Raw genomic sequence first — 57,173 nt, forward strand, 5'->3', positions numbered from 1 at the left:
ACGCGTCCGAGGAGTCGGTGCGGCCCCTGCTCCGCGACGGCGTCTCCCTGGGCGCGATCAACGGCCCGCGCTCGGTGGTGCTCTCCGGCGACGCCGAGGCGGTCGAGGAACTCGCCGCTTCCCTGCGGGAGCGCGGCCACCGGACCCAGGCGCTGCGGGTCAGTCACGCTTTCCATTCGGTACGGATGGAGCCGATGCTCGCGGAGTTCGAGCAGGTGGCGGCTTCCCTGACGTACGCGGATCCGGCCGTGCCCATCATCTCCTCCCGGACCGGCCGCCCCGCCGCCGGCGACGACCTGCGCTCGGCGCACTACTGGGTCCGGCAGATCCGCGAGGCGGTGCGCTTCGGCGACGTGGTCGCCGCCCTGCCCGACCTGGTCGTCGAACTCGGCCCCCGCGCGTCCCTGGCCGCCCTCGTCCCCCAGGGTGTCCTCGCCGTCTCGGCCGACGCGGCGGCCACGCTCTGGGCGCGCGGCGTCGACGTGGACCGCGACGCGCTGCTCGGCCCCGCCGACCCGCGGGTGGCCGCGAACCTGCCGACGTATCCGTTCGCCCGCCGCCGTTTCTGGCTCGCCGACGGCGCCCCCGATCGCCGCGCCGCCGGGTCGCACGTCACGATGCTGGAGGTCCCCGGCACGGGCCGGCACGTGGCGCATGTGACGCTGTCCGCCGCCGCCCAGCCGTGGCTGCGCGACCACCGCATCGGCGGCGACGCGCTGCTTCCCGGGACGCTGTTCATCGAGCTGGCCACGTCGTTCGGCGGCTGGGCGGGCGTGCCGGTGCTGGGCGAGCTGACCATCGAACGTCCCGTACCCGTCGCTGACACCGACATCGACCTGCAGCTGGTGCTCGGCCCGCCGGACCCCGACGGCGGTCGCGCCCTCGACGTCTACGTCCGCGACGACTCCACCTGGACGCCCCACGCCTCGGGCCGCTGCCTGCCTGTTACCGACGCCGACGGCTGGTCCTTGGCCGGCGACTGGCCACCGGCCGGGGCGGAACCGGCCGACCTCTCCGGCCTCTACCCGGGCTCCGGCTACGGGCCCGCCTTCCAGGGACTGGTGGGGGCGTGGCGGGACGACGAGGCGGTCTACGCGGACGTCCGGCTGCCCGGTGCCGCCGGCAGCTGGTCCGGGCTGCACCCCGCGCTCCTCGACGCGGCGCTGCATCCCGCCCGGCTCCTGCCCGGCGCGGACAGCTCTCCCCGGATGCCGTTCGTCTGGTCCGGCGTCCGGCGCTTCGGCGACGCCGCGTCCACGGCCCGCGTCCGGATCGCGTCGCCGGGCCCGGACCGCCTCAGCGTGCGGGTGGCCGACGTGACGGGACGCCCGCTGCTCGAGATCGGCGAGCTGACCGTACGGGCCCTGCCCCAAGCGCTCTATCGGCCCACCTGGACACCGCTGCCGCAACCGCGGCCGGCCGGATCGCAGCCGGTGGTGCTCGACGCCGTCGTCCCCGCGGCCGCGAGCCCCGCCGAGGTTCACGACCATGTCTCCGCGGTGGTCTCCCGGTTGTCCGAGCTGGCCACCGGCACCGACCACATCGTCGTGGTCACCACCTCGGCGGCCGTGACCGGGCTCGCCCGGGTGGCCGCCGCCGAGTACCCCGGCCAGGTCTCCCTGGTCCACCTGGACGACACCGGCGAGTCCCGCGAGGCGCTTCCCGCCGCGATCCAGGCCGCCGCCACGACGCCCGAGGTCCACGTCACGAACGGCCGGATCGGCACCATGCGCCTGATCCGGGCCGCGACGACGCCGTCCGCGGGTGCTCCCGGATTCGGTACCGGCACGGTGCTCATCACCGGCGGCGCCGGCGCCCTGGGCCAGTTGCTCGCCCGGCATCTCGTCGCCACGTACGGCGTCCGGCACCTCCTGCTCGTGAGCCGCCGCCCCGCCGACGTGACGATCGACGGCGCGACGGTCACCGTGCGGGCCTGCGACGCCGCCGATCGGGACGCGCTCGCCGCCACGATCGCCGCGGCGGACCCGCCGGTGACCGCAGTGGTGCACGCCGCCGGCGTGATCGACGACGGCCCGATCGAGTCACTCACCCGCGAACGCACCGACGCCGTGCTGCGGCCCAAGGTGGACGCCGCCTGGCATCTGGACGACCTCACCCGGGACCTGGCGGCCTTCGTGTTGTGCTCGTCCGCATCGGGGCTGCTCGGCAATCCCGGCCAGGGCGCCTACGCGGCGGGGAACGCGTTCCTCGATGATCTGGCCCGTCGCCGCCGTGCCGGCGGGCGGCCCGCGTTGTCGCTGGCCTGGGGGCCGCTGGCTCTCGACGGCGGGATGCCGGTGGGGCGCTCCCACCTGCGTCCGATGGTGCCCGCGGAGGTGACCGCGGCCTTCGACGCGGCGCTGCGTGCGGACGAGGCGGTGCTCGCTCCGATCAACTTCGACACGGCCGTCCCGACCAGCCCGGCGGAGCGCCGGCCCGCATCGTCCCAGGCCGCCGACCACCTCCGCGGCCTGTCCGGCGACGAACTGACCGCCGCGCTGGAAACCCTGGTCCGCGACGAAGTCGCCGCCGAACTGGGCCGGACCGACCCGACCACGGTCGACATCCGGGGCGCCTTCACCGATCAGGGCCTCGACTCGGTGAGCTCCATCCAGCTGCGCACCCGGCTGGTCGCCAGCACCGGGGTGGCCATGCCCGCCACCGTCGTCTTCGATCATCCGACGCCTTCGGCGCTGGCCGGCTGGCTGGCGTCCCGCCTCAGCGCCGCCGCGTCCCCCGACGTCTCGTCTTCGCCCGTGCCCCCGGCTGTGTCTTTGCCCTCGGCGGCTTCTTTGCCCTCGGCCGCCTCCTTGTCCGACTCCGCCTTCCGGGTCGCGGATGGCTCATCGCCGGACGAGGCCGCGGCCTCGTCCACTGTGGCCGTCGTGCCGGCGTCGTCCTTGCCCTCTGCTTTGCGGTCGACCGCCGGTGGTGCCGCCGCCGAGCAACCGGCCACTCTCACCGACTTCTTCCACCGCATCCGCCTGTCCGGCAACCATTGCCTCGCGGTCAACATGCTGATCAGCGCCTCCGTCGATCCCGTCGAAGGCCGCACGGTCGGCGAGCTCGAACCCATCTCGCTGGCCGCCGATTCGGCGAACGGCCCGGTCCTGGTCTGCCTGCCGTCGTTCAGCCCGGCCGCCGCGGCGGAGTTCATCGGACTCGCGCGGGCGTTCGACGGCACGATGACGGCCCTGCCCCTGCCGGGCTTCGACAACCGGCGGCATCTGCCCGAGTCGCGCGAGGCGTTGTCGGACCAGCTGGCCGACGCCGCCCTCGCCGCCGCGGGTGGTCGCCCGCTCGTCCTGGTCGGGCGCTCGAGCGGCGGCCAGGTGGCGCACAGCGTCGCCGCCCGGCTCGAACACCGCGGGCATGAGCTGGCCGGCCTGGTGCTGCTCGACACCTACGAGACCAACCTCGGCACGGTGACGGACGACTGGATGGCCGGGCTGATCACGACCGGACTGAGTCGCCTGCACGGCCGGCTGGACCCGGCCGCCGAGCAGACCGCGCTGCTGGCCGCCGGGGCGTACATCAGACTGCTAAAGGGTTGGCGCCCCGGCCCGCTCACCGTGCCCAGCCTGCTGATCGCCGCCGCCGAACCGGTCGCCGGCATGCCGGACGGCTGGCGGACGGCCCGCTCGGTCCCGCATGAGCGCGTGGAGGTCCCGGGCAACCACTTCACCATGCTGGAGGAACATGCGGCGACGACCGCGGCCGCGATCCGGGCCTGGGTCCCCGCCCAGCGATAGCGTCCGCTCGTTCCGAGCCCTGGGGTGCGCTCGTTCCGGGCCTTGGGGTGCCGCCGGGCGATGGTGTCCGCTCGATCCGAGCCTCGGATGCCGGCCGGGGCCGGCGTGCGCTGGTATCCGAGCCTTGGCCCCCGTCCAGCGTGATAGGGCCCGCTTGCAGGTGACCGCGGGTTCTTCCGGCACGGCTCACCGCTCACCCCCTTGCAGGCGACCGCGGGTTCTTCTGGCACGACTCACCGCTCACCCGCTTCGGGCGCCACGGCCGGCGGAACCGATCGTCATCACCGGATCGTCGCCGCGAGGGCGAAGGCTCGATGCGGTCATGAGGCGAAGTGGGCTTCGCTGAGCGTCAGGAGTTTCCGCTGGACGGCGGGGTCGTGGGAGATCGGCGGAGTGGTCGCCGCCGAGCCTTGGTTGAAGTAACGGCCGGTGACCCCGGCGAGTTGGGGATCCGTGGCGAGGCGCAGCGCGGTCGTGGCGCCATCGGCGGGGGTGAGCATGGTGCGGCGGATGAGGGCGCCGAACGGGCGTAGTGGTGGGGGTACCAGGTCGTCGATGATGCCGGTGGCGACGATGCCGGGGTGCAGGGCGTTGAGGGTGACGCCGTCAGGAGCGAACGAGCGCGACAGGGCGTAGCCGGCGGTCACGGTCATGAGCTTGGCCCGCGCGTACGCCTCGAAGGGCACGAAACCCTTGTGCGGGTTGAGGTCCGCAAGGTTGTCGACGTGGGTCAGATCCAAGGTCGCCGGGCGGGGTTTTCCGGCGAATTTGACCTGGCGGGTGTCGTTGAGGGTGTCGCTGGCGACGTTCACGATGCGCGCCCGGCCGCGCCGCAGTGGTGCGTCGAGGTAGGTCATGAGGCCGTAGGCGGCGAGGTAGTCCAGCGCGATGTGCATTTCGATGCCGTCCGGCGAGACCCGGTGGTCGGAGAAGTGCGCGCCGGCGTTGTTGACGAGGAGGTGGATCTGCTCGTAGCGGTCGCCGATGGTCCGCGCTGCCGCGAGGAGGTCCTCGCGCCGGGACAGGTCGCCGGTGATGATGTCGAGGCGGTGCTCGTTGTCCTTGCCGAGGTGGCTGCGCAATGCGTTCGCGCGGGCCGGATTCCGGGCGATGGTGATCACGTGCGCGCCCGCGTTGATCAGTGTGGTGGCGATGATCTGTCCCATGCCGCCGGTTGCTCCGGTGACGATCGCGGTGTGGTTCGTGAGGTCGGGGATCGTGGCGGTCATCGGGTGATCCTGGGATAGGCCCGTACGTAGCGCGGGTTCTCCGCCTCGTCGATCAGGAAGGCGGCGAGGTCGGCGCGGCCGATGGAACTCCACACGTGGATCGGCAGGTCGGTGCCGACCCGGCTGTTCCCGGTGGGCGGATGGTTCGACAGCTTCGGCGGCCGCACGATCGTCCAGTCGAGGCCGGAGGCGGTGATCAGCGGTTCCATCGTCTCCTTGTCGCGCATCCGGTCCGCCACGCCGGCCCAGACCGCCAGAGAGTAGAGCGACCGGTCGTGTGTCTCCAGAACTCCGTGGGCGCTGACGGCGATCAAACGTGTCACCCCGGTCATCTCCATCGCCTTCAGCGTCGTGGCGATGCCGTCGGTGCACACTGTCGTCGGCCCGGTGCCGGCGCCGCCGAGAGTGCTGATCACGACGTCGGCGCCGGTCAAGGCGTCGGTCAGGGCCGGCATGTCGTCGACGTCCGGCCAGACGGCCTCGTTCAGCCGTTCGTGCCCCGTAAACGTCGCTTTCCCGCGCACACAAGCCGTGACGGTGTGTCCGCGTTCGAGTGCCGTGGCCACGACGTGCCGTCCGGTTGCCCCAGAGGCCCCGATGACCCCTATCGTCAAGGTCTTCGATACAGGATGTCTCATAACTTCAGTATGGTCGCCGGCAATCTATGAGTCAAGCTGTCTCACAAGTCGGGCAGTGCCCGGACGTCTCAGTCGTGCCAGGTTCCGATGCCGTTGATCAGGCGGGCGATCAGCTCGTCGGAGACGAGGCCACGCTGCATGGCGGTGCGGTAGACGATCGGGCCGATGAGCATCGCCGTTATCTCGCGGGCATCGGCGGTCGTGTCGAGCTCGCCCTGTTCCATCGCCGCGGAGACGGCGGCTCCCAGGCGGTCGGCGACGTTTTGGGTCGAGGCGTCTCGGCGTTCCGCGATCTGGTCGTCCCAGATGGCTGCCTGCATCAGGGTGAGGGCTACCGCTGCTACAGCAGGCTCGGCCAGCTCGTCGGCCATCGCGCGCAGGTTGCGGTGGAGCCACGGCCGGAGCGGGCCGTCCGGGTCCTTGAAGTGCGGCAGGTCCGCTCCGGACATGACGTCGAGCAGCAGGTCCTCGGGGCGGGTCCAATGCCGGTAGACGGTTGCGCGCCCCACCCCGGCCTGCTGAGCCACGCGCTGGTGAGTGATCGCTCCGGGGCCCTCGCCGATCAGCAGCTCCCGGGCGGCGGTCAGGATCGCTTCCCGGCTGCGTGCCGCCCGCGGGTCGCTCGAGTAACTCACCGTCGCATCGTACGGTGGCCCGCGTTTCCCCGGGCTCAGGAGCTGGGGGCTGCCTCGGCGGTCAGGACGGCCTTGGCCGCCAGCCGGAAACTCCTGATCATCGGATTCGGGTCGCCCTTGCGGCTGACCACGACGACACGGCTGGAGGGAGCGCCTTCGATCGGGACGGTGACTAGGTCGGGACGCAGGGAGCTGCGCAGATCACCGACCGGTAGCACGGCGATCGCCCGGCCGCTCGCGACCAGTTCGAGCTTGTCCTCGTAGCTCTCCATCGGTGGCACACCGGACCCGAGGAGCTGGTAGGAGGTCCAGTCCGCGGTCTCGAAAGCGCAGGGAACCGCCTCTTCGCCGGACAGTTCCTCCGAGGTCACCGACGCGCGGTCAGCCAAGGGGTGACCGCGCGATACCACGAGCATCCGGGATTCCTCGTACAGCGGGGTGGTGAGCACCTTGTCGGCGGCCAGCGGCAGCGGGGCCCGCCCGATCAGGGCGTCGACGCGCTTGTCGGACAGCGCTCCCACGTCACGGCAGCTCAGGTGCCGGGGGGTGATCTCGGCGTGCGGGTGGCGGCGGCGCAATTCCCGGACCGCGGCGGTGATCACGAGGTCTTCGACATAGCCGATGGTGATCCGTTCGGTCTCGGCCTGGTCGCGTACGGCCAGTTCGGCCTGCCGGGCGGCCCGCAGCAGGGCTTGGGCCCGGGGGAGGAACGCCTGGCCGGCCGGAGTGAGCCGGGCGCCCTGGGGTACGCGGTCCAGCAGTCGTGCGCCGAGTTGTTTCTCGAGCCGTTGGATCTGGCGGCTCAGCGCAGGCTGGGCGATGTGCAGGTCGGCGGCGGCCCGGCCGAAGTTCTGGTGCTCCGCGACCACGGTGAAGTAGCGCACCAGCCGCAGTTCCAGGTCCTGCCCGAGATCGTTCACCCGGCTGAGCGTACGCGTCATGTCTTTTCGGAATGACCGGGTCGCCGAACCGGTCTTGGACGGCCAGGCCGTTCCCGCCTTGACTTCAGGGAGCAACGTTTCCCCGAGAAAGCACAGGCGATGAAGGCGATCCAGTTCCACGAGGCCGGCGGGCCGGAAGTTTTGCGGTACGACGAGGTGCCGGTGCCCGAGATCGGACCGGGCGAGGTCCTCGTCCGGGTGTACGCGGCGGGCATCAACCCGCCGGACTGGTACCTGCGGGAGGGGCTGAAGGTCATGCCGGCCGAGATGCGGCCGCCGCTGGAGTTCCCGTTGACTCCCGGAACGGACATGTCGGGCGTGGTCCAGGCGGTCGCCGCGGACGTGACGGGGTTCGCCGTCGGTGACGAGGTCTTCGGCATGCTGCGGTTCCCCGGGTTCGACGGCCGGACGTACGCCGAGTATGTGGCCGCGCCGGCGTCGGACCTGGCCCGCAAGCCGGCCGGTATCGACCACGTGCAGGCGGCCGGGGCCCCGATGGCCGCGCTCACGGCCTGGCAGTACCTGATTGATCTCGGCCACGACGTGCCGTCTCCGTTCACCGGTCGGGTGCACCAGCCGGTGCCGATCACACCGGGGATGACCGTGCTGGTCAACGGGGCCGCCGGCGGAGTGGGCCACTTTGCGGTGCAGCTGGCGAAGTGGAAGGGAGCGCGCGTGGTCGCGGTGGCCTCGGGCCGCCACGAGCAGTTCCTGCGCAAGCTCGGTGCCGACGAGTTCATCGACTACACCACGACGCGGGCCGCGGACGTGGTCAGCGATGCCGACCTCGTGATCGACACGGTCGGCGGCCCGGACAGCTCACGTTTCCTGACCGTGCTCAAGCGTGGCGGCACCATGCTTCCGGTGTTCTTCGCCCAGTACGACCCGGAAGAGACGGCGCGTCTGGGCATTTCGGTCTCCAACATCCAGGTGCGTTCTGACGGCCGCCAGCTCGCCGAGATCGGGCGCCTGTTCGACGAGGGCGAGCTCCAGGTCGGGGTGGACAGCACGTATCCGCTGTCCGAGGCCGGCAACGCACACACGCGAGCCGCGCGGGGCCACATCCAGGGCAAGATCGTGCTGACGGTGGTCTCGTGATCGCCGATCTGCAGCACGCGGTGGCGACCTACGCTCATGCCCTGGACGAGCTGAACGTGCCCGCGTTGGAAGCGATTCTGACCCAGGACACCACCTGGACCTTCACGGTGCCCGGACCGGGAGTGCTCGCCCCTGTCGCCGGACGCACGGCCGTGCTCGACTTCGTCCGTGACGGGCACGCGGCCCAGGCCGGAAGGGTGCGGCACCACCTGAGCAATGTCGTGGTCAAGACGGCGGACGCCGACAGCGCTGAAGTTCGGGCCTATCTGATGCAGACGAGGAACACCGGCGAGGACGTGCGGGTGATCTCGACCGGCGTCTACACGTTCGGACTGCGCCGGTCCGACAGCGGATGGCGGATCGCCGAGCTTACCCTGGCACTGGACAACGCCTTACCGGGAAGCGCCGGCGGCCCCTGAACAGCGCGGTCCGCCGGCGAACCTGGTCGGCGGCCCGTCAACAGTGCGGTCCGGTTGGCGAACCCGGTCGGCGGCCCGTCAACAGTGCGGTCCGGTTGGCGAACCCGGTCGGCGGCCCGTGAACAGTGCGGTCCGCCGGCGAACCTGGTCGGCGGTCCGTGAACAGCGCGGTCCGCCGGCGAACCCGGTCGGCGGACTGGACGCCTGATCTTGGCAATCCGGACACTGTCGATGGCCGCGGGCGGTCTTGACCCGGCCGAGGCCCGAAGCCTGCTGGACAGCCTGCACCTGCCTGCCGGCACCGGCCCAGCTGCGCAAGGGCGCCGCGAGCCACTACAAGGACCCCGCCGCCCGATCGGGGTGGCGCCGAGGCGCGGCGACGGCGCTGTCACGGGGCGTCCCGACGGGTGAAGGACCAGGCGGAGAGGGTCAGGGCGCAAGCCGTCCAGGCGGCTGTCGTGAGTAGGCCCCGCGACGGTGCCCCAGCGGCGGCGTCGGGCAGGAAGGGCGCGACGTCGGTGGATGCGGCACGTAGCAAGGGACACGCGATGAAGTGGGAGCCGAGCAACGTCAGCACGGACGGCAGCGGAAGCCGGACGAGCGTGGCCACGCCGAACGCCAGCAGCGTCGTGCAGGTGAGGTAGAGAGCGTCGCCGGCCGCGGCGGCCAGCGGCAACGCAAGAACGCCCAGCGTGAGTGCCCGGGCGGCATGCAGGGGGAGACGCTGGGGCATCGCGATCAACGTTGCCACCGGGCTGTCGGTGGCCGCGAGCACGCCGAGCACCAGGAAGCCGGCCTGGGCGTAGGGCACCGGCTCCGCGTCGGCCCAGCTCACCACGGCCGCGGTCGTCAGGGTCAGCACCGCGGTCAGGAGTAGCGACGGCAGCGTGAGCAGCTTCAGGAGCTCCGCGGTGACACGCCACGACGGCAGCGTGAGCAGCTCGGCGTGGACCCGCCTCATGCGTCGCGCCGGTGGAAGAGGACGGCGCCGACTGCCAGGAAGGCTGCGATCCAGGCGGTCATCACGAGGCCGGCCGTGACGGGCGCGATGCGGACCGGGAAGTCGGATCCCTGGAGGAACATCTGCGCGCCGACGATGTCGGGCAGGTAGGCGGCCGCCGATGTGACCTTCGTCAGCAGGTAGGACACCGAGACCACGGTGCTGTTCACGATCAGGAGGGTGAGCGGCACGATGCCGTTGCGGGTGATCAGCGTGATCGCATAAGCCAGCAGGGCCAGCAGCACCCAGTACAGGGCCGCCGCGGCGATCCGCCCGAAGGCCGGCACCTGCACCCGGTCGCCGTGCATCACCTGGGTCAGCCCGATCGTCGCGGCGGCCGCGACGATCGCCTGCACGCCCACCACCAGGACCAGCGCGGCGGTCTTCGCCGTCAGCAGGCGCATCCGGTGCGGCACGGCGATCAGCGTCGCGGTCAGCTGCCGGGCCCGCGGCGCGTCGTCGCCGGTCGACGTGAACTCGCTGCTCACGATGACCACCCCGAGGATCATCGGGCCGATCAGGCCGACGCCGAGCTCGACCAGGCCGAGGTCGGCGCCGGCCAAGCCGGCGCGCCGGACCGCGGGCGCGTTGACCAGCACCACGAGCGGCGACAGGAGTGTGCCCAGCAGCAGGCCGATGCGTGCGGTCGGCAACCCGAGCAGTTTGTGCAGCTCGGCGCGGATCAGGCTCACCACGGGCCACCACCCTCGGTCAGCGCGAAGAACGCGTCCTCCAGAGTGCGATGGTCGCCGACCACGTCGGCCAGCACGCCCTGCGTCACGATGCGCCCCTTGGCGATCACGACCACGTCGTCGGCGGTCTCGGCCAGCTCGCCCATCAGATGACTCGACAGCAGCACGGTGTGCCCGCGTGCGGCCCGCTCGCGCAGGAAGTCACGCATCCACCGGATGCCGGCCGGATCGAGGCCGTTCACCGGCTCGTCCAGCACCAGCACCTCGGGGTCGCCGAGCAGCGCCGCGGCCAGCCCCAGGCGGCGGCTCATCCCGAGGGAGAACCGCCCGGCCCGTTTCCGCGCCTCGCCGGCCAGCCCGACGATCTCCAGCACCTCGTCGACGCGGGAGCCCGGCAGCCCGTTGCTCGCCGCCACCCAGCGCAGGTGCGCGCGGGCGCTGCGGGCACGGTGCGCCCCACTGCCGTCGAGCAGCGCGCCGACCGTCGTCAAAGGACGATCAATGCCGGAGTACGGGCGGCCGCACACCAACGCCACACCGGATTGCGGGCGGTCCAGCCCGAGCAGGATCCGTAGTGTGGACGTCTTGCCGGCTCCGTTGGGCCCCAGGAAACCGGTGACCCGGCCGGGGCGCGCGACGAAGCTCACATCGTACAAAATCGGGGTCTTGCCCTTGATCTTGTTGACCCGCTCGACGGTGATCATAGGACGAGTCAACCCCTGTGGAAGCCGGCGCGCGTCGGACCCTGGTCCGATCTTTCGGGCGCTCTCAGACCTGGGTCCGAGAACTACAGTCGGGGCCATGAACGCGCACCCTCGCCCCACCCTGCGGTCCGGCATCGTGCCGATGATCGCGATGATCGCCGCGGCACTGGTGGTCACGATGTGCACCGTCGGCGCGTCCGGGCCGTTCGCGATCGTGCTCCCGGCGCTGCTCGTCGGTGGTGCGGTCGCGGCGGCGGTGTGGGCGGTGCGGCGGGCGCGATCCGATCGGCGTGACTACGAGAAACGGCTGACCGCGTGGGCGGCGACGGAGGCGGTCCTGGCCGAGCGGCTGCGCATCTCCGGTGACCTGCACGATGTCGTCTCGCATGCCCTCGGGCTGATCACCGTGCGGGCGGCGGCCGGCCGACATCTGAACAGGCCGGGCGACATGACCGCGGCCCTCGCCGACATCGAGGACACGAGCCGGGAGGCGACGGCGGAGCTGCGGCGGATGATGACGGTGCTGCGGACGCCGGCGGCGAACGCGCCGATGGACGACCTCGGCGAGCTGGCCACCATCGTGGACGGTGCGACGCGGGCGGGTTTACGGGCGGTGCTGATCCTTGAGGAGCTCGGCGAGGTGTCCCGGGGCGTGCAGGTGGGCATCTGCCGCACAGTGCGGGAAGGGCTTGCCAACGCGGCCCGCCACGCTGGTCCCACCGACGTGCGGGTCGGCGTGCACCGTGACGGCGAGCACGTGGTGGTGTCGGTCGCCGACGACGGCCCGGATGAAGCGGGGTGGCGGTCGTCACCCGGCGCCGGTCACGGTCTGGTGGGCCTGCGGGAACGCATCGGCAGTCTCGGCGGGACGCTGCTGGCCGAGCCGGTCGAGGCCGGCTTCCGGGTCGTCGCGCGCATCCCGGACGCGACCGTATGACTCGCGTGCTGATGGCCGACGATCAGGTCAAGATCCGGCAGACGCTCGCGACGGTGATCAACAGCGAGCCGGACCTGACCGTGGTGGGCGAGGTCGACGATGGTGCCGAGGCGGTGCTGCGGGCCCACCGGACCAAGCCCGACGTGATCCTGATGGACGTGCGCATGCCCCGCGTCGACGGTTTGGAGGCCACGCGTCGCATCTGCGCCGATCCGGCTCTCACCGGCACGCGGGTCCTGGTGCTGAGCATGTTCGAGCTCGACGAGTACGTGTACGGCGCGCTGAGCGCGGGAGCTTCCGGGTTCCTGCTGAAAGATGCGCACCCCGAGGAACTCATCGAGGCCATCCGGCGTACGCATCGGGGTGAATCGCTCTTTGCTCCCTCGATTCTGACCCGGCTGGTCGAGCACTATGTGGCGGCGCCGCGCGATCTCCGGCCGGCGGTGCCGGGCTCGCTGACCGGTCGGGAGGTCGACGTGCTGGCGCTGATCGGCACCGGGCAGTCGAACGACGAGATCGCCGCCTCTCTGAACGTCTCGGTGAAGACGGTGAAGACGCACATCACCCACCTGCTGGCGAAACTCTCCGCGCGCGACCGCGCTCAGCTGGTGATCGCCGCCTACGACGCGGCGCTGGTCCGGCCGCGCGCCTCACGGTGAGCTGCTGGTGGAGGGCGGTGCGTCGAGCTTGTCGACCTGGTCCTCCCACAGGAAGTAGAGGGTGGCGGTCAGGATCGTCCCGAGCAGGCCGGTCAGCACCATCAGCACCACGAAGGTGCGCGAGTAGCCCGGCTTCCGGCGCGCCGCGATCGGCCTCGAAGGCGGCATGGGATGAGGGCGCGGCGACATCGGCTGCGGCGCCCATGGCGCGCCGGGGAGCGCATTCGCCGTGCCGGGCGGCGCTTTGTCCGGACCTGGGGGCGCCTTTGTCGTGTTGAGCGGCGCGTTCGGCGGGCTGTGGGGCGCCGATGTCATGACGAGCGGGGCGTTCGGCGCCGATGTCATGTTGAGCGGCGCGTTTGGCGCCGATGTCGTGTTGAGCGGCGCGTTTGGCGCCGATGTCGTGTTGAGCGGCGCGTTTGGCGGGCCGTGGGGCGGGCCGTGGGGCGTCCGTGCCGTGCCGAGCAGCGTGTCGAGCAGCTCGCGCGCGGTCGGGCGGTCGGCGGGGTTCTTCTCGAGCGCGCGACTCACGAGCTCACGCAACTGGCCGGAGAGGCCGCTCAGATCCGGCGGCTGCGTCGCGATCCGCATGGCCGTCGCCGGTGCGCTGTCCGCGGCGAACGGGGTCCGGCCCGTCGCCGCGAACGCCACCAGGACACCCCACGCGAAGATGTCCGCCGCCGGGGTCACCGGGCTCCCGGCGGTCGTGTCGAAGCACTCGGGTGCCATGTACGCGACCGTGCCCACCAGCTGGCCGGTCAGCGTGTGCTCGCTGGTGAGGTCGAGCGGCCGGGCGATGCCGAAGTCGATGACCTTGACACTGCCCAGGGTGATCAGCACGTTGCTCGGCTTGAAGTCGCGGTGCACGACCCCGGCCCCGTGGATCGCCGACAGCGCCGCGGTCACGCCGATGGTCACGCTGTGCAACAGGTCGGGGCCGAGCGGGCCGTTCTCCCGGATCTCGTCGGCGAGGCTGGGCCCCGAGACGTACTCGACGACAAGGTAGGGCGGTTCGTGATCGGGATCGGCGTCGAGCACGGCCGCGGTGCAGAACGGCGGCACCTGGCGTAGCCGGTTGACCTCGCTTCGGAACCGGCCGCGGAGTTCGCTGTTCCAGGCGTACTCGGTGCGCAGCGTTTTGACCGCGACCCGGCGGCCGTCACGGCCCCGACCGAGGTAAACCGTGCCCATGCCGCCCGAGCCCAGCCTGCTGAGCAGCTCATACTCGCCCAGGCGAGCCGGATCGCCGGTGCGCAACGGCGTGCTCATCGGTTTCCCTTCATCGATGCCGCGACCGAGACTAGCGCCTGCAACCGGTCGGTGAGGCAAGCCGTGTCTATTGGTCGGAAGGCGGTGCGGATGTCAGCGGACGATTTCGACGAGTTCTATCGGGACACCTCCCAGCGATTGCTCCGGTACGCCTACGGGCTGACCGGCGACGCCGGGGACGCCCAGGACCTCGTGCAGGAGGCCTACGCCAGGGCCTGGCAGCGCTGGGGGCGACTGATCAGGTACGACGACCCGGAGTCGTGGCTCCGGACCGTGGTCAGCAGGCTGTCCACCGACCGCTGGCGGCGCCTCCGCGTACGCCGGGCCAAAGCCGGCAGCGTGGCGCAGCCGGCCACCGCGCCCGCACCCTCGGAGGACACGGTGCTGCTGGTCCGTGCCATGCGCCGGATCCCGCCGGCCCACCGCCGGGTGCTGGTCCTGCACTACCTGCTCGATCGGTCGGTCGCCGAGATCGCCGTCGAGACCGGCGCCTCCACCGGCACCGTCAAATCGTGGCTGTCCCGGGGGCGCGCCGGGCTGGCCGCCGCGATCGGCGCCGACGATTCATCACCACTGCTCGAAGGAGACCGCCATGCCGGCCGACTTGGATGACCTCTTCCTCACGCTCCGCCGGCACGCCGACGCGATTCCCGGCGGCGGCTCGGCCGACGCTCGGCGGCTGGGGACGCGGCGCCGCAACCGGATGCGTGCGCTGACCACCGCGGCGCTCGCCGTGTGCCTGGCCGCGGGTACGGCCGTCTACCTCCTCGCGCCACCCCGGTCGGCGGTCTCGCCCGCGCTCTCTTACGGCACCGAAGCTCGTGAGGCCACCTCCGCCATCGAGGGTGACGTGGTGTTCACCGCCTGGGTCGCCAAGGACGGCGAGGCCGGCGTGCAGGCGGCGACCTTGAGCACCGGCGCGTCGAGATGGCGGGTCGGCATGCCGGCCCACATCGAGAATCTCCGCGGCGTGATCGCGCTGCCGCATGCGGTGCTCATGATCGCCGACGGGACAGCGACCGTGCTCGACCCGCCGACCGGCCGGCAGCTCTGGACGTTTCCGTACCAGGTGTCCGACGACCTCATCTACTACGACGACCTGCTGGTGCGACAGGAAAAAGAGACCGGAGCCACCCGGGCGTACGACTGGGCGACCGGTGACGTCCGGTGGGAGCAGCCCGCGACCGCCGACCCGCCGCAGCGCACGCTCGGCATGTTCGTGCCCTCCGACGCCGAGCGGGTCGGCAGATTCGGCATACCGCTGACGTTCAAGGACCCGCGGCTCGTCCAGGTGACCCGCTCCGGAGCGGTCCGGATCCGTGACGCCCGCACCGGGACACTGACGCAGACCAGAGGCGCTGCCGCCATGGACGACCTGCCGCCGGTCGCCTTCGACGGCCGTCTCTACAGCGTGGATCGGAGCCCGCGCTTCGCGGTTCGGGTCACCGAGCTCACCGGGCCGAGCGGCAGCCGGGTCGTCCACACCGGCGCCGACATCAGCGCGATCGCGCCCTGCGGCGACGACCGCGTCTGCGTGGCCGACCGCTCGGGGCTGACCGCCATCACCATCGGCGACGGCCGCCAGGCATGGCGCGTCCCGGCGCCCGAGGGCGCCGGATCGATCCAGTTCCTGGGGGACGGCCTCGTCGTCGACGGCGCGGGCGAGCAGGCCCTTTACGGTACGGACGGCAGACGCCTCGCCGCCGGTCGCCTCGGCCGCCTCGACGGCCGTCACGTGCTGATCCTCCCGAACGCCGTCGGCGAGGAGATCGTCCGGGTCACCCCCGCCACCGGCGCCCAGGAGAACGCCGGGCCGATGCCCGACGCCGGTTTCGGCTGCACCTGGGCCACCGACAAGCTCGCCTGCCCCGGCCCGTCGGCCCTGGAGATCACGACCCTGAAGGACTGACGGACCCTGAAGGACTGACGCTCGTCCCGTAGGAGGGAACCGATGTCGCCGTCCACGCGCAAGTTGCGCCGCTCGCTCGAGGAGAACCTCGACGAGGTGCTGCCCGGCCGCAGGGTGCGGGCGAAATGCCGCCGGCGCAGGTCTCCTCTTGCCGGCGGCCCGCCGGCGTGGAGGTCACGTGAGCCCCGCGAGCTTGTAGAGCACCAGCGACCCGGCGACGGCGACGTTGAGGCTGTGACCCGTGCCGACCATGGGTATCTCGACCGCGCAGTCGAGCAGGTCGAGCGCCTCGCCGGGGATACCGGTGGACTCGTGGCCGAGCACCATCACGGTCCGCCGGTCGGCGACCCGCAGGTCGGCCAGGCGGACCGCCTCGTCGGCCAGCTCGACGCCGACGACCCGCGAACCGGACGCCCGCTCGGCAGCCAGCCAGCCGAGCGGGTCACCGACACGATGCACGCAACTCGGCCGGCGCAGCGTGTTACCCCGGGCAAGGGCCTCGTCGACCCAGCGGAACGGCGGCACGGCCAGACAGGCGCCGACGGCGTCACAGGTGCGGAGCAGAGTGCCGAGGTTGGTCCCGTGCATCGGCCACAAGGAGGCGGCGACCAGGTGTCCCCAGCAACGGTGGGCGTGGGGGCGGCGGGCGGTGCGGAGGTCTTTCCGGGTCCGGACCCGGATGGCCGGGCTCAACGGACAGGAGCGATCAAGCTCCCAGCTTTGTCGAAGAACATCTGAAGAGGCACTTCTCGGCGTGCCCGGGCCATCGACGACAACATGGCGTGGACGATGGTAGCTGCCGCCCGCGCACCAGGGAATCATCGTGGCCTCGGTGTGACCAGGCCGGTCTCGTACGCGGCGATCACCAGCTGCGCCCTGTCCCGGGCGCCCAGCTTGCTCAGCAACCGCCCGACATGAATCTTCACCGTTCCTTCCACGATGTGCAGGCGGTCCGCGATGTCTTCGTTCGGCAGGCCGAGCCCGATGAGGTGGAGGACCTCCCGTTCGCGCGGGGTGATCGCCCCCAACCCTTCGGACGCGGTGAAGGCGGGCTGGACCTGCTTGGCGAACGTGGCGATCAGTCGCCGGGTGACCCGTGGCGCGAGCAGCGCGTCACCGGCCGCGACCAGCCGGATGCCGTTGAGCAGGTCGGCTGCCCTGCCGTCCTTGACCAGGAAACCGCTGGCGCCGGCTCTGAGCGCGGCATAGACATAGTCGTCCAGGTCGAATGTCGTCAGGATGAGCACTCGGACAGAGGCCGTCTCCGGCGCCGCGCAGATCAGCCGGGTCGCCTCGATGCCATCCATCTCGGGCATCCGAACGTCCATCAGCACAACCTGCGGACGGCGCCGTCCGGCAAGGGCGACCGCCTCGGCGCCGGTGCGCGCCTCACCCACGGGAACGAAGCCGGGGGTCACCTCCAGCAGTGCTCGGAAGCTCTCCCTCATCAGATCGTCGTCATCGGCGAGAAGCACTGTGACGTCCCCCGTCATGGAATCTCCTCGGCCACGGCGTAGTCGAAGTCGGCGACCACCTGGAAGCCGCCCTCAGGACGTGGTCCTGCGGTCAGCGTGCCGCCGTACATCGCCACCCGCTCGCGCATGCCGATGTGGCCCTGTCCCCGGCTTGTCGGCCGCCTGCCGGATGGCCTCTGTGGCCGACCGTCATTGATGATCTCGACGCGGACTCTGCCCTCCCGCGCCCTGACGGTGACCTCGCACCTGCCAGCGTCCGCATGCTTCAACACGTTGGTGAGTGACTCCTGAACGATGCGGTAGGTGGTGAGCTCGACCGTCGGCGGCAAGTCATCGACACCATCCAGGGTGAGCTCCACACGGTGCCCGGCTGACCTGAGCGGCTCGGCGAGCTCGGACAGGCCTGCGACGCCCGGGGGAGGAGCGAGTGCGGCGGCCGGGTCGTCGTCGGTCCGTAGGATGCCGAGCACCCGGCGAACCTCGGTGACGGCGGAACGGCTCGTCTCCTCGATCATCAGAAGGGCCGACTGCCTCTCGGACGGTCGCTCCGCACCGATCTGGTTGGCGATCGTCGCCTTCGCCGCGATCAGGCTCAAGCTGTGCCCGACGATGTCGTGGAGCTCGCGGGCGATCCGCAGCCGCTCGGCGGCCACCGCCTCCTCGGCGAGCCGCCGGGCGAGGTCGGCGTGGACCGATCGGCGCCAGCGAATGGTCCAGCCGAGCACCCAGGTCGCGGTCAGCATCACGAGGATCGAGCCGGTCTCCACCTGCCACCACAGCGGGGCCTCGCTTGCCGGGGCATCGGCCGGATCGATGCCGGCACGAGCATAGAGCAGCGGGACAGTGGTCGCCGGCGGGATGAAAGTGCCGATCAAGGCGAGCGCGACGCTGCCCCGGCCCGCCGCGATGACCCCGGTGTAGAGAGCGAAGGCGACAGGCAGCCACGTCACCCAGATGACGCCGGCTCCGACGACGCCCGACACGGTCGCGACGGCAGCGGTCACGACCACCCAAACCAGCACCGGCAGCGGCCACCGCCGTCGGAAGGCGATCGGCAGGCCCACCGCGATCCCCGCCAGCCAGGCCACCCACGGGGGGCCGTCGAACCGAGGACCGGGCGGGTCGAGCGTGGCGCTGACCGCCAGCCAGGCCAGCACGGCGGCGGCGGTGGTGTCCACCACCACGCGTCGCGCCTCCGCCGTGGACGGTCTGTTTCGCATGCCGCAACGCTATCGGCGGGGCGTCCGGGGCGCGTCTGACCGTGGTCATACTTCAAAGATCTGACCGTGGTCAGACGCGCGGACACCCGCTGCCCGGCCACCATTTCCCCATGATTGAGGTGCGGGAGCTCACGAAGCGATATGGACCCACGTCGGCCGTCGACGGTTTGTCGTTCGAGGTCCGGCCCGGGGCGGTGACCGGCTTCCTCGGCCCGAACGGCGCAGGTAAGTCGACCACCCTGCGCATCCTCCTCGGCCTGCAGCGTCCCACCTCCGGTGAGGCGCTCATCGGGGGCTTGCGATATGACCAGATCTGCCGTCCGCTGCGTCGGGTGGGCGCCGTGCTCGACGCCGGCGCCGCCCACCCGGGCCGCACCGCCTTCACTCATCTGGCCGGTCTCGCCCGGAGCAACGGCATCGCCGGCGACCGGGTGACGACGGTGCTCGAGGAGGTCGGCCTGGCGAGCGTGGCCCACCAGCGGGTGGGCAGGTTCTCGCTCGGGATGCGCCAGCGGCTCGGTATCGCCGCCGCCCTGCTCGGCGATCCGGCCGTGATCGTGCTCGACGAGCCGGTCAACGGGCTGGACGCGGCCGGCATCCGGTGGATCCGTTCCACCCTGCGCGCGCTCGCCGCCGAGGGCCGCACGGTGCTGCTCTCCAGTCACCTCATGAGCGAGATGGCGGTCACCGCCGACCACGTGCTGATCATCGGCAGGGGACGGCTGGTCGAGGAGACCTCGGTTGCCGAGTTGCGTTCCCGATTCGAGCGCGACGTGCTTGTCCGTTCCCCGCGTGCCCCCGAGCTTTCACATGTTCTGACCGGCCTCGGCGCGACAGTCACCGTGACCGGCGACGGCGACCTGGTCGTGGCCGGGGCGGGCGCGCCGGCCGTCGGCGAGGCGGCCGCGGCGGCATCGATTCCCCTGCACGGGCTGACGGCGCGGAGTGCCACCCTGGAGGACGTCTATCTGCGGATGACCGAAGAGGCAGCCGACTTCCAGGCCGCGCCGGAGAGGCCGGCACGATCATGAGCACACTCCAGGACACTGTCGCCGCGGAGTGGATCAAGATCAGGAGCCTGAGGTCGACGTCCGCCTTTCTGGCGGGAGGCGTCGTCGCGATGCTGCTGGGTGGGCTGATCCTGTTCCTGCTGGTGCAGTCGTACGATGCGGCCTCGGCGGCGGACCGCTTGAACTACGAGACGGCCGATCCGACCGTGGTGACCATGCCGTTCGTGGCGTTCTTCGTCGGGGCGATCGGAGCCATGTCGGTCACCAGCGAGTTCACCACCGGCTCGATCGGGGCCGCGCTGCTGGCCGTGCCACGGCGCCGAGTGCTGCTGGGCGCCAAGGCTGCGGTGGCCGCGCTGGTGGGCGGTGCGGCCGGGGCGGGTTTCTCGCTGATGGCGTTCGCCGACGCCCGGCTGATGCTCGGCAACCGTCCGGCACCGCTGAATCCGTGGCCGCGGTGGACGGACGCGGTGCCGACCGTGCTGGCCGCGGCCGTCGTCGTGCTGGTCACCTGCGTGGTCGGCCTGGGTCTGGGCGCCGTCATGCGGTCGACCGCCGCGACATTGACCACGCTGGGTGGGCTGGTCCTGGTCGCGCCGATCTTCGCGCACTTCCTGCCCACCACGTGGCAGTTGCGGTTCGGCTCGATCCTGTTGCCGAACCTGGCGCCTCAGCTGGCCGGCGGCGATCATCCGTGGTTGCTGTCGCAGGGCGGAGCAGTGGCCGCGGCGGCGGCCTATGTGGTGCTGGCGCTCGGAGCCGGGGCGGTCAGCTTCGGCCGCCGGGATATCTCGTGACGTGGGTGCCGGTGGCGGTGCCGGTGGCGGCGCCGATGGCGGTGGCGGTGCCGGTGGCGGTGCCGATGGCGGTGGCGGTGCCGATGGCGGTGGCGGTGCCGATGGCGGTGCCGGTGCCGATGGCGGTGCCGGTGGCGGTGGCGGTGGCGGCCGTCCATGGCACCATGGTCAATCCGAGCGCGGGAGGCAGCGCCGGGGAGGCGGGGACGTGGTGATCGGTGACGAGCAGGCGGCCGTGAGCACGGTGCCGGAGGACGGGCGGCGGCGCTTTCTCACCGTGATGGCCGTGGTCACGGTGATCTCTCTGGTCGGGTTCGGCATCGTCGAGTGGATCGACCCGCCGTTCCTGAGCGAGGAGGTCTGGACCAGCGGTGACGCGGCGCCCTGGGTGGCCGTGGTGGGCTTCGTTCTGCTGCTCGCGGACGTGATTCTGCCGGTGCCGTCCAGTGTGGTCATGATGTTCCTGGGTGGCGTGGTCGGGTTTCCGGCCGGCGCCGCGCTGTCCTGGCTGGCCACGACGGCGTCCGGGCTGCTGGCCTTCGGGATCGGGCGGCGGATCGGGCGGCGGGCGCGGCCACCCGAGGGACTCGAACGACGGCTCCGGTCGCACGGTGTGCTGGTCGTCGCGGTCACCCGTCCGGTGCCGGTGCTGGCCGAGACCACTGCCGTGGCGGCGGGCATGGTGCCGGCCATGACCTGGCAGCGCATGGCGATCGGCACGGTGGCGGGCACGGCGCCGCCGGCGGTGATCTTCGCGGCGGCGGGGGCGTTCGCGCACGGGACGAGCGGGGTGCTGCTGATCGCCGTGTGCCTGCTGATCGACATCGCGGTCTGGTATGCCGAGCGGGTCCACCGCCGCCGTCGCGCCGCCCGCGTGGGGTAACTCTCGCGGCGCGGCGACGTCAGCTCATTACCGTCACCGCGGTCGCCACGAGGCCTTGGGCCACCAGGAAACGGCCGGTCAGCTCGGCCAGCGGCGGCCCCTCGTCGGTGCGGGCGCCGTCGATCAGGATCTTGGCCTGGAAGGTGCCGGCGGCGGGGTCGAAGCGGAGTTCGGCGTCCTCGAAGCCTAGCCAGCGGCCGGTCAGCGGGAACCACGCCTTGTAGACGGACTCCTTCGCGCTGAACAGCACCCGGTCCCAGTGGACCGACGGGTTCTCGTTCGACAGGTCGTCCAGCATCGCCAGTTCGTCGCCGGTCGTCACCGCTTCAGGGACGTCGGGCGGGAGTGGGCCGTGGGGCTCGGCGTCGATGCCCAGCGAAGCGAGTTCGGAGGCCGGCGCCACCGCTGCCGCCCGGTAGCCGGTGCAGTGCGTGATGCTGCCCACTACGCCGGCCGGCCACTGGGGGGCGCCGCGGGTGCCGCGGGGGATGGGCGCGGGGGCGTACCCGAAGGTGGCCAGCGCCTCCCGGGCACAGCGCCGGGCCGTCACGACCTCGCGGCGGCGGCTCTCCACCGCCCTCGCCACCAGCTCCTCCTCGCCGGGGAACACCTGCTCGCCGGGCAGGTCGGCGTGGGCCTCCACCACCGCCACGGCCGGTGGCAGCAACCGCTCGATCATGCGGCCGCCCCGAGGATGTGGCGCAGCGGGGACGGCTCGGTGTTCCGCTTGCCCCACTCGCGGGGGTAGCCCAGGGACACCTCCTCGAAGCGCACGCCGTCGTACGTGGTGGTGCGGGGGATGTGCAGGTGGCCGTAGACCGCGACCGTCGCCCGGTGGCGGAGATGCCACTCGGCCGTGCGGTCGGTGCCGCACCACTGGGCGAACTCCGGGTACCACAGGACGTCGGTCGGCTCGCGGCGCAGCGGCCAGTGGCTGACCAGCACCGTCGGCAGTGCGGGGTCGATGGCGGCCAGGCGGCGCTCGGTCTCGGCGAGGCGCGACCAGCACCAGGACTCCCGGTCGGGGTGCGGATCGGGGTGCAGCAGCGCCTCGTCGGTGCACACCACGCCGGTGTCGTACGCCCGCCGCAACGACTCCGCCTTGGAGTGTGTGCCGGGCGCCCGCCACGAATAGTCGTACAGCAGGAACAAGGGCACGACCGTGACCGGACCGCCCTCGCCGCGCCAGACCGCGAAATCGTCCTCGGGGGTGAGGACGTCGATGTCGCGGCACCTGCGGACCAGCTCGCGGTAGCGCTCCTCGCCGCGCAGCGTGACCGGGTCGGACGGGTGCGTCCACAGCTCGTGATTGCCGGGCGCCCAGATCACCCGCGCGAAGCGTTCCCGCAGCGCACCGAGGGTCTTGACGATATCGGCAAGGATCTCGCCGACGTCGCCTGCCACGAGCAGCCAGTCGTCGTCCGACCGCGGGCGCAGGCCGTCGACGATGCGCCTGTTCTCCGCGTACGAGATGTGCAGATCGCTGACCGCGAGAAGCGCACCTGGCATGACCCGAGTCTGCCATCATGCTGCCCATGGACTTCGGGCAGGCCGACGTGCCGGTGGCCTGCGACACCTGCGCGGAGGGGCACACGGGCGTCGTCTACGAGACGATCATCGGTGGCCGGCTGCAGTGGGTGCTGGACTACGAGTGCGAGGGCAGCCCGATCGAGGCCTTCGGATGGGACCGGTCGCCGGACGAGTACCGGCAGGCGATCCTCGACCAGAGCGGCACCTTCCGGCTGGACGTCCCCGATGCCGGCGGTTCGCGGGTGGCCGTGCTCAAGGCCCTGCGCGACGGGGGTGTGGCCTGGGTAGACGTCGCCGGAGGACTGGATGCGCTGCTGGACGAGGGCATCGTCGGCACGTGCGCGGAGCTGAGCCTGCTCGCCACCCGGCTGGAGTCGGCGGGCGCGACCGTCGCGGTGGTCAGGCGGGCGGACGCAGCCGGCGGGTGAGGACCTCGCCCGTCGTGGTGCGGGGGAGCGCGGGGAGGAAGAACACATCCCGGGGTACGCAGAACCGGGCGCGACGTTCCCGCAGGTCGGGGAGCAGGTCCTCGACCTGGGCCGGAAAGACGTTCTCGCCGCCGGAGACGATCATGTCGTCGGCCCGGCCGTCGACGAGGACCCGGCCGACGTCGTCGATGTGCCGAGGTCCAGCGCCGCAACGCGTTGAGCTGCCGCCCCATCCGCACCGGGTCGCCGGGGGTCAGGAGCCCCGGCTCACCATGGCACGCCGGGGGTCAGGAGCCCTGGCGTGCCCTGGTGCGCAGGATGAAGACCATCAGCGGATGTGGACGCCGGAGATGGCTCGGGAGATGACCAGGCGCTGGATCTCGGACGTGCCCTCGAAGATCGTGTAGATCTTCGCGTCGCGGTACATGCGTTCCACCGGATGGTCGCGGACGTAGCCGGCGCCGCCGAGGATCTGGACCGCCTTCTCGGTGACGGTCACGCCGACCTCGCCGGCCTTGAGCTTCGACATCGAGCCCTCGGCGGCCGTGAACTGCTGGTTGTTGATGCCCATCCAGGCGGCCCGCCAGACGAGGAGGCGGGCGGCGTCGATCTCGGTGCGCATGTCGGCCAGCGCGAAGGCGATCGCCTGGTTCTCGATGATGGCGCGGCCGAACTGGACGCGGTTCTTGGCGTAGTCCAGGGCGTACTCGTAGGCGGCCCGGGCGATGCCGAGCGCCTGCGCGCCGACCGCCGGGCGGGACAGCTCGAAGGTGCGCATCGCGGCCTGGCTGGTGGCTCGCTTGCCCTCGCGGACGCGGGCCAGCCGCTCGTCGAGCGCCTCCTTGCCGCCGAGCAGGCAGCTGCCGGGCACCCGGACCGAGTCCAGGAACACGTCCGCGGTGTGTGAGGCGCGCAGGCCGAGTTTCTTGAGCTTCCGGCTGCCCTCCAGTCCGGGCGTGCCGGGCGGGATGACGAACGCCGCCTGGCCGCGGGAGCCCAGGGTCGGGTCGATCGACGCGGTCACCACGTGCACGTTGGCGATGCCTCCGTTGGTGGCGTACGCCTTCTGCCCGGTGATCGTCCACTCGTCCTTGGCCTCGTCGTACACGGCCCGGGTGCGCATCGCGCCGACGTCGGACCCGGCCTCGGGCTCGGTCGTGCAGAAGGCGCCCACCTTGGGGTCGTCGGCGTCGCCGAAGCACTGCGGCACCCACTCGGCGAGCTGGTCGGGTGTGCCGGAGCCGTAGATCGCGGCGACCGCGAGCGACGTGCCGGAGATGGCCATGCCGATGCCGCCGTCGCCCCAGAACAGTTCCTCGTTGGCCAGGGGCAGCGACAGCCCGGAGTGGTCCGACCAGGCGTTGGCCAGGAATTCGAACCCGTACAGCCCGATCTTGGCCGCCTCCTGGAGGATCGGCCACGGCGTCTCCTCGCGCTCGTCCCACTCGGCGGCCGCGGGGCGGATGACGCCCTCGGCGAAGCCGTGCACCCAGTCGCGCAGCTCGATCTGGTCCTCGTCGAGCCCCAGCCAGAACTCCATGGGGAGATACCCCTTACTCGCGTTAACAGTTACCGCAGGTAACACTAAAGCGAGCGGACCCGCCCCGCAAGATGGGAATCCACGCCGAAGTCCCAACCTCCGTCGACCTCGGCGGCGCTGAAGTCCACCCGGGCCGGCAGCAGGATCGGGCGCTTGAAGTCGACCTCCACGACATAGGCGTCCGGCAGCCGCGGGTCCAGGGCGGCCAGGCACCGGGCCACGGTCCACATGCCGTGCGCGATCGGCCGGGGAAACCCGAAGAGACGCGCACCCAGCCGCGACGTGTGGATCGGGTTGCGGTCGCCGGAAACCGCGGCGTAGTCGGTGCCCACCCGCGACGGAACACGCCAGGAAGCCGCGAACAGAGGCGGTGCCGCGCGTTCGCGCTTTCCGGAGACCCCGGAGCCGAGGCGGAGGTACGTGGAAACGCCCGTCCACACCGGCCGATCGTCAACGGTTGCGAGCGCCACCACGTCGAACTGCTGTCCCCTGTGGTGCGGGCGCAGATTCTCCGCCCGTACCGAGAAATGAAGGTCCTCGAAGGACAGCGACCGGTGCACGGTGATGCGATTGGCGACATGCACCAGGCCGACGACCGGAAAAGGAAAATCGGTGGTCATCAGCCGCATCGCCGACGGAAAGGCCAGGACATGCGGATAGGTGCCCGGCAGCCGATCGGTGAGCGGAAAACCGCAGACGCGGTCGTAGGCGGCGAGATGATCGCGGTCCACCGCCACCGACGCGGTCAGAGGCTCGGACGGCAGGCCGGACGACCGGCGGCGTGGCAGCAGCGTGAGCGCGGCTCGGACGAACATCACGCCCCCAGCAGACTCTGCCCGCAGACCCGCACGATGTTGCCGGTGACCGTGCCCGACCCCGGCGCGGCCAGCCAGGCGATCGTCTCCGCCACGTCGACCGGCAGTCCGCCCTGCGACAGGCTGTTCATCCGACGCCCCGCCTCCCGCAGCATCAGCGGCATCTTCGCGGTCATTGCCGTCTCGATGAAGCCGGGCGCCACCGCGTTCACCGTGATACCGCGCCCGATCAGCACCGGCGCGGTCGACTGCACCAGCCCGATCACGCCCGCCTTGCTGGTCGCGTAGTTGGTCTGCCCGCGGTTGCCGGCGATGCCCGCGATCGACGAGACGCCGACGATCCGGCCGCCGTCGTGCAGCAGCCCGCGCTCCAGCAGGGCGTCGTTGATGCGTTCCGGCGCCGACAGGTTGACCGCGAGCACCGTGTCCCACCCGGCCGCGTCCATCTTGGCGATGGTCCGGTCGCGGGTGATGCCGGCGTTGTGCACCACGATGTCGACGCCGTCCGGCAGATGCGCGGCCAGCCGGTCGGCGGCGCCGGGGTGGGTCAGATCGAGCTGGACGGCCCGGCCGCGCACCTCGTTGGCCACCGCCGCGAGCGCGTCACCGGAGCCGGGCACGTCGAGGGCGATCACGGTGGCGCCGTCCCGCCCGAGCGTCCGGGCGATGGCCGCGCCGATGCCCCGGGCCGCGCCGGTGACCAGCGCTGTGCGCCCGTCGAGGGGTCGAGCCGTGTCGGTAGGCTGCGGCGGATTGCCTGGTCCGACCCGGACGACCTGACCGCTGACGTACGCCGAACGCCCGCTCAACAGGAACCGGAGGGTCGACTCCACGGCCGTGTCACCGCCGGGCGCCACGTACACCAGCTGGGCCGTGATGCCCCGCCCGAACTCCTTGCCGATGCTGCGCGTCAGCCCCTCGAGCGCCCGCTGGGCGGTCGCCGCCCGTGGCGCCGGGCAGTCGGAAGGCGCCGTGCCGACGACGATCACCCGGCCGCCTCGCCGCAGCGACCGGGCATGCGGATGGAAGAACTCGTACAGCGCGCTGAGCTGCGACGAGTCGGAGAGTCCCGAGGCGTCGAAGATCAGCGCGCCGTGCGGTGGCGCCCCGGCGTCCAGCACCTCGACACCCATCTTGGTGAGCGTGTCGCGGATCGGGGACGCCGGTCGCCCGCCCAGCAGGACCGGCCCGGCGAGCGCGGCGTCCCGGCGCAGCCGTGGCGGATCGGGCAGCCCGAGGCGCTTGACCAGCGCGTGGCCCGGCCCGGAGTTGGCGAAACTCGCATACCTGTCGCCCATGCGCGTAGCGTACTCGCGAGTAGCTTCGACGGCTGGAGATCGTTATGCGTCGCGTCGCCGTTCTGGGCGGTAACCGGATCCCGTTCGCTCGTTCCGACGGGCGCTACGCCAGGGCGTCCAATCAGGACATGCTGATCGCCGCGCTGGACGGGCTGATCGCACGGTTCGGGCTGGCCGGCGAGCGGCTCGGCGAGGTGGTCGCCGGGGCGGTGCTCAAGCACTCCCGGGACTTCAACCTCACCCGCGAGGCGGTTCTCGGGTCACGGCTCGACCCGCGCACCCCGGCGTACGACATCCAGCAGGCCTGCGGCACCGGGCTGGAAGCGGTCATCCTGGTGGCCAACAAGATCGCGCTCGGCCAGATCGACGCCGGGATCGCGGGCGGCGTGGACACCACCTCGGACGCGCCCCTGCAGCTCAACGAGGACCTGCGCCGGACGCTGCTGGAGCTCAACCGGGCCCGGACGGTGGGCGCGCGGCTGCGGGCGGCGGCCCGGATCCGGCCGCAGCAGCTGGTCCGGCCGGAGATCCCGCGCAACGCCGAGCCGCGGACCGGCCTGTCGATGGGCGAGCACACCGCGATCACCGCCCGGCAGTGGCAGATCGGCCGCCGGGAGCAGGACGAACTCGCGCTGGCCTCGCATCAGCGGCTCGCCGCGGCCTACGAGAGAGGGTTCTTCGACGACCTGATGACCCCCTACCTGGGGCTGACCCGCGACCAGAACCTCCGCCCGGACACCTCCCTGGAGAAGCTCGGCTCGCTGCGCACGGCGTTCGGCAAGGGCGACGACGCCACGATGACGGCCGGCAACTCGTCGCCGCTCACCGACGGCGCCGCCACCGTCCTGCTCGCCTCGGAGGAGTGGGCGGCCGAGCACAAGCTGCCGGTGCTGGCCTACCTCGAGGGCTGCGAGACCGCGGCCGTGGACTACGTGCACGGCGACGAGGGCCTGCTGATGGCCCCGGCGTACGCGGTGCCGCGGCTGCTCGCCCGCACCGGCCTGAGCCTGCAGGACTTCGACTACTACGAGATCCACGAGGCGTTCGCGGCGCAGGTGCTCGCCACCCTGGCCGCCTGGGAGTCGCCGGAGTTCGCCAAGGACCGGCTCGGCCTGGACGCGCCGCCCGGCCCGATCGACCGGGACCGGCTCAACGTGGCCGGCTCGTCCCTGGCCGCCGGGCACCCGTTCGCCGCGACCGGTGGCCGGATCGTGGCGACGCTGGCCAAACTCCTCGCCGAACGGAAATCCGGCCGTGGCCTCATCTCCATCTGCGCCGCCGGCGGCCAGGGCGTCGTGGCGATCCTGAACCGCTGACCGGCGCCGCCGCTTGTGCGGCGTCCAGGCGAAGGCGAGCGTGAGCCCGGCGGTCACGACGGCGGGAAGGTGCGCTGCGTCGAGCGAGCCCACCACGGTGTCGCTCGCCCACTCGCTGAGGAACCCGGAGGCCGGGGGTGTGCACCAGAGCATCGGTCCTGGGTGCACACCCCCGCCGGGATCAGTTGTTGAGGAGGATGCTGCTGGTGCAGGCGCCGCTGAAGGTGCTGTGGATCGTGCCCGACAGCAGTTCGGCGTGGTCGTCGCCCTGGCTGTCGTCGGCCGCGATGCCCTGCAGCTCGAGGATCTGGTTCACGGTGGTTCTCCTTTCGTCGTTCCTCGGATCCCAGAGATCCGAAGTCTGTGGAGGTGCGGGCGCGCCGGGCGTGCGGTCGATCACAGGACGCCGGGGATGAGCTGCGCCGACCGATCGACGGGCGCGCCGGCCAAGGCGGCACGTGCCTGGGTGAGCGCCAGCAGTACGCCCGCGGTTCCGGTGGCGAGGTCCATCGACAGCCGCAGCAGCGCGTGCCCAGGGAAGGCGACGCCCTCGGCGTACGGGACGGCATGCCAGACCAGCGCCTTGACCTGAGTCACCAGCGCGTCCCTCACCTCGCCGGGATCGGTCGCATGGTTCGCCAGCGCATTCATCAGCCCGGCCCGGCCCCCGAACAGGCTCGGCTGGATGGTCACCGGGATGGTGGCGGCGCGCAGCATGCCCGGAAGCAGAGTCGCCAGTCGGTCGTCGTCGCGGTGCCGGAGATAGGCAGCGGCGACCGATGCCATCCCCACGCTGCCGTTGTCCAGATAGGGCAGCAGCCGCCGCCCGTCATCGACCAGCACCTCGCCGGTGTCGGTGACATGGCAGTGCGCGAGGTCCCGGTCGAGCGACTCCTTGGCGAGGTCCAGGAACCGCGGGTCGCCGCTGTCCTCGAACTCGACGAGGTCGAAGAGCGCGACGCCGGTCCAGCCGAACATCAGGCCGGTGCGCCGGTGGGCGGCCGAGGCCGGTCCGGTGGCGGCACGCTGGATCTCCACGAGTCGCTTCACCACCGCCTCCCGCCGGTCGTGCACGGCCGTCTGGTTGGTCGCCCGTGCCAGATGCCGCAGTGCCAGGCCCACGCCGGCCAAGCCGCCGTGCAGGTGCGGCGTGCTGGTCGCCGTCACCGCCTCGTCGGCGGACCGCAGCAGGTCGAGGGCTTCCTGGACGCGGCCGCATCGGTGCAGGACGACGGCTGCGCCGTGGACCCCGCTCAGCAGCCCCGCCCGGACGGGAACGGATGTGGTGGCGGCCCGGACCAGCCAGTCGACGTGCTCGGCGGCCGGCTCCCGGCCGCTCGCGGCGAGGGCGTGGATCGCCCCGGCGGCGCCGTGCGCGAGGTTGTACCCGCCATCGCTGAGTCCGGCGGGATCTCCGGGATGAAGCCGGTCCGCGCGATGGGGCGTCGCGCTCGCCTCGATGGCCGTGACCATGGAACTCTCGAGCCGTCGCAGCCACGGGTCGAGGCCGGCGTCCGGTGGATCGAACAGTGCGGCGACCTGTCGGGAACGGTCGGGAGAGGTGTGAGGACGGGTGAGCCCGGTGCGGATCTGGTCGATCACCGTGCTGGGCACCGGGAACAGCTCGGCGATCGCCGTGACCAGGTCGTCGATCTTCCCGGCGTCGAGATCGAGCAGCGTCGTCAGGGGGAGGAATACGGCGGCGCGCAGGCTGTTCAGCGCATAGATGTCCCGATCGGCGCCCGAGTCGGCGTGCGCCGCCACGTAGCCGGGACAGCCCAGGCTCGGCGGCGGGTCGAGCGGTGGCCGGTAGCTGATCTCGTAGTCGACCAGAGCAACCCGCCCGTCCTGACGGATCATCACGTTGCGGGGATGAAGATCGGCGAAGACGTAACCGCGCGCGTGGATCTCGGACAGCGCGATTTCGATCTGGCTGAGTACGTCCAGGACGATCGCGGTGTAGCGGGCTACCTGCGCCGGATCCGTCACCGACGTCAGGTAGGGGTTCTGCCGGGCCATCATCTGCCACAGCGTCTCGCCCTGGATGTACTCCTCCGCGAGATACCGGTGCTCCCAGACGGAGAACGTGCGATGAAGGGCCGGCACGGCTGAGATGCCGGCCAGGTCGCGCAATGCCCTCGCCTCCGTCTCCAGCCGCAGGACGGCGTCCTGCCCCGCGCCGTCCAGGCCGGCCAGCGGGCGGGCCTCGCGCAGCACCACCCGCTCGCCGGTCTCCGGGTCCCGGGCCAGATAGATCCCCCCGCCGTTGGAGAAGTGCAACGCCCGCTCGACCGTGTAGGGCATCTGATCGGTCGCGCCGACCTGGGCGCTGCGGTCGAGTTCCTGGGCGACGAACGACGGCACGGGAACCCATTCCGGGATCCGGAACACGGGCCCGCGCGGGTCCGGCACCAGCACGCCGTCGGGCCGTCTGATCGCCGGCACGTCGGTCCCGTCCTCGGCGGTGCAGGAGAGCTTGTGGAAGGCCCCGTACCGCAGGTAGACGGGGCCGTCCTGCCATCGCAGATCGCTGAGGATGTACGGCCCGCGGTAGGGCTCGAGCGTGGCCGACAGATCCAGCAGCGCCGCCTCCAGTTCGGGCTCGGAGCAGGTGTAGACGGTGACCAGTTTTCCGCTGCTCCGGCGGGGGGCGTACTTCGCGTTCATGGCGAGGTGCATGCGCGCGGTGGGCAGGAACTTGAATGCCAGTCCCCGGGCGACGCAGCAGTCCCACACCAGGTCGATCACCGCCTCGGTGTCCTCCGGGGTCGCCGAGACATGCAGTTTCCAGCCCTGCTCGGGCAATTTCACCCCGGGCGGTTCGAGGAAGACCCAGGTGCTGTCGATTCTGCGCTCCCAACCAGCCGGAAGGGCCCGGCCGACCGCATCGAAACTCCCTTCCCGGTCATGTCCTGGATGCTCATAGAATGGAGTTCCCGCTTGACAGTAGTCCAAGTAGTTTTCCACGGAACAGGACACCGCCTTTACGTCGGTCCATGCTTTATCCGCATGACGTCTACAGCTTGGGGTTACGCGTAGACGAATGTCAATGGAGTCGACCGGCACGATGAACAGGATGTAAATCACACGCGGTGCTGCTGCACAAAGTAATGAGAAGTCAGGATGTTTCGGGCGGAATTTCGACCACTATCACGCTGTGTGTGCCGGTCGGTCATTCGACAGAAATATCGTCATGATCGTTCTGAAGGCATGATGATCGAAAACGTAAATGCCGCCCCGCATGCCGGCCGAGCCGATTGTCGGAAAGATTGATGCGGAGACGTAAAGCGGAGCGCTAATGTTCGTCCCTAGTGGACCGCGAGAAGGTCCGCACCGTTTGCCACGGAATTCTTGAAGGGACTTGACAAATGACAGTCCGGGAACCGTCCGCCGCCATGATCGAACAAGTGGTCCGAGACGCGATCGAGGAGGCCCTGCACGCGCCGCTCGGCGCCTGGCCGGCCGATCGCCCCCTGTCCGAGGTTCCGGACGCCTTCTTCGACAGCCTCGCCCGGATGGACGCGATCGCCCGGATCAGGCACCGGCTCGGCGCGGGCGCCGGTCTGGACGCGGCCACCGGCCTGGACACGATCGCCGCGATCAGCGCCTGCGTCCGTCGGACGATCGGGATCCGCGCGTGACGCCGGGCGGTGACGGCGGCGTCCCGGCCATCGGCATCACCGACATCGCCATCGCCTCCGCGTTCGGCGGCGACGCTCAGCACACCTGGGAGGAGGTCCGTCGCGGAAACTCCGCGGTGCACCCGAGCAGCCGCTTCGGGGGCGTCCTGATGGCCGAGGTGGACGACGGCAAGATGATCGACGCCCTGCTGGCCGGCCTCGATGAGCGCGGCGTGCCACCGGGCACCGGCATCGCTCTGGGCACCAGCGTCGCGCCCGGCCAGGTCCCGCCCGGCCGGTCACCCTACGACCTGCTCCCGGCGGCCGTGGAGGCGTTCGGACTCCGCGGGCCGCGGGCGTCGTTCGCCACCGGATGCGTGGCCGGTGCCCACGCCCTCTGCCGAGCCGTCGACGTGATCCGCTCCGGCCGGGCGCCCGCCATGCTGGTGGCCGGCGTGGAGATGCCCGACCGTCCCACCCTGGAGGCCTTCCGGGGCTGGCGGGCGACGGACGACGCGCCGATGTCGCCGTACTCACGCAGCGCCGGCACCAACCTCGGCGGCGGCGGAGCCGTCCTGGTCCTGACCGCCGACCCGGCGGCGGAGCGGGTGATCGCGTACGTCGGCGGGTACGGGCTCGCCTCCGACGCGGCCCATGTCACCGCGCCGGCCGCCGACGGGGAGGGACTCGCCCGCGCCATGGCCGCGGCCCTGCACGACGCCGGCCGGTCACCCGCCGAGGTGGACTACGTCAACGGTCACGGCACCGGCACGCGCGCCAACGACCAGGCCGAGCTCAACGCGATGGGCGGGCTCTTCGCCCGGCCCGGCCCGCCGCTCAGCAGTCTGAAGCCGCAGATCGGCCACACCCTGGGCGCGTCGCCGGTACTGGAGGCGGCGCTCACCGCGTACGCCGTCCGCGACCAGTGGCTACCGCCGACGATCAACGTCGACCCCGGCGGCGACCCGGACTGGGACATCGTGCCGGGGGTGTCCCGGCCGGCCCGGCTCGATGTGGCGTTGACCAATTCGCTGGCCTTCGGCGGGATGAACTGTTCGATCGTGCTCGGACGCTCGCCGGGTGCGCACCCGGCCTCCCCCGCCCGGCGAGTCCGGTTCGCCAGGGTCGCGCGGGTGCCGGACCAGGACGCGGCGCGCGGGCTGGTACCCCGCCGGTTCGCCCATCGGCTGGACGATCTGGCCCTGCGGGCGGTCGCCGCGGCCGTCCTCGCCCGGCAGGCCGTCGAGGAGCCGGCAGGGGGCGTGGACCCGAGGCGGATCGGGCTTGTCTTCGCGACCTCCACCGGCCCGGCCCGGTCGCGGGCGGCGTTCGAGGCCACCCTCGGCGAGGGCCGCGACGACACGTTCAGCCCGGTGGCGACCGTGAACGGGGCGGTCAGCGTGGTGGCCGGCTACATCAGCCTGTCCCTCCGGATCCAGGGGCCGATCGCCGTGATCGGCGCGAGCGCGGCCGACGCGACGGTTCTGGAGTACGCCTCCGGCTTCCTGCGGACCGGCCGGGCCGACGTCGTCTTGGTGGTCCACGCCGACGAGGGGATGCCTGCGACCGGCCAGGCACTGTTCGCCCTCTGAAACCGGCGGCCGTGGCTCATCGGCAGCCACACCGAGGCGCTGGTGCGCACCAGCAGGCCAGAGACGTCGAGCTGGGGGTTGCCGAACGACCCGATCATCGGCGTCGGCCGCGGACCTGATCTCCATCTGCGCGGACCGCAGGCATCCACTCATCGTGCCCCGGCGTCCACGCCGGGCCAGACAGGTCACCCGCTCAGGGTGCCTCGTTTCAACGCTTGACCACGACCTTCACGCGGGCCGGCTGTGCCGAGGCGCCGACCGCGTTCAGGGCGGTGACCGAGGCGTAGTAGGTGCGGCCCGGCGTGAGGACCGGCGTGACGCAGGTGCGGACCGTGGCCTTGCTCGTGCACCGTGCGGCCACGCCGCCGCCCCTGAGGGCGGTCCACAGGTCGGCGCGGTAGCCGGTGACCGGGGTGCCGCCGGTCGCCGCGGGCGCCGTCCAGCTCACCGTGACCCGGCTGCGCGCCGAGGTGGCCTTGGGCAACCGCGGCGCGCTCGCCACGGTCCAGCCGTTGCCGTAGACCCGGGCCGTCTCGGCGCTCGAGCCGGCCATGTTCGTCGCGCGGACGCTCAGGTAGATGCGCGCCCCGGCGGTCAGGCCGCCGACCGTGCAGGTCAGCCGTGTCGTGGGTGCGAGGCAGGTGCTGAACGCCGTGCCGCCGGTCGCGAGCCGGTACGCCCGGACGGTGTAGCCGGTGATCGGCTGGCCGCCGGTCGACAGCGGCTCGGTCCAGCTCAACGTCAGCCGGCCCGGTCCCGCGGCGACCTTCGGCGTCCGGGGCGCGGACGGGGCGGTGGGCCGGTCGATCGCCCGCATGGCGGCCGGTCCCTCGCCGAGCGCGCTGACCGCGGACACCCGCACGTAGTAGTTCTGCCCCGCGGTGAGCCCGGTCAGGTTGCAGGACAACGTCGCCGAGGTGCAGCTGCCGATCAGGGTGGTGGAGTTCAGGTAGGCGCGGGCCCGGTACGCCGTCACGGCCGAGCCGTGGTCGTCGAGGGGCGGGAACCAGGAGATCCGCGCGCCGCCGGAGACGTCGGCCATGGCGCGCACCTGCTCCGGCACGCCGGGCGCATCCGTGCCCGGCACCACGCCGTCCGTCTGCAGGCGGATCATCAGCATGCCGAGCGTCGACCCGAACCCGATCTTCGGGAACCGCAGGAGCGTTCCGCCGTCCTCGGCCGACAGTTCCGGGGTCAGCAGGTCGTTCCCGATCGCCGAGATGGCGGTCACCTGGGCGGCGGCTCCGGCGCCCGCCTGCACCGCGGCCAGGTAGGCGGGCGGCAGCCACACCGAGGCGCTGGTGCGCACCGGCAGGCCGGAGACGTCGAGCTGGGGGTTGCCGAACGACCCGATCATCAGGAACGGGTGGTCGCCGAAGGTGTTGGACGTGAACACCCGCTGGTAGGTCTGGGAGTCCGAGGCGACCGTGGTCCCGTCCAGAGCGGCGATGTCGTCCGGGGAGTATCCGTCGAGGTCGAGCGAGAGCCCTTCGAAGCGGACGCCGGTGCCGGCGGCGTCGGCGGTGGAGTTGAAGTCGCCGCACGTGATGGCATCCGCGCACTGGGCGGCCAGGACCGGGTCGGTGGTCCAGTCCACCTGCGTGGCCTTGCCGGTCACGGTCACGACGTAGCCGCTCTGGTCGTCGCCGGTGCGGGTGGCCCGCACGGTGCCGGCGGTCGCGGTGGTCACGCGTGGCACGTACGCCCCGGTGCGGATCACCAGCGACACCTCGCCGGCGGTGACGTCGGGCGGCTGGTCCGCCCAGCCGTCGACGGACCAGCGCAGCGAGGACGGCCAGTCGTTCGAGGCGACGGTGGTGGCGGAGGCGGTCAGCCCGAGGTCCGACAGCGGCTGGACGTTCCCGCCGTCCGGGGTGATGGTCGCCGACTCGACGCACCAGGTCGCCGCGCCGGCGCAGGTCGCGTCCCAGCTCCCGGTGGGCATGCCGTCCACGGTCGCCAGGGCGGGCACGCCGTTCAGCACGGCCAGGGCCAGCACGCCGCTGGTGACGGCGAAGGTGAGGGGCCGGCGCGGCATGGGGGAACCTCCGCTTTCGGGCCCGGAGTCTCCGGGCGCTGTCCGCAACGATCGGCGGCCGGTGCGGGCGCATGACGAAATCCGGATGTGAACAAAAACCGGTGGGGTGCGCCGCGAATTCAGGCGGCGACATGACGAAACCGGGCCTGGGCTCGAAGAGAGCCCAGGCCGGGTCGGTGGTGCGGGTCATGCGGGAGAAAGAACGTTCGTTCCCAGCTGGGAACGAACGTTCTTTCTCCCGCGGCGCGACCGCGGGGTCAGCCGCGCAGGGCGATCACGACCGCCCAGTAGAGCAGGACCGACGCCTGGTTGGCCGTCAGCGCCGGCTTCTTGCCGATCGACGCCACCAGCACCTTGGCCATGAAAGGCACCCACTGGCGCTTGGTGATCATCGTGTCGAACTCGTTCTGCACCGCCTGGCCCTGACCGTTGCTGGCCAGGTACTGGTTGGTCAGGGCGATCAGCCAGTTGACACTGGCCTCCACGGTGTAGGTGACGGTCACCGGCGCTGCCGCGTTGCCGGCCACGTCGACCGCACCCGCACAGACGACCGTGTAGACGCCACGCTCGTTGCTGGTCTGGGTGGCCGTCGCCTTGGTGGCCACGCCCGAACCCGTGTCCGTGGTGGCACAGCTGACCGCGGGGCCGGCGTCGGGGCCGAACTTCGCGCCGTTGGCCGCACCCACCACCGTGACCACCGGGGCGGTCCGGTCGACGTTCACGGTCGCCGTGGCGGTGGTGCTGTTGCCCGCCAGGTCGGTGGCCGTGCCCGGGACCGCGATGCCGGCGCCCTGGGTGGCGACCGTGCTCGCGGCGGGGCAGGTGGCCACGCCGGAGACGGTGTCGGCGCAGGTGAAGCGGACGGTCGGAGCGCTGCGGTACCAGCCCGCGGCGTTCCTGGTCCCGTCGATGGTGGTGCTGACCTCCGGCGCCACCAGGTCCACGTTCACGGTGACCGTGGCGGTGGCGGTGTTGCCGGCCTTGTCGACCGCGGTGCCGGAGACCGTGCGGGCCCCGTTCGCGGTGACGGTCACGTCGGCCGGGCAGTCGCTGACGCCGGAGACGGTGTCGGTGCAGGTGAAGTGCACGGTCGGAGCGGCGCGGTACCAGCCGGCGGCGTTCTTGACGCCGTCCACGGTAGCGGTGATCACCGGGGCGACCTGGTCGACGTCCACCGACACCGAGGTGCTGGTGGTGTTGCCGGCCTTGTCGGTGGCGGTGCCGCTGACGACCCGGCCCTGACCGGCGGCCGGCACCGGCACGTCGGCCGGGCAGCCGGCGATGCCGGAACCCTCGTCGGTGCAGGTGAAGTGCACGGTCGGCAGGGTGCGGTACCAGCCGTCGGCGCTCGCGCCGCCGACCACGGTGGCGGTGATCGCCGGGGCGGCGCGGTCCACGTTCACCGTCACCGAGGTGCCGGCGGTGTTGCCGGCCTTGTCGGTGGCGACACCGGTCAGCGTCCGTACGCCGTCCGCGGTGACCTCGATGTCGGCCGGGCAGCCGGCGATGCCGGACAGCACGTCGTCACAGGTGAAGTGGACGGTCGGGGTGGTACGGAACCAGCCGTCGGCACTGGGGGTGCCCACCACGGTCGCGGAGATCGCCGGGGCGGTGTTGTCGACGCTGACCACCGTGGTGACGGTGACCGAGTTGCCGGCCCGGTCGGTCGCGGTGCCGTCGAACAGCTGGTCGGCGCCCTCGCCGACGGTGGTGTCGGCCGGGCAGTCCTGCACGCCGGTGCCGCCGTCGACGCAGTTCCAGTGCAGCGTGGGGGCGCCGCGGAACCAGCCCTCGACGCCGAAGTCGCCCTGGACGTCGGGGAGCAGCGAGGGGGCGGTCTCGTCCACGTTGACGGTCACCGAGGCGCTGGCGGTGTTGCCGGCGCGGTCGGTGGCCGTACCCGTGATGATCTGACCTCGGCCCTCCTCGGTGACCTTGCGGTCGGCCGGGCAGGCGCCGACGCCGGAGAGCATGTCGTTGCAGGTGAAGTGCACGGTCGGCGCGGCGGTGAACCAGCCGTCGGCGTTGGTGTCGCCGAGCACCGTGGCGGTGATCGACGGCGCCACCCGGTCCAGGTTGATGAACACCGTGTCGGTGGCCGTGTTGCCGGCCTTGTCCGCGGCGGTGCCGGTGAGGCGCTGGTTCGCGCCGTCGGCGGTGACCGTGACGGCGGTCGGGCAGATCGCCAGGGTGTTGACGCCGGACGTGGTGTCGGCGCAGGTGTAGGCGATCGACGGCGGCGACTTGAACCAGCCGTCGGCGGTCTCGGCGCCGGTCACCGTCGACGAGATCGACGGCGCGACCTGGTCGACGTTGAGCGGCAGGGAGACGGTGGCGGTGTTGCCGGCCTTGTCCACCGCGGTGCCGGCGAACCTCTGAGCGATGCCGTCGGTGGCGACCGGGATGTCGGCCGGGCACTTGGCGACCGGCCCGCTGTTGTCGGCGCAGGTGAAGTGGATCGTCACCGGCGTACGGAAGTAGCCGTTCCGGGCCGGCATCGACAGCGAGGCGATGATCGTCGGCGGGGTGCGGTCCGCGCCCGTGGTGACCGTCGTGGTGGTCGTCCTCGAGTCGGTGGTCGGGTCACCGGTCGGCGAGCTGGGCGTCGGCGTCGGGACCGGGGCCGGCGTGGTGCCGGACGGGCCCTCGTAGACCGGCACGGAGCCGGCCAGGGCGCCGCTGCCACCGTTCGCGTTGAACGCCTTGACCTCGATCACCCAGGTCTTGCTCATGTCCAGGGGGAGCGTGGCGGAGGTGGCGGGCGCCTCGACGCGCACCGACTTGGTGACCTTGGCCTCGCCGTACCCGATCGTGTAGTAGGTCGGAGCGGGACCGGTGGTCGCCGCCCGCCAGACCACCTCGACGGTGCCCGGCGCGTCGGCGCGGCGCTGCACCACGAGACCCGTCGGGTCGCCGGGGCGGTAGCGGTCGATCAGCGACTTCGCCGTGTTGCAGGCGCCGAACTCGTTGATCGTGCCGACCGACACGGTGTACGCCCGGGCCGGGTCCACGCCGGGGAACCGCAGCGCCGTGTCCATCGACGTGGTGTCGGACAGCACGACGCCGTCGGAGGCGCGGGACACCACGACGCGGAAGCCGGTCAGCGGCGTGTAACCGGTCCACGACGGCGTACGCCAGGTCGCGGTCAGGGTGGCGCCCTCGTCGGCCCGCCCGGTGGCCATGCCGGCCACGTACGACGGGGTCAGCGCGTTGATCGTCCACACACTGGTCCAGGTGATGGCGCCGGACGCGTCGGACGCGCCCACCTTCACCTTGTACGAGGTACACACGTCCGGCGCGTCGACGGTGTAGCTCAGTGCCGACGCCGGCACGTTCACCACGGTCTCGACGTTGCCGGCGACGGTGCTGACGACGTAGTGGTGCGCGTCGGTCACCGCCTTCCACGACACCTTGATCTTCCGGGCGTCGTCCGCGGTCCGCGTGACGGCAAAGCCCTTCGGGGTGGCGGGGGCCGCGGCGGCGGCCGGGGGCTGCGCGACGGCGGCGAATCCCACCGTCACGATCCCCGCGCCCACCGCGGTGAGCAGTCGCCTCACGTCCATCTGGCCTCTTCTCGGTTACGAGCTCTTCGCACTCAACGGTCGGCGGTGAACCTCAAGCCCGTCTCAACCCGGTGTCTGCATGTCGGCAAGTTCAGGCGGCGGGCAGGGTGAACCAGATCCGCGCGCCCTCACGGAAGTGCGGGTCGGCGTGGATGACGCCGCCCAGCCGCTGCACGATGCGACGGCAGATGGTCAGACCCAGACCCGTTCCCGGGTACGCGTCGGCGTGCGCCCGATGCAGCTCGGCGAAGATGGCCTCGTGCTGCCCGTCCGGGATGCCGACGCCCCGGTCGGTCACCTCGACCCGGACGAACCCGTCCTCGGCGCGCGCGGTGACGTGCACCCGGGCGGGCTCGCCGGGGCGAACGTACTTGAGCGCGTTGCCGATCAGGTTCTCCAGCAGGCGGCGCAGCATCCCGTGGTCGCCGCGCACCGGGGGCAGCACCTCCCGGGTGATCAGCGGCGTCGGCCGGGACAGGTCCCGGGGCCGGTCGGCGATCACGTCGTCGACCAGCGCGGCCAGGTCGATCGTCGCCGGGAGCAGGGGCTCGCCGCGGACGGTCGAGTAGGTGAGCACGTCGTCGATCAGCCGGCTCATCCGGGCGGTGCCGCGCTCGATCTCGGTGACGAACTCGTCGTACTCGAGCGGGCGCGGCCAGCCGACGTCGAGGTGGGCGAGCAGCTGGGCGTACCCGCAGATGCCGGCCAGCGGCGCCTTGAGGTCGTGGCTGATCTCCCGGGCGAAGGTCTCCAGCTCGGCGACGCGGTTCTCCAGCTCGGCGACCCGGGCGCGTTCCTTGGCCAGCTCATCCGTGGTCACGGCGCTCATGCGGGCACCCCCGCTCCGAGGTAGTCGTGCAACATCGCCACGGCGCCGCCGACAGCGGCCTCGACCTCGGCGACCAGCGCCGCCAGGCCCTCGGCGGTGGTGTCGGCGGTGCTGCCGAGCTCGGCCCGCAGGCAGGCCTCGGCCAGCGCGGTGGCGCCGAGCAGAGCACTGGACGACTTGAGGGTGTGCGCGGTGGACCGCAGCGCGGCGTGGTCGCCGGTGCCCAGGGCCTCGGCGAGCGCGGACCGGCGACCCTCGAGCTGGTCCAGGTAGGTGTTGACCGTGGCGATCACCAGATCCCGGTCGGCCAGCTGCTCCTCCAGCTCCCGCAGCGCGGCCAGGCCGGGCGGTTCCGGCTCCGACAGGTACGGCTCCAGCGCCGCCCGCAGCTCCGGCAGGGTGATCGGCTTGCTCAGGTGGCCGTCCATCCCGGCCTCCAGGCAACGCTCCCGGTCGCCGTGCAGGGCGGTCGCGGTCAGGGCCAGGATCGGCGTACGGCAGCCGGCCGCGCGCACCTGCCGGGTCGCGGTCAGCCCGTCGGTGCCGGGCATCTGCAGGTCCATCAGCACCACGTCGTACGCCGTGCCGCCGAGCAGAGCCTCGGCCGCCGCCCCGCCGTCGGCCACCGTGTCGCAGGTGACGCCGAGCAGCTCGATCATGCGGCGGAAGACGGTGCGGTTCACGTCGTTGTCCTCGGCGAGCAGCACCCGTCCGCCGGCCAGGTTCGGCACCGTGATCGGGGCGCCGCGCACGCCCGTACGCTCCTGGTTGAGCGCCGCGACCAGCCGGCCGCGCACCAGCGGCGCGGTCAGCACGCCCGGCTTGCGCACCAGGCCGGTCCGCGGGTCGGTCAGGCTGACCATCAGCGGGCGGCCGTCGGGGGCGAGCGCCGCGGTCACGGCGTCGTAGCGGCGGACCGACTCCGGGTCGTGCGCGTCGTCGATCCACAGCACGGTGTCCACCCCGGGCGGCGGCGTGGTGAGCTCGGCGGGCGACAGCGGCACCGCCTCGGCGCCGGCGCCGGCGAGCAGCCAGGACAGTGCCAGCCTCGACCGGGGTGTGGGGGCGACCACCGCGATCCGGCGGCGGGCCAGCGGTCCCGCGGACGAATCCGGCTCGACGGGCGCGGCCTCCAGCGGCAGGCGGATGGCGAACTCCGAGCCGGCGCCGGGACTGGACCGCACGTCGATCGTGCCGCCCATCCGCTCGACCAGCCGGGCCGCCAGGGCCAGGCCGAGACCGGCGCCCTCGTACCGGCGGGCCGCCGACGAGTCGGCCTGCACGAACGGCGCGAAGATGCGCCGCCGGTCACCCTCGTCGATGCCCGGGCCGGTGTCCGAGACCGTGATCACGTACGCGTCCGAGCCGTCCCGGGCGGCGGTCACCACGACCTCGCCGGACTCGGTGAACTTGACCGCGTTGCCGACCACGCTGGTCAGCACCTGGCGCAGCCGGTCGAGGTCGCCGAGCACCGCGGCCGGCAGGTCCGGCGCGGGGGTGGCGAGCAGCAGCAGGCCCTTGCGGCGGGCGGTCTCCTGCAAGGGTTCGACGACGTGCTCCAGCACCGGGCGCAGCGCGGTCGGCAGCCGGTCCAGGTGCAGGCTGCCGGCCTCCAGGCGGGCCAGGTCGAGCAGGTCGTCGGTGAGGCTCTTGAGCGCGTGCACGGACCGGTGCACGCCGTCGATCACCTCGCGGGTCTCCTGCTCGAGCGGCTGCGCGCGGAGCAGGTCGACGGCGGCGACGACGGTGGTGACCGGGGTCCGGATCTCGTGCCCCAGCAGCGCGAGGAAGCGGGATTTGGCCTGCGCGGCGACGTCCGGGTCGGCGGGGAGCGAAGCGGTGATCAGCCGCCGGCGCGCGCCGCAGTCACTCTCCAGATCCGTCATCCGCAGGCCGTCCGGCAGGGCCACGGGAAGGCAGGCGCCCTCCGGAGGCTCGGACCACCGGGTGTTGGCGACCAGGACGAGACCGTCCGTGTCCACGATCGCCGCCGGTCCGGGTAGTGCCTCGACAAGCGTGCGCGCCGCAAAGCCCATGCGTCGACCTTTCGGGACGGGACCTCGAGGGAGACAAGGTCCGTTCCCACAGGTTCCGGTCGCCCGGGTGCGTCCCGGGTGATCGCCGGGTTGCGAATCAAGAGCGACGGGAGCGGACGCGGATCAGGGCGCCGATCGCGACGATGGCGGCCAGGCCGGCGCCGATCGACCAGGGCAGCAGGTCGACCGGGCCGCGGGCGGCGGCGCGCGGCGGGACCGCCGAGATCAGGACCCGGGAGGCGCCGGTGACCGAGCGGCCGGTGACGATGATGCTGATGCCGGACTGCCCGACGGCGACGAACTGCTGCGGCACCGCCACCCGGACCCGGCCGGTCGCGTCGGCGTGCGCCTGCTGGATCGGGTCGCTGCCGAGGCCGATGTCCACCGAACCCTTGGGCCGGTAGCCGAAGCCGTCCACCTGGAGCTGCTTGCCGTCCGGGGCCCAGGTGAGCACCAGCCGGTCGGACGCGGCCGGGCCGGCCTGAGCGGCGGCGGCCGGGGCGAGGACGCCGAGCACGATCAGCGCGGCGGCGAGCAGCGACGTCAGGAGCTTGGCGTTGTTCGGCATGCACCCAGCCTGCAACGGCGTACGCCCCGGTGGGAACGGCTGCGAGCCAACCTTGCCCCGCGCTTGACCGAACCTTGAACCTCAGTCACAGCAGCACCGCGCCGAAGTACTCAGTCACAGCAGCACCGCGCCGAAGAAGGAGAAGTGAAGTCCCGGCACCGGCGCCCCTCCGTGGTGCCCGCGCGAGCGGACCGGCTGTGGCGCTGGCCGCTCGCTGTCGCCGTGGTCATCTTCGCCGTGAGCGGGCCGCTGCACGCGATGGGCTGGACCGACCTGGTCTACTACGCCTCGCTGGGCGGTCTGACCCTGGGCGGGCTGGCGGTGCCGGTGGGACTGCTGGGGTTACGGCGGCGCCGTTGATGCGACGCCGGACGGCCTGGCGTACCTCCCGGCCCTATCTCGTCGTGCTGGCCCTGAACGCCCTGATCGTCAGCCAGTGGTTCCGTACCGGCACGTTCATCGCGGCCGGCGACATGGGCGCGTTCATCCGCCGCGGCTGGGCGGACGAGGCCAACTGGGCCTGGAACCATCAGACCACCGGCGCCGGGTCGGCCGGGTACACCATGGCCCGCGGCTTCGAGTTCATCCTCATCCGGCTCTGCAAGACCGCCGGGCTCACCGAGTACTCGGCGCAGTGGCTGTTCTACGTCTGCATCTACGGGCTGGTCGGCTTCGGCGTCGCGTACCTGGCCGGCGCGTTCGTCCGCAGCCAGCCGGCGATCGTCGCGGCCGGGGCGTTCGGGCTGCTCAACGGGTTCTTCCTCACGCGGCTGCCGAACCCGCTGAACATCATCTCGGTGGGCTCGGTGGCGCTGATCACCGGCATCGCGATCCGGGTCGCGCAGGGCCGGCGGGTGCCCGCACCGATCGCCGGGTTCGCGCTGATGCCCACCTCGTTCCTGGCGTTCAACCCGCCGATGCTCGTGGTGGCGTACGCCTGGGCGGTCGGCGGCACCCCGCTGCTCGCCCTGCTGGTGCTGGGCCGTGGTCCGGCCGTACGCCTGCTGAAATGGTTTGTCGCGGCGACTCCGTGGGCCCTGGCCCTGAACGCCTACTGGCTGATCCCGCTCGCGCAGAGCTATGTGGGTGGTGGCGGCGCCACCGCGAACGCCACCTTCACCGACCCGACCAACTGGTCCTGGTCGCAGGTCAACAACCTGCCGCCGAACATCCTGACGATGGTGGCCAACTGGGCCTGGTTCCGGCCGCAGTACCTGCCGTTCGCCGAGGACCTGGACCGGCCGTGGTGGATCTGGATCCGCTACCTGCTGCCCGCGCTGGTGTTCCTGGCCCCGCTGCTCGCCCCGAAACGGCTGCGGCGCGTCGCGTTCGGGCTGATCGGCCTGGTCATCCTGTTCGTCTTCCTGGCCAAGGGTCTGCGGCCGCCGTTCAACAAGATCAACCTGTTCCTCTACCTGCACGCGCCCGGGTTCTGGCTGTTCCGCGAGCCGATGAGCAAGCTCGGGCAGTTGCTCGTGTCGTTCTACGCGGTGCTGCTGGCGATCGGGTGCGAGGGGATGCTGCTGCGGCTCCGGGCGGCGCCCCGGCTGCGGGTTCCCGGGTGGTCCAGACGATTCGCCTACGCGGGGAGCGCGCTGCCCCTGCTGCTGGTGCTGGCCTACCCGTACCCGCTCTACACCGGTGGCGTGATGCCCGACGAGCGGCCCACCCAGCCCTCCACCCACGTGCGCGTGGCCCCCCAGTGGTGGGACCTGGCCGCCCACTTCGACGCCGACCGCCGCCCCGGCAAGGTCCTGGTGCTGCCGCTGGACGACTACTACCAGATGCCCACGACGTGGGGTTTCTTCGGCGTGGACAGCATCGCCAACCTGCTCATCCGGCATCCCGTGGTGCAGCCCAAGCCGGACGGCTACTTCGGCGACGTGGCCGGGTTCAGCGCCGACGTGAAGGCGATCGAGGCCGCCCTGCTCGCCGGCGACCTCACGCCGGTGCCCAAGCTGCTCGACGCGATCGGGGCGAGCCGGGTCATCGTCCGGCACGACCTGGTCCGCGGGCTGCCGAACCGGTACTTCGCCGACGACCGCAAGCTCGCCGCCGCGATGGACCGGGTGCCGGGCGGGCGGCTCGAGGTGGACGGCATGCTGCAGCTGTGGACGTTCGGCGACGGCAGCAGCCCGACGATGCGCACGTACGACAGGGTGCTGGACGCCCCCGCGCGGGCCGACGCCGGTGCGGCGGTGCTGGGGACGGTGGACACGCGTACCGCGATCGCCGCCCGCCAGAACACCGCGACCGTCCCGCTCAGCCCGCAGGTCGACTCGGCCGCGGTGGTGACGCCTGACGTCGTGCACTGGCCGGTGCCCGCGGTGGACAGGGGCTCGCCGTCGACCACCGTCGACGTCGAGGCGGGCCGCTACACCCTGGCCCAGCGCGCGCGGGCCGAGGCCGTGCTCCAGCCGCGCGTCGACGCCGCGCGCCGCCGCCTGCTGCTGATCGACCCGACCGTGGTGAAGGTCGACGGCCGTCCGGTGTCCACCCGGCCCACCCTGACCGTCCCCATCCCGCCCGGCCGGCAGGTCATCGCGCTGCGGACCGGCAACCGCACCGTCTCGCTGGACGGGCCGGGCCGCGCGGCCACCGTCCCGGTCGGCGCCGCCACCGAGCTGACCCTGCTGGCCGCCGCCCGCGAACCGGCCGTGGTCAGCGACTACGCCCCCGTCTCCGACTGCAACGACTACGAGCCGCGCCCCTGGGCGGACCTCGGCCTCCGCCGCACCGTGACGGGGGCCGGGGCGAACCGGACCGTGCGGCTCACCGCCGCCGACCACGCCGCCTGCACCAGCGTGCGGGTCAGCGACGTCAAGCCCGGCCAGCTCTACCGGGTCCGTCTGCAGTACCGGCACCTCGCCGGGTCGCGCCCGCAGATCTGCCTGATGCAGTCCGGCTCGTCCGGCTGCGAGCTGGCCGCCCGCCCCCGGCTCACCGACGGCTGGAGCACCTGGGAGCGCACCGTCTCCGTCGACGGCGACGGCGCCCTGGACGTCATCCTGCACGCCGACGTGGGCCAGCGGTTCAAGGGCAGCACCGTCGTCGAGTACCGCGGGCTGCGGGTGGACGCGATGGAGGCGGTGGCCACGCGGACGGTCTGGCCGCCGGCCGTACCCGAGGTCGCGGTCGATCTGACCGCCGGGAAGCACCGGCTCAGCGTGGACGGCGGGCCGGCCGGCTCGGCGCTGGGGGCGTTCGAGCCGCTGGAGGACTGCTTCCGCTACGACGACCAGACCCCCGGCCAGGCCGGGCTGGCCGCCGAGTCGCAGATCGGCGCGGACGGCGAGACCACCTACACGCTCAAGGCGATCCGCCACCTGGCCTGCATCGGCGCGTCCGCCGGCGACGTCGGCGCCGGTTCGCTCTACGAGCTGTCCATGCAGGCCCGCAGCGTGGCCGTCCGCAACCCCAAGTTCTGCCTGTACCTGCGCGGCCCCGACCTGTGCCGCACGCTGCCCGCGGTGGCCCTCTACCAGGGCTGGACACGCTACGAGACGCTGATCCCGCCCGATCCGGACGCGGTCGAGACCCGGCTCTACCTCTACGGCATGCGCGACCTCGAGGAGCAGCGGCAGTCCCAGGTCGAGTACCGCGGTGTCCGGCTGCGCCCGGTGGCCTCGGCGTCCTCGATCGTGCTGGTGCGTCAGGCCGGTTCCTCGGACAAGTCCGCTGTGGACTGGCAACAGCGAAACCCGGCCCAGTTCACGGGTACGGTCGTCGCGAGCGGCCGTACCGCGGTGGCGCTGGCCGAGAGCGCCGCACCGGGCTGGGCGCTGAGCGGGGTCGACGGGGCCCGCAAGGTGACCCTGCAGGGCTGGATGAGCGGCTGGCTGCTGCCCTCCGGCGGTGACGTGACGATCCGGTACACGCCGGCCCGCATCGCCCGGGCCGCCTACTACCTGCTGCCCGTCACGGTCCTGGCGTCCCTGGTGTTCATGTGGCTGACCCGGGTTCCGCCCGGTCGCCCCGGCGGTTGGATCTCCCGGCACCGCCGGCGTCGCTTCCGGGGGTTGCGTCACTTCCGGGAGCTGCATCGCTTCCGAGGGCTGCATCGCTTCCGGGGGTTGCCATGGTGACGATGAAGCGCTTGAGCACGGCCCCCGCCCACGCGGCCCCCGCCCGCCTGATTCCTTCCCGCAAGCTTCCTCCCTGGGCCCGGAAACGGCGGGTGGCCGGCGCCGCGCTGCTGGTCCTGGTGCTGGTGCTGGCCGCCCTCTGGCCGCTGAGCCGGTACGTGGGCGCGGACACCGTCCGGGTCGTGGCCGTCGGCGACATGGCCTGTGATCCGGCCGACCCGGGCATGAAGCCCACCGGCAGGAACGCCCGCGACCACTGCCGGCACCGGGCCGTGTCCGACCTGGCTGTCGCCCTCGACCCCGCCGTGCTCGTCGGTCTCGGCGACTTCCAGTACGAGCTGCCCACTCTGGCGGCGTACCACAGCGTCTACGGCCCGTCGTTCGGCCGGCTGCGCGACCGCACCGTGCCCGTCTACGGCAACCAGGAGTACAAGGTCCAGGACGCGGCCACGTTCACCGAGTACTTCGGCGACCGGGTCCGGGACCAGCGCGGCTACTGGTCGGAGCAGGTCGGCCGGTGGCACCTGGTCGTGCTCAACTCCAACTGCGGCGCGGTCGCCGGCGGCTGCGGGGACGGATCGCCGCAGCAGACCTGGCTCGACAAGGACCTGGCCGCCGCCGGCAGCCGCTGCGTCCTCGCCGCCTGGCACCACCCGCGCTGGTCCACCGGGATCGCCGGGCCGGACCCGCGCACCGACGCCCTCTACCGGACCCTCGCCGAGCACAAGGTCGAGATCGTCCTCTCCGGCCACGAGGCGCACTACGAGCGGTTCCCGCCGCTGAACCCGGCCGGGGAGCGCGCGCCGGAGGGCGTCCGGCAGTTCGTGGCCGGCACCGGCGGCCAGGCGCACTACCGCCCCTCCCAGGCCGGTCCGGGCGTGCATAGTCCCGGCCCGGCCAGCGAATACGCCGACTACGACCACCACGGCGTCCTCGAGCTGACGCTGACCCCCACCGCGTACGAGTGGAGATTCCACGCCCTGGAGGCGGCCGAGCCGGTCTCCGACTCGGGCCGCGAGACCTGCTACTGACTCACGAGGCTGTCAACCTTTGTTGACGCGACCGACGATGTCAACTACGGTTGACGGATGGCCGTCCTGACCCGTGTTGCCGCCGCGACGCCTCGGCGTCCGCCGCCGCGTCCCAGCCGTCTGCTCCTCGCCGGCTTGATCGCCGGCCCGCTCTTCACCGTGGCCCATGTGGTGCAGAGCGCCCTGCGTGACGACGGCTACTCGGCAATGCGCGACCCGGTCAGCTCCCTAGCGATCGGCGGCTGGGCCCAGATCGCCAACTTCCTGGTCTGCGGTGTGCTGGTCCTCCTGTTCGCTGTGGGTCTGCGCCGCAGCCTGCGTCCCGGTCCGGGCGCCACGGCCCTGCCGATCCTGGTCGGGATCTGGGGTGTGGGGCTCCTCGGCGCGGGAGTCTTCGTCACCGATCCTGTCGGTGGACCCGTCACCTGGCACGGGCAACTCCACGACCTGGCGTTCTCGCTGCCCGGATTCGCCGCGCTGACCGTCGCGATGCTGACCGCCGGGATCGCCTTCGCCCGCCGCCGGTCGGGCCGCTTCGCGCTGTATTCGGCTTTGAGCGGCGCCGCCTTCGCCACGCTGTTCGTCCTCGCGACGGCAGGCTTCTCCGGCTCTGAATCCTGGGCGGCGACGGCCGGCCTGTGGCAGCGCCTCTGCGTCTCGGTCGGCTGGCTGTGGCTGGCCCTGCTGGCGGTGAACCGCCGCCGAATCCGCGAGGCGCCCTGATCGCCCCGCAGCGGGTCTCGCAAATTCCTCGTCAACGCCGCTGAGGCGGCGGTGGCGGCCCTCATCGTGTTCACCTGGTGGCGCCGCGATCGCCCGGATCGAGCCCGGCGACCGACGTCGCGTGCCGGCGGCCCGGCTCCTGCGGCCCGGGCCGCACGGCTCTGGGACTCATAGGACAGACTTGGTTCCCATGGACGTCTCGGACTGGGTGTCGTCGATGGGTGGACCGCTGGTCGTGGTGCCGGTCTCGGCACTGCGGGAGTGGCAGGGCTGCACGCCGCAGGGCCGGATCCTCGGCGGCGGGGAGGTCGCCGACGACTACGACCGCGCGTGTGCGGTCGAGGAACTGGCCGGGCCGGTGCCGGTCGGCGGGAAAGGGCCACAGGCTCTGGTCCTGGGCGAGGAGCCGGCCACCACCTGCTTCCTGCCCGAGCACCGGGCCTTCGTCCGCTGGCTGGCCGCCGATTCCGAGGACGAGCTGATCGCGGCGGCGCGGGCCGTGCTCGACGATTCGGCCACCTCGTGGGTCGACTGCGGCACCTGGGTGACGGACGGCCCGGCGATGCTGCTCGACTCGGCCAACGCCGGCAGCGACCTGGACAGCCTCGGCCCCGAGAAGGCCGCGGTCGACCTTCCGGCGGGAAACTGGGCGGTGCGGGCGATCCACACCCAGGTCGACGACGAAACGTGGGTCGGCGTCGTCCGTCTGGCCTCTGAGTAGGGACGCTTCGCTGCGATGTCCGCCACCCTGGCGCGGGTGCGGGTCCATCGACAGGTGGCTGCGTTGGCCCGGCCACGCTGGTGCATGCGGAAGCTGCCGGCTCTTTCGCCGGGCTTGTGGTCAGGCCGGGCTGCCAGGCGGCCGGGGTGCCCACTCACGGTGGTAGCCGCCGCTCACGGTGGTAGCCGCCGCTCACGGTGGTAGCCGCCGCTCGCGGTGCCGCCGCTCACGGTGGTAGCCGCCGCTCAGGGTGGTAGCCGGGCGGGGGAGTGGTAGGACCGGGCGGCATCTCGGTTGCGACCGGTCGGCGACGACCGCCCTGGCCGTTCACTCTCGCGGTCGGTGGTAGGTCAGGGCGCTATCCGAGACCGCTGACCGCTCCTCGCTACCACGCGTGCGGGTCGTGGTGGCTCAGCGCGGCATTCAAGCCTCGGATGCCGCGCTGTCCCACCACTGCGCGCCTCTCCTACCACTCGCGCAGGCTTCTACCACCGACCGCGCCTGGCGACTGCGCGCCTCTCCTACCACTCGCGCAGGCTTCTACCACCGACCACCGACCACCGACCACCGCGCCTGGCGACGGCCGCGAGCGGCGGCAGTGAGGCCGAGTGGGCACCCGGGCCGCCTGGCGCACCTGGATCGCCCCGCCCCGGCCGCGAGCGGTGGCAGCGGGGGTGAGTGGGCACTGGGGCGCCTGGCGCACCCCGGTCCGCGGCGGGTGCGAGCGGTGGCAGCGGGGGTGAGTGGGCACTGGGGCGCCTGGCGCACCCGGGTCGGTCCGCGGCGGGCGCGAGCGGCGGCAGCAAGGTGAACGGGCACGCCGGAACCCAGCGGAAGAGCCGCAACGCGCACCCACGCCTCCCGGCGGGTCTTAGATCGCGGCTTCGCGCCCGGTCGAGGTCGGCGATGGTGCCGCGGACGTCCGATAGGCCGCGGCGGTGACTTCGGCCGCTCGGTCCCAGCCCAGGCGTTCGCGGACCGAGCGCGCCCCGGCCTCGGCGAAACGGTGCCAGGTCGCCTCGTCGGTCAGGACCGAGATCAGGCCCGCGGCGAGCGCGGCAGGATCGGCGGGGGGCACGGCCAGGCCGTTGACGCCGGGCTCGAGCACCGCGCGTACGCAAGAGACATCGGTCGCGACCACCGGCAGCCCGACGCTCATCGCCTCGGCCACCGCCATCGCCGGCGGCGACGTGGTGTAGTCGAACTTGAACGGCCACGTGCCCACCTGGGCGGCGGCGAGCTCGGCCAGCAGGTCGGGTACCGGTTCGGTGACCACCTCGACGCCCTCGGCCGTGCCCGCGCGGGACAGGATGGCGGGCAGTTCGGGGCGCGGGATGAGCAGCAGCCGCAGGCGGGCGCCGGGGATCCGGGCACGGACCGCGGGGAACGCCGCCAGCAGCGTGTCCAGCCCGCGCACGCTTTCCGCCCGGCCGGCGAAGACGATCACCGGCCGGTCGGCGTCGAAGCGGGCGCGACGGTCGTCGGCGGGCGCCCCGGACGGCAGGCGGGTGACGGTGAGGCCCCGACTCGCGCCCCGCCGTCCGCCGAGCCGGTCGGCGACGCGCGGGTCGGGGGTCAGCACCGTGGTAACCCCGGCCCGGTGCAGCGCCATCGTGGCCACGGCCGGTGGGAGCAGGGTGGTCAGGCCGACGCGCGGCTGCAGGACGTTGGAGGCGACCATCTCGGCCAGGGTCGCCCGGCGCCAGGCCCGGGGGCCGGGCACGGTCGGCCAGGCGTACGCGGTGAGCACGGTCCGGTACGGCCGCAGCACCGCCATCGCCGCCTGCACCGGCCCGAGCGCCCCGGCGTGCAGGTGCACCACGTCCGGACGGATCGCGGCCAGCGCCCCGGCCAGCGCGGCCGTCCGCCCGAGCGGGAACGTCGCCACGCCGCCGCCGAGCTCGTGCACCCCGGCGAACACGTCGTGCCCGTCGTGCGCGTGCGCGGTCACCAGGTGATGCTCGCCCTCGACCCGGCGCGCGGTCTCGGTGACCGTGCGCCCCATGGCCTCCCGGGCGGAGAACTCGGCGATCAGATGCGCGACCCTCACCGCGCGGCGACCCGGCTGTCCCGGATGCCGAGCATCAGGCCGGCCGCCTCGGTCATTTTGAGCGTGGCGAGCCCGGCAGTGAGGGCCGGGTGACGCAGGAGGCTGCCGGGCTTGCGGAACAGGGCTGTCCGGGCGAACTTGCGCCCGCTCGTGTCGGCGTGCATGCGCACATACTCGTCGATCCAGCGGCCGTAGTAGCGCTTCTTGGCAAAGGTCGACCGCAGCTGGATGCGTCCCTCGTCGTGCCAGATGTACGCCGCGATCCGTCCGATCCGGGTGACGCCGCGGGTCCGGTCGGCCAGATCCCAGTCCTCGGCCGCGGTCAGCCGCTCGTTCCAGCCGCCCAGCAGCTCGATCACCCGGCGGCGGAACGCCCGCGGCGACTCGACCGCGTCGTCGCCGACGTAGAGGCGCTTCTCCAGTTCGCGGCAGCGGGCCAGGAACCCCTCGCCGAACGAGCGCTCGGGGATGACCAGCGCGCCGGTTTCCGGGTTGGCGGTGAACTCGGCCTCGATCTGGCCGGCGATGTGCGGCTCCAGCACCATGTCGGAGTCGATGTACACGACCACGTCGCCGGTGCTGCACGCGGTGCCGCGGTTGCGCTGGGCGCTGCGTTCCGGGCCCCACTGCAGCACCTGATCGGCGTGCCGGGCGGCGATCACCGGGGTGCTGTCGGTGGAACCGTTGTCCACCACCAGCACCTCGACGTCCGGATGGGTCTGCCCGCGCAGCGAGGCGAGGCAGGCGTCCAGCGTGCGGGCCGAGTTATACGTGGGCACCACGAAGCTGATTCTCATGATCTCTCCTAATGTCGGTGTGCGGTGCTCGCGCCTTTTCGGTCACCGCGTCGAGCACCGTCGCGGCCACGTCGTCCCAGCTGTGCGCGCCGCCGTGGGGCAGCGCCGGAAACGGCCCGGCGAACCGGGACGGCATCAGCTCGCAGAGCCAGCGAGCCATGGCTTCGGGGTGCGGGGGCACCACGACACCACCGGCGGCGCGGGTGGAGTCGCGCAGGCCCGGCACGTCGTACGCGATGGTCGGCGTGCCCACCGCGGCGGCCTCGGTGACCACCAGGCCCCAGCCCTCCCGCACGCTGGTCGCCAGGTGCACGTGGGCGCGGGCCATCTCGTCCAGCTTGACCTGCTCGGGCACCCGGCCGAGGAAGTCCACGCCGTCCGGGGCGCCGGCGCGCAGCCGCTCCAGCAGGGGACCGCCGCCGATCATTCGCAGGCGCAGGCCCGGGAGCTCCCTGCGGGCCAGTTCGACCGCGCGCATCACGTCGTAGGGGCGCTTGTAGCTGACCATGCGGCCGCAGAACACCGCGGTCGGCTGCTCGGCCTTGAGCACGGCGGGCAGCACTGCCGGCGGCTCGTAGCCCTCCGGCACGACCGTCACGTCGTGGGCGCCGAAGCGGGCCAGCGCGTCGCGGGTCGACTCCGACACGGCCAGGATCGGCCCGCGGCCCAGGCGGCGCAGCCAGTTCGGCTCCAGCCGGTAGCGGCCGAGGTGGGCGAGCAGTGGCGGCGCGTTGACGTGCCAGATCTCCTCGCAGGTCTGGTGGACGAGCGCGATCGTGCGGGCGCCGTCGTCCACCCACTCGTGCGCCAGGAACGGCACCGTGTTGGTCTCGTCGACGACCACGTCGTACCGGCCGCGGCCGTGCCGCTCCCACCAGCGCCGCGCCTCGCGGTAGACGGTGAACCGGTTGCCGGCGCGCACCACCCGGTAGCCGTCGATCGTCTCGTCGGCGGGCCGGCCGGCGACCGCGGCGGCGAACAGGGTGACCTCGTGACCGGCCTGGACCCAGCGCCGCAGCACCTGCTCGGTGTAGACCTCGGCCCCGCCGGACGCCGGGTGGGTCAGGTCGCGCCAGTTCAGCACCAGGATGCGCACTCGGGGACCTCCGCAGTCAGGCCGCGGCCGCGGCGGTACGGGAAGGATCGGCGGCGTCCGGGCCCACCTGAGGGGTCTTCCGGGCCCAGCGGCGGCCCTCGACGACCGCGATGAGCAGCAGCGTGGGCAGCAGGGCGGCGGCCGAGCACGCGGCGATCCGCGCCGGCGAGTCGTGCCACACCTCGATCAGCGCCACCTCGAGGATCGCGCCCGCCCAGGGGATCGCGATGGTCCAGGCGCGGCGGGCCAGCGCGGCGTGGGTCAGGACGGTGACGAACGAGGTCAGCGCGGCGACCCCGCACAACGCCTGGACGAGACCGTCGGCCCCGGCGTACGCGTCGCCGTAGAGAACGCGCAGCACCAGACCCGGCAGCAGAATGATCAACCCCGCGCCCAGCAGGGCCGGGCCGGTGACCGCGATCCCGCCCCGCACCAGCGCACGCCCCCGCGTGGCCGCGGGCCAGGCCGCGATCAGCTGCGGGAAGACCGCGGCCATGATGCCGGCGGGCAGCGCGAGGACCGTCTTGGCCACGGTGGCCGCCGCGACGTAGGAACCGGACGCGGCGTCGGCCAGGTGGTGCCGGGCCAGCAGCAGATCCGCCGTGGAGAACAGGAACAGGCCGGTCACGGTGAGCCCGGCGTGGGCCACGGCGCCCAGCCGCAGACCTTTCGCGAGGTGCGGACCGGGCGGCCCGCGCAGCTTGGCCACGGCGAGGAGCAGCGCCGCCACCTCCGCCGCGACCGTGCCGGCGAGCGCCCCGGCGACCCCGAACGGCACGATCAGGGCGAACCCGAGCACCAGGCGCGCGGCCGTGGCGACCAGGTAGGTGCCGGCCACGACGCCCAGCCGCCGCGCGCCCAGCAGCAACCCGCGCGCCGCCGCGACCACGGCGGCCACCAGCAGATACGGCGCGAGCAGGGCCGCCTCGGCCGGCGAGTCCAGCCGGAAGTAGTCGCGCATCGCCGGCGAGGCGGCCAGCACGAGCGCGGCCGGCGGCAGCGACCACAGGGCCACCGCGCGCAGCGTCCGGCGAACCGTCGGCCCGGTCAGCCCGTGCTCGGCGACCAGCGCGGACGCGGCGGTCTGCAGCGCCCCCAGCGGCACGCCGAGCATCACCATCGCGCTCAGCACGGCCCCCAGTGCGCCGTACGAGCCGGGTTCGAGCATCCGCCCGACCACCGAGTGGAAGGCGAGGTTGCCCGCGCTCTGCACGGCGACCGCCACGGCGATGGGTGCGGCGCCGGCGGCGGCGAGCCGGGCGACTCGGCGGACAAGGGTCACGGGGACTCCTATCGACGGCCCGCCGCCGAACCTGTCCGGTTTTCCGGCCGAGCTGCCCGGCCACGGCCATAATCAGGATGAAATGACCGAAATTCGACGTACCGAGCTGCTCTCCGCGGTCGCAGAAGCCCTCGACGAAGCCGGGGCGCCCTGGGCCTGGCAGGGCGAGTCCGGCGCGCCCGAACGCTGGGCGGCCGCCACCGGCCCCAAAGACCTGGACATCTGGTGCGCGGCGCCGGGTGATTGGGCCGGCAAACTCTCTGACGCGTACGCCGCGGCGCAAGTGGCCGAGGCACACGACCCGCGCCGGCTGTGCCACGTGAGCGTCGCCGTGGAGACGGACACCGGACCGGCCGTCATCGACGTCACCCACGGCGACCTGCGCGTCGGGCCGGTGCTCCTGGTTCCTTTTCAGGAGTGCCGCGTCGACCCGGAGACACACCGGCTCACCGGCGCCGCCGCCACCGCTGACCTGCTGGTCCGCCCGGTGTTGCGCGGCCGCCTCCCGGAGCGTGGCCGCCTCGAGGAGGCCCGGTCGGCCTGGGCCTGCGCCGAACCCGAGGACCGACGCGGGCTGGCGCGCCGGCTCACCGAGCAGCTCGGCGCCCGGGTCGCCGCCGATCTGATCGCGGCCGCCGACGGCGCGCGCCCCGACCCGGCCCTGCCGCGGCGCGCCCGGATCCGGCTGGCCGCGCGGAGTCTGGCCCCGGGGTCGGTGGCCGCCACCTGGGCGCAGCGCCGCGCGGTGATCCCGGCCGGTGGGTCGGCCGGCCCGCTGGGACTGCGCGCCCGCGGCGTCGTGGTGGCCCTGGTCGGCACGGACGGCTCCGGCAAGTCGACGGTCGCCGACGGACTCCGCGACCGCCTGCACCGCAGCGGCCTGCCCACCAGCCCGGCGTACTTCGGGATGGCGCGTGGCAACCTGCCCGGCGTCGCGCTCGCCCGTCGCCTGCTCAAGGTCGGTTCCACCACACCGTCCACCGCACCGTCCGCTGGGCCGGCGGGGGACGGCGGCTCGGACCACGCCGTTCTGCGCCGGGTGGCCGCGTGGTTCTACGCCGGCGAGTACGTGTGGCGTTACCTGCGCGTGGTCGCGCCCGCCGTGGCCCGCCGCCGGGTGGTCATCGCCGACCGCTGGGTGTACGACCTGCGCGAGTCGCCCTGGCCGGCGTCCCGGGCGGCCCGGTTCGCCGAGCTCCTGGTGCCGTCGCCGGACATCCTGGTCCTGCCGGACGCGCCCGCCGAGATGATCCACGACCGCAAGCCGGAACGCAGCCTGGCCGAGCAGGCCGGTCAGCAGCAACGCTTCCGGGACCTGCTGGCCGAACGCCCGGCCCGGCACGCCGAGGTGGTCGTGGACACCTCGGGCGGCAGTGCCGACCCGCTGGCCCCGCTGGTCGCGGCGGTGGTGCGTGCGGCGCACGGTCCGCGGCGCCGCCCGCGGTGACCCTCCTCGCCTCGCGCCGGTCCGCGCGGCCGGCGCCCCATGCGGCGCGGCACCGGCGGCTGCCCGGGGTGAACCCGCGCACCGCCCGCCTCACCGCCGAGTCGGCGCTGCTCGGCCTGATCGCCGGCGTGATCGTGGTCGCGCCCTGGACCCGGGACGGCTACCTGCTGCTGCTCGACTGGGTGTCCGGGCCGCACCAGACGATCTCGCCCGGGCTCTACGGTCTCGACCCGGCCGCCCTGGACGCGCTGCCGTACCGGCTGGCCACCCACGTGCTGCGGGGAGTCGTGGGCGCGGCCGCCACCGCGTGGCTGGTGCTGCTGGCCTTCTTCCCGATCGCCGCGTCCGGAATCTCCGCCCTGGCCGGCGGCGGGCGCGTCCGCCGGCACTGCGCCGCCCTGTTCGTCTGCTGCAACCCGTTCGTGGTCGAGCGCATCCAGGCGGGGCACGTGGCGTTCCTGCTCTCGGTCGCGCTGCTGAGCTGGCTGCTGGCCTCCGCGGTGCGGGCGCGCCGCCGGGGACGGTGGTTCGCCGCACGGCCGGCCGGCTGGTACGCCCTCGCGATGGCCGTCGGCCCGCACGCCGCCTGGATCGGCGGCGCCATCCTCCTGGCGGTCGCCCTCCTGCCGCGGCCACGCCGAGCCGACCTGGTCCGGACGGCGGTCACGGTCGCCTCGGCCGGGCTGATCTACGCGTACGCGGCGGCGGTCCTGCTCGGGGCCGTCCTGGTCCCGCGGGTCGGCGGTCAGGACCTCGAGGTGTACGCCCCGCATGCCGGCTCCGGCGGCCTGCCCGTGACGCTGCTGTCCCTGCAGGGCTTCTGGCGGGCCACCGCCGACAGCAGCCCACCGATCGTGCTCGGCCCGATCCCGGTCGGGGCGATGATCGCCGCGGTGGTCGCCGGGCTGGTCCTGCTGTGCCGCCGCGACCGGGTCGCCGGCGTGCCGCTGGTCCTGCTCGCCGTGACCGGTCTGCTGCTCGGCGCGGGCATCCACGGCCCGCTCGGCGGGGCCTACCGGGCCGCGTTCGACTCGGTGCCCCTGTTCGCGGTGATGCGCGAGCAGCAGAAGTGGATCGCGTTGCCGCTGCTCGCCTACGCGGTGGCGGTCGGTGTGACCGCGGAGGCGCTCGCAACCGTGGCCCGGGGCGCAAAGCCCCGCCCGGCCGCTTCAGGCCCGGCCGCTTCAGGCCCGGCCGCGGCACTCCCGGCGATGATCCGGGCCGTTGCCGCCGCCGGGCTGGTCGCGGTCGCCGGGGTCGGTGCGGCCGTGGCGCCGTCGCTCGCCTGGGGCCTGGGCAACAGCGTCCAGGTCAGCCAGTACCCGGCGTCCTGGTACGCCGCCGACGACCTGATGGGCGCGGGCACCGAGGGCGTGCTGTTCCTGCCCTGGCACCAGTACCAGCCGTTCGGCTTCACCGGCTCCCGCACGGTGGCCACCCCGGCCGGCGCGTTCTTCCGGCGTCCCGTGCTCACCAGCGACGCCGTCGAGCTCGGCCCGGT

At 72.6% G+C, this 57,173-nt stretch carries 48 protein-coding genes and 2 pseudogenes (2 of these 50 cut by a window edge); 22 read left to right on the plus strand and 28 right to left on the minus strand.

What is annotated here, in order from left to right; translation table 11 throughout:
• Positions 1-3,722 (plus strand): annotated as a pseudogene (locus QSK31_RS29405) (SDR family NAD(P)-dependent oxidoreductase); its annotated part reaches 3,280 nt to the left of the window's first position; the annotation flags it as partial.
• 350 nt (positions 3,723-4,072) lie between these two features.
• On the opposite strand, the gene QSK31_RS29410 reads toward QSK31_RS29405, so the two are convergent.
• The 4 genes from QSK31_RS29410 to QSK31_RS29425 form a co-directional block, all read right to left on the minus strand.
• Complete coding sequence (locus QSK31_RS29410; RefSeq protein WP_285687729.1) at positions 4,073-4,981, minus strand: SDR family NAD(P)-dependent oxidoreductase; 909 nt, start codon at positions 4,979-4,981, stop codon at positions 4,073-4,075.
• Positions 4,978-5,619, minus strand: a complete 642-nt coding sequence (locus QSK31_RS29415) for an NAD(P)-dependent oxidoreductase (RefSeq protein ID WP_285687730.1) — start codon at positions 5,617-5,619, stop codon at positions 4,978-4,980. Before QSK31_RS29415 ends, QSK31_RS29410 begins: the two co-directional genes overlap by 4 nt.
• 68 nt (positions 5,620-5,687) lie before the next feature.
• Positions 5,688-6,254: a TetR/AcrR family transcriptional regulator gene (locus tag QSK31_RS29420; RefSeq protein WP_285687731.1), complete on the minus strand. Its 567-nt coding sequence runs from the start codon at positions 6,252-6,254 to the stop codon at positions 5,688-5,690.
• A 35-nt stretch (positions 6,255-6,289) separates the two neighbouring features.
• Entirely contained in the window at positions 6,290-7,174 is an 885-nt protein-coding gene (locus QSK31_RS29425) for a LysR family transcriptional regulator (RefSeq protein ID WP_285687732.1), read from the minus strand.
• Between the two features lie 120 nt (positions 7,175-7,294).
• Between QSK31_RS29425 and QSK31_RS29430 the strand changes: the two genes are divergently transcribed.
• Positions 7,295-8,293: an NADP-dependent oxidoreductase gene (locus QSK31_RS29430; protein WP_285687733.1), complete on the plus strand. Its 999-nt coding sequence runs from the start codon at positions 7,295-7,297 to the stop codon at positions 8,291-8,293.
• Positions 8,290-8,712 carry a nuclear transport factor 2 family protein gene (locus QSK31_RS29435; protein WP_285687734.1) on the plus strand — a complete coding sequence of 141 codons (423 nt, stop codon included), beginning with the start codon at positions 8,290-8,292 and terminating at the stop codon, positions 8,710-8,712. Before QSK31_RS29430 ends, QSK31_RS29435 begins: the two co-directional genes overlap by 4 nt.
• A 388-nt stretch (positions 8,713-9,100) precedes the next feature.
• Here QSK31_RS29435 and QSK31_RS29440 read toward each other — a convergent pair whose 3' ends face one another.
• From QSK31_RS29440 to QSK31_RS29450, 3 genes are read right to left on the minus strand one after another with little or no spacing between them, the layout of a single operon-like run.
• The gene (locus QSK31_RS29440) at positions 9,101-9,673 is read right to left on the minus strand and encodes a hypothetical protein (protein WP_285687735.1); all 573 of its coding nucleotides are present in this window, start codon (positions 9,671-9,673) and stop codon (positions 9,101-9,103) included.
• On the minus strand, positions 9,670-10,407 hold the full coding sequence (locus tag QSK31_RS29445) for a hypothetical protein (RefSeq protein WP_285687736.1): 738 nt from the start codon (positions 10,405-10,407) through the stop codon (positions 9,670-9,672). The genes QSK31_RS29440 and QSK31_RS29445 overlap by 4 nt, the downstream gene beginning before the upstream one ends.
• Positions 10,401-11,108: an ABC transporter ATP-binding protein gene (locus tag QSK31_RS29450; RefSeq protein WP_285687738.1), complete on the minus strand. Its 708-nt coding sequence runs from the start codon at positions 11,106-11,108 to the stop codon at positions 10,401-10,403. The genes QSK31_RS29445 and QSK31_RS29450 overlap by 7 nt, the downstream gene beginning before the upstream one ends.
• Positions 11,109-11,205: 97 nt before the next feature.
• On the opposite strand from QSK31_RS29450, the gene QSK31_RS29455 reads away from it, so the two are divergent.
• Both QSK31_RS29455 and QSK31_RS29460 read left to right on the plus strand, forming a co-directional pair.
• Entirely contained in the window at positions 11,206-12,045 is an 840-nt protein-coding gene (locus tag QSK31_RS29455) for a sensor histidine kinase (RefSeq protein WP_285687740.1), read from the plus strand.
• The gene (locus tag QSK31_RS29460; RefSeq protein WP_285687742.1) at positions 12,042-12,704 is read left to right on the plus strand and encodes a response regulator transcription factor; all 663 of its coding nucleotides are present in this window, start codon (positions 12,042-12,044) and stop codon (positions 12,702-12,704) included. The genes QSK31_RS29455 and QSK31_RS29460 overlap by 4 nt, the downstream gene beginning before the upstream one ends.
• Here QSK31_RS29460 and QSK31_RS29465 read toward each other — a convergent pair.
• Positions 12,696-13,973 (minus strand): serine/threonine-protein kinase, encoded by a 1,278-nt coding sequence (locus QSK31_RS29465; protein WP_285687743.1) that lies wholly within the window; start codon positions 13,971-13,973, stop codon positions 12,696-12,698. The two genes, QSK31_RS29460 and QSK31_RS29465, sit on opposite strands and share 9 nt — an antisense overlap.
• Before the next feature lie 90 nt (positions 13,974-14,063).
• Here QSK31_RS29465 and QSK31_RS29470 point away from each other — a divergent pair, with 90 nt between their 5' ends.
• Both QSK31_RS29470 and QSK31_RS29475 read left to right on the plus strand, forming a co-directional pair.
• Positions 14,064-14,585 (plus strand): SigE family RNA polymerase sigma factor, encoded by a 522-nt coding sequence (locus tag QSK31_RS29470; protein ID WP_285687744.1) that lies wholly within the window; start codon positions 14,064-14,066, stop codon positions 14,583-14,585.
• The gene (locus tag QSK31_RS29475; protein ID WP_285687745.1) at positions 14,566-15,882 is read left to right on the plus strand and encodes an outer membrane protein assembly factor BamB family protein; all 1,317 of its coding nucleotides are present in this window, start codon (positions 14,566-14,568) and stop codon (positions 15,880-15,882) included. Before QSK31_RS29470 ends, QSK31_RS29475 begins: the two co-directional genes overlap by 20 nt.
• 174 nt (positions 15,883-16,056) lie before the next feature.
• Here QSK31_RS29475 and QSK31_RS29480 read toward each other — a convergent pair whose 3' ends face one another.
• The 3 genes from QSK31_RS29480 to QSK31_RS29490 all read right to left on the minus strand — a co-directional run bounded on the left by QSK31_RS29480 (position 16,057) and on the right by QSK31_RS29490 (position 18,577).
• Positions 16,057-16,470: a TrmH family RNA methyltransferase gene (locus QSK31_RS29480; RefSeq protein WP_285687746.1), complete on the minus strand. Its 414-nt coding sequence runs from the start codon at positions 16,468-16,470 to the stop codon at positions 16,057-16,059.
• A 230-nt stretch (positions 16,471-16,700) separates the two neighbouring features.
• A complete protein-coding gene (locus tag QSK31_RS29485; RefSeq protein ID WP_285687747.1) occupies positions 16,701-17,375 on the minus strand; it encodes a response regulator in 675 nt (224 codons plus the stop codon).
• Entirely contained in the window at positions 17,372-18,577 is a 1,206-nt protein-coding gene (locus tag QSK31_RS29490) for a sensor histidine kinase (RefSeq protein WP_285687748.1), read from the minus strand. The genes QSK31_RS29485 and QSK31_RS29490 overlap by 4 nt, the downstream gene beginning before the upstream one ends.
• A gap of 110 nt (positions 18,578-18,687) precedes the next feature.
• On the opposite strand from QSK31_RS29490, the gene QSK31_RS29495 reads away from it, so the two are divergent.
• Genes QSK31_RS29495 through QSK31_RS29510 form a run of 4 tightly spaced genes read left to right on the plus strand, consistent with a single transcriptional unit; the run spans position 18,688 to position 21,267 of the window.
• Positions 18,688-19,608, plus strand: coding sequence for an ABC transporter ATP-binding protein (locus QSK31_RS29495; RefSeq protein WP_285687749.1), 921 nt, complete (start codon positions 18,688-18,690; stop codon positions 19,606-19,608).
• On the plus strand, positions 19,605-20,384 hold the full coding sequence (locus QSK31_RS29500; protein WP_285687750.1) for an ABC transporter permease: 780 nt from the start codon (positions 19,605-19,607) through the stop codon (positions 20,382-20,384). The genes QSK31_RS29495 and QSK31_RS29500 overlap by 4 nt, the downstream gene beginning before the upstream one ends.
• Positions 20,381-20,599, plus strand: a complete 219-nt coding sequence (locus QSK31_RS29505) for a hypothetical protein (protein WP_285687751.1) — start codon at positions 20,381-20,383, stop codon at positions 20,597-20,599. The genes QSK31_RS29500 and QSK31_RS29505 overlap by 4 nt, the downstream gene beginning before the upstream one ends.
• Positions 20,593-21,267, plus strand: a complete 675-nt coding sequence (locus tag QSK31_RS29510) for a VTT domain-containing protein (RefSeq protein WP_285687752.1) — start codon at positions 20,593-20,595, stop codon at positions 21,265-21,267. The genes QSK31_RS29505 and QSK31_RS29510 overlap by 7 nt, the downstream gene beginning before the upstream one ends.
• Before the next feature lie 19 nt (positions 21,268-21,286).
• Here QSK31_RS29510 and QSK31_RS29515 read toward each other — a convergent pair whose 3' ends face one another.
• A complete protein-coding gene (locus QSK31_RS29515; RefSeq protein WP_285687753.1) occupies positions 21,287-21,946 on the minus strand; it encodes a 4'-phosphopantetheinyl transferase family protein in 660 nt (219 codons plus the stop codon).
• Complete coding sequence (locus tag QSK31_RS29520; protein ID WP_285687754.1) at positions 21,943-22,776, minus strand: metallophosphoesterase family protein; 834 nt, start codon at positions 22,774-22,776, stop codon at positions 21,943-21,945. The genes QSK31_RS29515 and QSK31_RS29520 overlap by 4 nt, the downstream gene beginning before the upstream one ends.
• 26 nt (positions 22,777-22,802) lie before the next feature.
• Here QSK31_RS29520 and QSK31_RS29525 point away from each other — a divergent pair, with 26 nt between their 5' ends.
• The gene (locus tag QSK31_RS29525) at positions 22,803-23,225 is read left to right on the plus strand and encodes a hypothetical protein (protein WP_285687755.1); all 423 of its coding nucleotides are present in this window, start codon (positions 22,803-22,805) and stop codon (positions 23,223-23,225) included.
• On the opposite strand, the pseudogene QSK31_RS29530 reads toward QSK31_RS29525, so the two are convergent.
• The 4 genes and pseudogenes from QSK31_RS29530 to QSK31_RS29545 form a co-directional block, all read right to left on the minus strand.
• Positions 23,197-23,403 (minus strand): annotated as a pseudogene (locus QSK31_RS29530) (acyl-CoA synthetase); the annotation flags it as partial. The gene QSK31_RS29525 and the pseudogene QSK31_RS29530 overlap by 29 nt on opposite strands.
• A 150-nt stretch (positions 23,404-23,553) precedes the next feature.
• Entirely contained in the window at positions 23,554-24,765 is a 1,212-nt protein-coding gene (locus QSK31_RS29535) for an acyl-CoA dehydrogenase family protein (protein ID WP_285687756.1), read from the minus strand.
• Positions 24,766-24,809: 44 nt separating this feature from the next.
• A complete protein-coding gene (locus QSK31_RS29540; protein ID WP_285687833.1) occupies positions 24,810-25,580 on the minus strand; it encodes a MaoC family dehydratase in 771 nt (256 codons plus the stop codon).
• A complete protein-coding gene (locus QSK31_RS29545) occupies positions 25,580-26,878 on the minus strand; it encodes a 3-oxoacyl-ACP reductase (protein WP_285687757.1) in 1,299 nt (432 codons plus the stop codon). Before QSK31_RS29545 ends, QSK31_RS29540 begins: the two co-directional genes overlap by 1 nt.
• Positions 26,879-26,922: 44 nt before the next feature.
• On the opposite strand from QSK31_RS29545, the gene QSK31_RS29550 reads away from it, so the two are divergent.
• Positions 26,923-28,194 (plus strand): acetyl-CoA C-acetyltransferase, encoded by a 1,272-nt coding sequence (locus QSK31_RS29550; protein ID WP_285687758.1) that lies wholly within the window; start codon positions 26,923-26,925, stop codon positions 28,192-28,194.
• A gap of 181 nt (positions 28,195-28,375) precedes the next feature.
• On the opposite strand, the gene QSK31_RS29555 is transcribed toward QSK31_RS29550, so the two are convergent.
• Complete coding sequence (locus QSK31_RS29555; RefSeq protein ID WP_285687759.1) at positions 28,376-28,510, minus strand: hypothetical protein; 135 nt, start codon at positions 28,508-28,510, stop codon at positions 28,376-28,378.
• Between the two features lie 80 nt (positions 28,511-28,590).
• Positions 28,591-31,281: a class III lanthionine synthetase LanKC gene (gene lanKC, locus QSK31_RS29560; protein ID WP_352244509.1), complete on the minus strand. Its 2,691-nt coding sequence runs from the start codon at positions 31,279-31,281 to the stop codon at positions 28,591-28,593.
• Between the two features lie 308 nt (positions 31,282-31,589).
• Between lanKC and QSK31_RS29565 the strand changes: the two genes are divergently transcribed.
• Entirely contained in the window at positions 31,590-31,835 is a 246-nt protein-coding gene (locus QSK31_RS29565) for an acyl carrier protein (RefSeq protein WP_285687761.1), read from the plus strand.
• Entirely contained in the window at positions 31,832-33,406 is a 1,575-nt protein-coding gene (locus QSK31_RS29570) for a beta-ketoacyl synthase N-terminal-like domain-containing protein (protein ID WP_285687762.1), read from the plus strand. The genes QSK31_RS29565 and QSK31_RS29570 overlap by 4 nt, the downstream gene beginning before the upstream one ends.
• Positions 33,407-33,614: 208 nt before the next feature.
• Here the strand turns inward: QSK31_RS29570 and QSK31_RS29575 are convergent, their stop codons facing one another.
• The 5 genes from QSK31_RS29575 to QSK31_RS29595 form a co-directional block, all read right to left on the minus strand.
• A complete protein-coding gene (locus tag QSK31_RS29575) occupies positions 33,615-35,444 on the minus strand; it encodes a fibronectin type III domain-containing protein (RefSeq protein WP_285687763.1) in 1,830 nt (609 codons plus the stop codon).
• A 257-nt stretch (positions 35,445-35,701) separates the two neighbouring features.
• A complete protein-coding gene (locus QSK31_RS29580) occupies positions 35,702-39,007 on the minus strand; it encodes a Neogenin (protein WP_285687764.1) in 3,306 nt (1,101 codons plus the stop codon).
• A 91-nt stretch (positions 39,008-39,098) separates the two neighbouring features.
• Positions 39,099-39,836 carry a sensor histidine kinase gene (locus QSK31_RS29585; RefSeq protein WP_285687765.1) on the minus strand — a complete coding sequence of 246 codons (738 nt, stop codon included), beginning with the start codon at positions 39,834-39,836 and terminating at the stop codon, positions 39,099-39,101.
• Positions 39,833-41,872: an ATP-binding protein gene (locus tag QSK31_RS29590; RefSeq protein WP_285687766.1), complete on the minus strand. Its 2,040-nt coding sequence runs from the start codon at positions 41,870-41,872 to the stop codon at positions 39,833-39,835. Before QSK31_RS29590 ends, QSK31_RS29585 begins: the two co-directional genes overlap by 4 nt.
• 97 nt (positions 41,873-41,969) lie before the next feature.
• The gene (locus QSK31_RS29595) at positions 41,970-42,440 is read right to left on the minus strand and encodes a hypothetical protein (RefSeq protein WP_285687767.1); all 471 of its coding nucleotides are present in this window, start codon (positions 42,438-42,440) and stop codon (positions 41,970-41,972) included.
• 144 nt (positions 42,441-42,584) lie between these two features.
• Between QSK31_RS29595 and QSK31_RS29600 the strand changes: the two genes are divergently transcribed.
• From QSK31_RS29600 to QSK31_RS29620, 5 genes are all read left to right on the plus strand, one after another.
• Entirely contained in the window at positions 42,585-42,800 is a 216-nt protein-coding gene (locus tag QSK31_RS29600; RefSeq protein ID WP_285687768.1) for a hypothetical protein, read from the plus strand.
• Entirely contained in the window at positions 42,800-46,525 is a 3,726-nt protein-coding gene (locus QSK31_RS29605; protein ID WP_285687769.1) for a hypothetical protein, read from the plus strand. The genes QSK31_RS29600 and QSK31_RS29605 overlap by 1 nt, the downstream gene beginning before the upstream one ends.
• 2 nt (positions 46,526-46,527) lie before the next feature.
• Entirely contained in the window at positions 46,528-47,556 is a 1,029-nt protein-coding gene (locus QSK31_RS29610; RefSeq protein WP_285687770.1) for a metallophosphoesterase family protein, read from the plus strand.
• 57 nt (positions 47,557-47,613) lie between these two features.
• Positions 47,614-48,279 (plus strand): DUF998 domain-containing protein, encoded by a 666-nt coding sequence (locus QSK31_RS29615; RefSeq protein WP_285687771.1) that lies wholly within the window; start codon positions 47,614-47,616, stop codon positions 48,277-48,279.
• A gap of 190 nt (positions 48,280-48,469) precedes the next feature.
• Positions 48,470-49,000 (plus strand): Imm21 family immunity protein, encoded by a 531-nt coding sequence (locus QSK31_RS29620; RefSeq protein ID WP_285687772.1) that lies wholly within the window; start codon positions 48,470-48,472, stop codon positions 48,998-49,000.
• A gap of 871 nt (positions 49,001-49,871) precedes the next feature.
• Here the strand turns inward: QSK31_RS29620 and QSK31_RS29625 are convergent.
• Genes QSK31_RS29625 through QSK31_RS29640 form a run of 4 tightly spaced genes read right to left on the minus strand, consistent with a single transcriptional unit; the run spans position 49,872 to position 54,225 of the window.
• Positions 49,872-51,050: a glycosyltransferase family 4 protein gene (locus QSK31_RS29625; protein ID WP_285687773.1), complete on the minus strand. Its 1,179-nt coding sequence runs from the start codon at positions 51,048-51,050 to the stop codon at positions 49,872-49,874.
• Positions 51,047-51,847: a glycosyltransferase family 2 protein gene (locus QSK31_RS29630; protein WP_285687775.1), complete on the minus strand. Its 801-nt coding sequence runs from the start codon at positions 51,845-51,847 to the stop codon at positions 51,047-51,049. Before QSK31_RS29630 ends, QSK31_RS29625 begins: the two co-directional genes overlap by 4 nt.
• Positions 51,816-52,943: a glycosyltransferase family 4 protein gene (locus tag QSK31_RS29635; RefSeq protein ID WP_285687776.1), complete on the minus strand. Its 1,128-nt coding sequence runs from the start codon at positions 52,941-52,943 to the stop codon at positions 51,816-51,818. The genes QSK31_RS29630 and QSK31_RS29635 overlap by 32 nt, the downstream gene beginning before the upstream one ends.
• A 16-nt stretch (positions 52,944-52,959) precedes the next feature.
• Entirely contained in the window at positions 52,960-54,225 is a 1,266-nt protein-coding gene (locus tag QSK31_RS29640) for a polysaccharide biosynthesis protein (RefSeq protein ID WP_285687777.1), read from the minus strand.
• An 82-nt stretch (positions 54,226-54,307) separates the two neighbouring features.
• Between QSK31_RS29640 and QSK31_RS29645 the strand changes: the two genes are divergently transcribed.
• On the plus strand, positions 54,308-55,672 hold the full coding sequence (locus QSK31_RS29645; protein WP_285687778.1) for a thymidylate kinase: 1,365 nt from the start codon (positions 54,308-54,310) through the stop codon (positions 55,670-55,672).
• A 68-nt stretch (positions 55,673-55,740) separates the two neighbouring features.
• A protein-coding gene (locus QSK31_RS29650; protein WP_285687779.1) for a hypothetical protein crosses the window boundary here: on the plus strand, positions 55,741-57,173 show its 5' portion. Its footprint extends 703 nt past the window's final position; 1,433 of the gene's 2,136 nt are visible here — the first part of the coding sequence; its start codon is at positions 55,741-55,743; the stop codon falls past the right edge of the window.

Source organism: Actinoplanes sp. NBRC 103695, from assembly GCF_030269485.1.
Taxonomy (GTDB): Bacteria; Actinomycetota; Actinomycetes; order Mycobacteriales; family Micromonosporaceae; genus Actinoplanes.

Coding starts and splice junctions, on each gene's coding strand:
- QSK31_RS29580 (WP_285687764.1), bottom strand. CDS start 39,007: ATGGACGTGAGGCGACTGCTCACCGCGGTGGGCGCGGGGATCGTGACG.
- QSK31_RS29500 (WP_285687750.1), top strand. CDS start 19,605: ATGAGCACACTCCAGGACACTGTCGCCGCGGAGTGGATCAAGATCAGG.
- QSK31_RS29525 (WP_285687755.1), top strand. CDS start 22,803: ATGGACTTCGGGCAGGCCGACGTGCCGGTGGCCTGCGACACCTGCGCG.
- QSK31_RS29535 (WP_285687756.1), bottom strand. CDS start 24,765: ATGGAGTTCTGGCTGGGGCTCGACGAGGACCAGATCGAGCTGCGCGAC.
- QSK31_RS29610 (WP_285687770.1), top strand. CDS start 46,528: ATGAAGCGCTTGAGCACGGCCCCCGCCCACGCGGCCCCCGCCCGCCTG.
- QSK31_RS29480 (WP_285687746.1), bottom strand. CDS start 16,470: ATGCACGGGACCAACCTCGGCACTCTGCTCCGCACCTGTGACGCCGTC.
- QSK31_RS29550 (WP_285687758.1), top strand. CDS start 26,923: ATGCGTCGCGTCGCCGTTCTGGGCGGTAACCGGATCCCGTTCGCTCGT.
- QSK31_RS29495 (WP_285687749.1), top strand. CDS start 18,688: ATGATTGAGGTGCGGGAGCTCACGAAGCGATATGGACCCACGTCGGCC.
- QSK31_RS29585 (WP_285687765.1), bottom strand. CDS start 39,836: ATGAGCGCCGTGACCACGGATGAGCTGGCCAAGGAACGCGCCCGGGTC.
- QSK31_RS29460 (WP_285687742.1), top strand. CDS start 12,042: ATGACTCGCGTGCTGATGGCCGACGATCAGGTCAAGATCCGGCAGACG.
- QSK31_RS29515 (WP_285687753.1), bottom strand. CDS start 21,946: ATGATCGAGCGGTTGCTGCCACCGGCCGTGGCGGTGGTGGAGGCCCAC.
- QSK31_RS29430 (WP_285687733.1), top strand. CDS start 7,295: ATGAAGGCGATCCAGTTCCACGAGGCCGGCGGGCCGGAAGTTTTGCGG.
- QSK31_RS29620 (WP_285687772.1), top strand. CDS start 48,470: ATGGACGTCTCGGACTGGGTGTCGTCGATGGGTGGACCGCTGGTCGTG.
- QSK31_RS29520 (WP_285687754.1), bottom strand. CDS start 22,776: ATGCCAGGTGCGCTTCTCGCGGTCAGCGATCTGCACATCTCGTACGCG.
- QSK31_RS29565 (WP_285687761.1), top strand. CDS start 31,590: ATGATCGAACAAGTGGTCCGAGACGCGATCGAGGAGGCCCTGCACGCG.
- QSK31_RS29440 (WP_285687735.1), bottom strand. CDS start 9,673: ATGAGGCGGGTCCACGCCGAGCTGCTCACGCTGCCGTCGTGGCGTGTC.
- QSK31_RS29465 (WP_285687743.1), bottom strand. CDS start 13,973: ATGAGCACGCCGTTGCGCACCGGCGATCCGGCTCGCCTGGGCGAGTAT.
- QSK31_RS29540 (WP_285687833.1), bottom strand. CDS start 25,580: ATGTTCGTCCGAGCCGCGCTCACGCTGCTGCCACGCCGCCGGTCGTCC.
- QSK31_RS29490 (WP_285687748.1), bottom strand. CDS start 18,577: ATGCGAAACAGACCGTCCACGGCGGAGGCGCGACGCGTGGTGGTGGAC.
- QSK31_RS29630 (WP_285687775.1), bottom strand. CDS start 51,847: ATGAGAATCAGCTTCGTGGTGCCCACGTATAACTCGGCCCGCACGCTG.
- QSK31_RS29450 (WP_285687738.1), bottom strand. CDS start 11,108: ATGATCACCGTCGAGCGGGTCAACAAGATCAAGGGCAAGACCCCGATT.
- QSK31_RS29645 (WP_285687778.1), top strand. CDS start 54,308: ATGACCGAAATTCGACGTACCGAGCTGCTCTCCGCGGTCGCAGAAGCC.
- QSK31_RS29475 (WP_285687745.1), top strand. CDS start 14,566: ATGCCGGCCGACTTGGATGACCTCTTCCTCACGCTCCGCCGGCACGCC.
- QSK31_RS29415 (WP_285687730.1), bottom strand. CDS start 5,619: ATGAGACATCCTGTATCGAAGACCTTGACGATAGGGGTCATCGGGGCC.
- QSK31_RS29455 (WP_285687740.1), top strand. CDS start 11,206: ATGAACGCGCACCCTCGCCCCACCCTGCGGTCCGGCATCGTGCCGATG.
- QSK31_RS29590 (WP_285687766.1), bottom strand. CDS start 41,872: ATGGGCTTTGCGGCGCGCACGCTTGTCGAGGCACTACCCGGACCGGCG.
- QSK31_RS29605 (WP_285687769.1), top strand. CDS start 42,800: ATGCGACGCCGGACGGCCTGGCGTACCTCCCGGCCCTATCTCGTCGTG.
- QSK31_RS29615 (WP_285687771.1), top strand. CDS start 47,614: ATGGCCGTCCTGACCCGTGTTGCCGCCGCGACGCCTCGGCGTCCGCCG.
- QSK31_RS29575 (WP_285687763.1), bottom strand. CDS start 35,444: ATGCCGCGCCGGCCCCTCACCTTCGCCGTCACCAGCGGCGTGCTGGCC.
- QSK31_RS29595 (WP_285687767.1), bottom strand. CDS start 42,440: ATGCCGAACAACGCCAAGCTCCTGACGTCGCTGCTCGCCGCCGCGCTG.
- QSK31_RS29470 (WP_285687744.1), top strand. CDS start 14,064: ATGTCAGCGGACGATTTCGACGAGTTCTATCGGGACACCTCCCAGCGA.
- QSK31_RS29485 (WP_285687747.1), bottom strand. CDS start 17,375: ATGACGGGGGACGTCACAGTGCTTCTCGCCGATGACGACGATCTGATG.
- QSK31_RS29545 (WP_285687757.1), bottom strand. CDS start 26,878: ATGGGCGACAGGTATGCGAGTTTCGCCAACTCCGGGCCGGGCCACGCG.
- QSK31_RS29410 (WP_285687729.1), bottom strand. CDS start 4,981: ATGACCGCCACGATCCCCGACCTCACGAACCACACCGCGATCGTCACC.